The sequence below is a fragment of the Faucicola sp. SE7633 genome, from assembly GCF_059264685.1.
In genome coordinates this window covers 57,356-115,026 of sequence record NZ_JCADBW010000004.1, presented here as the reverse complement: position 1 = coordinate 115,026, position 57,671 = coordinate 57,356, and the positions used below count along the sequence as shown (strand labels likewise).

General features: G+C 50.6%; 55 protein-coding genes and 1 pseudogene (1 of these 56 cut by a window edge). 26 read left to right on the top strand and 30 right to left on the bottom strand.

The annotated features are described in order from the left end of the window. Window positions 1-73: 73 nt before the first annotated feature. Window positions 74-1,846 carry a proline--tRNA ligase gene (locus AC5L4R_RS02910; protein WP_494472492.1) on the bottom strand — a complete coding sequence of 591 codons (1,773 nt, stop codon included), beginning with the start codon at window positions 1,844-1,846 and terminating at the stop codon, window positions 74-76. A 355-nt stretch (window positions 1,847-2,201) separates the two neighbouring features. Here AC5L4R_RS02910 and AC5L4R_RS02905 point away from each other — a divergent pair, with 355 nt between their 5' ends. The 4 genes from AC5L4R_RS02905 to AC5L4R_RS02890 all read left to right on the top strand — a co-directional run bounded on the left by AC5L4R_RS02905 (window position 2,202) and on the right by AC5L4R_RS02890 (window position 5,778). Further along, window positions 2,202-2,873, top strand: a complete 672-nt coding sequence (locus AC5L4R_RS02905; protein ID WP_494472491.1) for a DUF4230 domain-containing protein — start codon at window positions 2,202-2,204, stop codon at window positions 2,871-2,873. A 331-nt stretch (window positions 2,874-3,204) separates the two neighbouring features. Next, window positions 3,205-4,593: a hypothetical protein gene (locus AC5L4R_RS02900; protein WP_494472490.1), complete on the top strand. Its 1,389-nt coding sequence runs from the start codon at window positions 3,205-3,207 to the stop codon at window positions 4,591-4,593. A 154-nt stretch (window positions 4,594-4,747) separates the two neighbouring features. Next, entirely contained in the window at window positions 4,748-5,281 is a 534-nt protein-coding gene (locus tag AC5L4R_RS02895) for a GTP-binding protein (RefSeq protein ID WP_494472489.1), read from the top strand. Between the two features lie 56 nt (window positions 5,282-5,337). Continuing rightward, window positions 5,338-5,778, top strand: a complete 441-nt coding sequence (locus tag AC5L4R_RS02890) for a roadblock/LC7 domain-containing protein (protein WP_494472488.1) — start codon at window positions 5,338-5,340, stop codon at window positions 5,776-5,778. 142 nt (window positions 5,779-5,920) lie between these two features. Here the strand turns inward: AC5L4R_RS02890 and glyA are convergent, their stop codons facing one another. The 4 genes from glyA to icd all read right to left on the bottom strand — a co-directional run bounded on the left by glyA (window position 5,921) and on the right by icd (window position 10,445). Continuing rightward, on the bottom strand, window positions 5,921-7,189 hold the full coding sequence (glyA, locus tag AC5L4R_RS02885; RefSeq protein ID WP_494472487.1) for a serine hydroxymethyltransferase: 1,269 nt from the start codon (window positions 7,187-7,189) through the stop codon (window positions 5,921-5,923). Window positions 7,190-7,336: 147 nt separating this feature from the next. Beyond that, window positions 7,337-7,891, bottom strand: coding sequence for a chorismate--pyruvate lyase family protein (locus AC5L4R_RS02880; RefSeq protein ID WP_494472486.1), 555 nt, complete (start codon window positions 7,889-7,891; stop codon window positions 7,337-7,339). Beyond that, entirely contained in the window at window positions 7,892-9,070 is a 1,179-nt protein-coding gene (locus AC5L4R_RS02875; RefSeq protein WP_494472485.1) for a GNAT family N-acetyltransferase, read from the bottom strand. A gap of 115 nt (window positions 9,071-9,185) precedes the next feature. Further along, entirely contained in the window at window positions 9,186-10,445 is a 1,260-nt protein-coding gene (icd, locus tag AC5L4R_RS02870; protein WP_494472484.1) for an NADP-dependent isocitrate dehydrogenase, read from the bottom strand. Window positions 10,446-10,666: 221 nt separating this feature from the next. On the opposite strand from icd, the gene AC5L4R_RS02865 reads away from it, so the two are divergent. After that, window positions 10,667-11,365: a pseudouridine synthase gene (locus AC5L4R_RS02865; protein ID WP_494472483.1), complete on the top strand. Its 699-nt coding sequence runs from the start codon at window positions 10,667-10,669 to the stop codon at window positions 11,363-11,365. Window positions 11,366-11,440: 75 nt separating this feature from the next. Here AC5L4R_RS02865 and AC5L4R_RS02860 read toward each other — a convergent pair whose 3' ends face one another. Further along, window positions 11,441-12,091: a YiaD family glycine zipper/OmpA-like lipoprotein gene (locus tag AC5L4R_RS02860; protein WP_494472482.1), complete on the bottom strand. Its 651-nt coding sequence runs from the start codon at window positions 12,089-12,091 to the stop codon at window positions 11,441-11,443. 454 nt (window positions 12,092-12,545) lie between these two features. Here AC5L4R_RS02860 and yihG point away from each other — a divergent pair, with 454 nt between their 5' ends. From yihG to minE, 4 genes are all read left to right on the top strand, one after another. Then, a complete protein-coding gene (yihG, locus tag AC5L4R_RS02855; protein WP_494472481.1) occupies window positions 12,546-13,547 on the top strand; it encodes a 1-acylglycerol-3-phosphate O-acyltransferase, YihG family in 1,002 nt (333 codons plus the stop codon). Window positions 13,548-13,802: 255 nt separating this feature from the next. Further along, complete coding sequence (gene minC / locus AC5L4R_RS02850; protein ID WP_494472480.1) at window positions 13,803-14,648, top strand: septum site-determining protein MinC; 846 nt, start codon at window positions 13,803-13,805, stop codon at window positions 14,646-14,648. Between the two features lie 167 nt (window positions 14,649-14,815). Then, complete coding sequence (gene minD / locus AC5L4R_RS02845; protein ID WP_494472479.1) at window positions 14,816-15,625, top strand: septum site-determining protein MinD; 810 nt, start codon at window positions 14,816-14,818, stop codon at window positions 15,623-15,625. A gap of 3 nt (window positions 15,626-15,628) precedes the next feature. Continuing rightward, window positions 15,629-15,904, top strand: a complete 276-nt coding sequence (gene minE, locus AC5L4R_RS02840; RefSeq protein ID WP_494472478.1) for a cell division topological specificity factor MinE — start codon at window positions 15,629-15,631, stop codon at window positions 15,902-15,904. Between the two features lie 142 nt (window positions 15,905-16,046). On the opposite strand, the gene AC5L4R_RS02835 is transcribed toward minE, so the two are convergent. From AC5L4R_RS02835 to AC5L4R_RS02815, 5 genes are all read right to left on the bottom strand, one after another. After that, on the bottom strand, window positions 16,047-16,307 hold the full coding sequence (locus AC5L4R_RS02835; protein ID WP_494472477.1) for a type B 50S ribosomal protein L31: 261 nt from the start codon (window positions 16,305-16,307) through the stop codon (window positions 16,047-16,049). Window positions 16,308-16,828: 521 nt separating this feature from the next. Then, on the bottom strand, window positions 16,829-17,089 hold the full coding sequence (locus AC5L4R_RS02830; RefSeq protein ID WP_067057259.1) for a type B 50S ribosomal protein L31: 261 nt from the start codon (window positions 17,087-17,089) through the stop codon (window positions 16,829-16,831). Window positions 17,090-17,287: 198 nt separating this feature from the next. Further along, on the bottom strand, window positions 17,288-17,929 hold the full coding sequence (locus AC5L4R_RS02825) for a lysophospholipid acyltransferase family protein (protein ID WP_494472291.1): 642 nt from the start codon (window positions 17,927-17,929) through the stop codon (window positions 17,288-17,290). Between the two features lie 239 nt (window positions 17,930-18,168). After that, entirely contained in the window at window positions 18,169-20,058 is a 1,890-nt protein-coding gene (gene parE / locus AC5L4R_RS02820; protein ID WP_494472290.1) for a DNA topoisomerase IV subunit B, read from the bottom strand. A 34-nt stretch (window positions 20,059-20,092) separates the two neighbouring features. Further along, window positions 20,093-20,764 (bottom strand): YqiA/YcfP family alpha/beta fold hydrolase, encoded by a 672-nt coding sequence (locus tag AC5L4R_RS02815; RefSeq protein ID WP_494472289.1) that lies wholly within the window; start codon window positions 20,762-20,764, stop codon window positions 20,093-20,095. A 394-nt stretch (window positions 20,765-21,158) separates the two neighbouring features. Here AC5L4R_RS02815 and AC5L4R_RS02810 point away from each other — a divergent pair, with 394 nt between their 5' ends. The 3 genes from AC5L4R_RS02810 to AC5L4R_RS02800 all read left to right on the top strand — a co-directional run bounded on the left by AC5L4R_RS02810 (window position 21,159) and on the right by AC5L4R_RS02800 (window position 23,413). Beyond that, on the top strand, window positions 21,159-22,175 hold the full coding sequence (locus AC5L4R_RS02810; protein WP_494472288.1) for a UPF0104 family protein: 1,017 nt from the start codon (window positions 21,159-21,161) through the stop codon (window positions 22,173-22,175). A 260-nt stretch (window positions 22,176-22,435) separates the two neighbouring features. Further along, window positions 22,436-22,927, top strand: a complete 492-nt coding sequence (locus AC5L4R_RS02805) for a hypothetical protein (RefSeq protein ID WP_494472287.1) — start codon at window positions 22,436-22,438, stop codon at window positions 22,925-22,927. A 222-nt stretch (window positions 22,928-23,149) separates the two neighbouring features. After that, window positions 23,150-23,413, top strand: a complete 264-nt coding sequence (locus tag AC5L4R_RS02800) for a hypothetical protein (protein WP_494472286.1) — start codon at window positions 23,150-23,152, stop codon at window positions 23,411-23,413. Between the two features lie 76 nt (window positions 23,414-23,489). Here AC5L4R_RS02800 and sstT read toward each other — a convergent pair whose 3' ends face one another. After that, window positions 23,490-24,740, bottom strand: coding sequence for a serine/threonine transporter SstT (gene sstT, locus AC5L4R_RS02795; protein ID WP_494472285.1), 1,251 nt, complete (start codon window positions 24,738-24,740; stop codon window positions 23,490-23,492). 544 nt (window positions 24,741-25,284) lie between these two features. After that, window positions 25,285-26,844 carry a leucyl aminopeptidase gene (locus AC5L4R_RS02790; protein ID WP_494472284.1) on the bottom strand — a complete coding sequence of 520 codons (1,560 nt, stop codon included), beginning with the start codon at window positions 26,842-26,844 and terminating at the stop codon, window positions 25,285-25,287. A 382-nt stretch (window positions 26,845-27,226) separates the two neighbouring features. Here AC5L4R_RS02790 and lptF point away from each other — a divergent pair, with 382 nt between their 5' ends. From lptF to AC5L4R_RS02770, 4 genes are all read left to right on the top strand, one after another. Then, complete coding sequence (lptF, locus tag AC5L4R_RS02785; protein WP_494472283.1) at window positions 27,227-28,351, top strand: LPS export ABC transporter permease LptF; 1,125 nt, start codon at window positions 27,227-27,229, stop codon at window positions 28,349-28,351. After that, a complete protein-coding gene (gene lptG, locus AC5L4R_RS02780) occupies window positions 28,348-29,448 on the top strand; it encodes an LPS export ABC transporter permease LptG (RefSeq protein WP_494472282.1) in 1,101 nt (366 codons plus the stop codon). Before lptF ends, lptG begins: the two co-directional genes overlap by 4 nt. Window positions 29,449-29,457: 9 nt before the next feature. Continuing rightward, complete coding sequence (locus tag AC5L4R_RS02775; RefSeq protein ID WP_494472281.1) at window positions 29,458-30,153, top strand: DNA glycosylase; 696 nt, start codon at window positions 29,458-29,460, stop codon at window positions 30,151-30,153. A 236-nt stretch (window positions 30,154-30,389) separates the two neighbouring features. Further along, window positions 30,390-31,442, top strand: coding sequence for a DUF305 domain-containing protein (locus tag AC5L4R_RS02770; RefSeq protein WP_494472280.1), 1,053 nt, complete (start codon window positions 30,390-30,392; stop codon window positions 31,440-31,442). Between the two features lie 92 nt (window positions 31,443-31,534). On the opposite strand, the gene AC5L4R_RS02765 is transcribed toward AC5L4R_RS02770, so the two are convergent. Next, window positions 31,535-31,894 carry a chaperone modulator CbpM gene (locus tag AC5L4R_RS02765; protein ID WP_494472279.1) on the bottom strand — a complete coding sequence of 120 codons (360 nt, stop codon included), beginning with the start codon at window positions 31,892-31,894 and terminating at the stop codon, window positions 31,535-31,537. 103 nt (window positions 31,895-31,997) lie between these two features. Further along, complete coding sequence (locus AC5L4R_RS02760) at window positions 31,998-33,023, bottom strand: DnaJ C-terminal domain-containing protein (RefSeq protein WP_494472278.1); 1,026 nt, start codon at window positions 33,021-33,023, stop codon at window positions 31,998-32,000. Between the two features lie 207 nt (window positions 33,024-33,230). On the opposite strand from AC5L4R_RS02760, the gene hisH reads away from it, so the two are divergent. Continuing rightward, window positions 33,231-33,860, top strand: coding sequence for an imidazole glycerol phosphate synthase subunit HisH (hisH, locus tag AC5L4R_RS02755; protein ID WP_494472277.1), 630 nt, complete (start codon window positions 33,231-33,233; stop codon window positions 33,858-33,860). Between the two features lie 28 nt (window positions 33,861-33,888). Then, window positions 33,889-35,304, top strand: coding sequence for an ATP-binding protein (locus AC5L4R_RS02750; RefSeq protein ID WP_494472276.1), 1,416 nt, complete (start codon window positions 33,889-33,891; stop codon window positions 35,302-35,304). A gap of 49 nt (window positions 35,305-35,353) precedes the next feature. Here the strand turns inward: AC5L4R_RS02750 and AC5L4R_RS02745 are convergent, their stop codons facing one another. The 13 genes and pseudogenes from AC5L4R_RS02745 to AC5L4R_RS02685 all read right to left on the bottom strand — a co-directional run bounded on the left by AC5L4R_RS02745 (window position 35,354) and on the right by AC5L4R_RS02685 (window position 48,230). Further along, window positions 35,354-35,527, bottom strand: coding sequence for a hypothetical protein (locus tag AC5L4R_RS02745; protein ID WP_494472275.1), 174 nt, complete (start codon window positions 35,525-35,527; stop codon window positions 35,354-35,356). A 39-nt stretch (window positions 35,528-35,566) separates the two neighbouring features. Continuing rightward, window positions 35,567-37,282, bottom strand: a complete 1,716-nt coding sequence (locus tag AC5L4R_RS02740) for an ATP-binding protein (protein WP_494472274.1) — start codon at window positions 37,280-37,282, stop codon at window positions 35,567-35,569. Window positions 37,283-37,439: 157 nt separating this feature from the next. Next, window positions 37,440-38,662 (bottom strand): annotated as a pseudogene (locus tag AC5L4R_RS02735) (RNA-guided endonuclease InsQ/TnpB family protein). Window positions 38,663-38,846: 184 nt separating this feature from the next. Continuing rightward, entirely contained in the window at window positions 38,847-39,554 is a 708-nt protein-coding gene (locus tag AC5L4R_RS02730) for a response regulator (protein WP_067057302.1), read from the bottom strand. A gap of 312 nt (window positions 39,555-39,866) precedes the next feature. After that, the gene (locus AC5L4R_RS02725) at window positions 39,867-40,274 is read right to left on the bottom strand and encodes a F0F1 ATP synthase subunit epsilon (protein ID WP_494472273.1); all 408 of its coding nucleotides are present in this window, start codon (window positions 40,272-40,274) and stop codon (window positions 39,867-39,869) included. 93 nt (window positions 40,275-40,367) lie between these two features. Next, a complete protein-coding gene (gene atpD, locus AC5L4R_RS02720) occupies window positions 40,368-41,768 on the bottom strand; it encodes a F0F1 ATP synthase subunit beta (RefSeq protein WP_494472272.1) in 1,401 nt (466 codons plus the stop codon). 66 nt (window positions 41,769-41,834) lie between these two features. Next, window positions 41,835-42,713 carry a F0F1 ATP synthase subunit gamma gene (atpG, locus tag AC5L4R_RS02715; RefSeq protein WP_494472271.1) on the bottom strand — a complete coding sequence of 293 codons (879 nt, stop codon included), beginning with the start codon at window positions 42,711-42,713 and terminating at the stop codon, window positions 41,835-41,837. Window positions 42,714-42,839: 126 nt separating this feature from the next. Continuing rightward, window positions 42,840-44,384 (bottom strand): F0F1 ATP synthase subunit alpha, encoded by a 1,545-nt coding sequence (gene atpA, locus AC5L4R_RS02710; protein WP_494472270.1) that lies wholly within the window; start codon window positions 44,382-44,384, stop codon window positions 42,840-42,842. A 114-nt stretch (window positions 44,385-44,498) separates the two neighbouring features. Next, a complete protein-coding gene (locus AC5L4R_RS02705; protein ID WP_494472269.1) occupies window positions 44,499-45,131 on the bottom strand; it encodes a F0F1 ATP synthase subunit delta in 633 nt (210 codons plus the stop codon). A gap of 382 nt (window positions 45,132-45,513) precedes the next feature. Next, window positions 45,514-45,984 carry a F0F1 ATP synthase subunit B gene (locus AC5L4R_RS02700; RefSeq protein ID WP_494472268.1) on the bottom strand — a complete coding sequence of 157 codons (471 nt, stop codon included), beginning with the start codon at window positions 45,982-45,984 and terminating at the stop codon, window positions 45,514-45,516. 94 nt (window positions 45,985-46,078) lie between these two features. Further along, on the bottom strand, window positions 46,079-46,324 hold the full coding sequence (gene atpE, locus AC5L4R_RS02695) for a F0F1 ATP synthase subunit C (RefSeq protein WP_067057324.1): 246 nt from the start codon (window positions 46,322-46,324) through the stop codon (window positions 46,079-46,081). Window positions 46,325-46,356: 32 nt separating this feature from the next. Next, on the bottom strand, window positions 46,357-47,232 hold the full coding sequence (gene atpB / locus AC5L4R_RS02690) for a F0F1 ATP synthase subunit A (RefSeq protein ID WP_494472267.1): 876 nt from the start codon (window positions 47,230-47,232) through the stop codon (window positions 46,357-46,359). A gap of 539 nt (window positions 47,233-47,771) precedes the next feature. Beyond that, window positions 47,772-48,230: an ATP synthase subunit I gene (locus AC5L4R_RS02685; RefSeq protein WP_494472266.1), complete on the bottom strand. Its 459-nt coding sequence runs from the start codon at window positions 48,228-48,230 to the stop codon at window positions 47,772-47,774. Between the two features lie 243 nt (window positions 48,231-48,473). Between AC5L4R_RS02685 and AC5L4R_RS02680 the strand changes: the two genes are divergently transcribed. The 4 genes from AC5L4R_RS02680 (at window position 48,474) to gluQRS (ending at window position 51,541) form a co-directional block, all read left to right on the top strand. Further along, window positions 48,474-49,019: a transcriptional repressor gene (locus AC5L4R_RS02680; RefSeq protein WP_494472265.1), complete on the top strand. Its 546-nt coding sequence runs from the start codon at window positions 48,474-48,476 to the stop codon at window positions 49,017-49,019. Between the two features lie 10 nt (window positions 49,020-49,029). Next, complete coding sequence (locus tag AC5L4R_RS02675; protein ID WP_494472264.1) at window positions 49,030-49,872, top strand: metallophosphoesterase; 843 nt, start codon at window positions 49,030-49,032, stop codon at window positions 49,870-49,872. Window positions 49,873-50,151: 279 nt separating this feature from the next. Further along, complete coding sequence (dksA, locus tag AC5L4R_RS02670) at window positions 50,152-50,589, top strand: RNA polymerase-binding protein DksA (protein ID WP_494472263.1); 438 nt, start codon at window positions 50,152-50,154, stop codon at window positions 50,587-50,589. Next, window positions 50,582-51,541 (top strand): tRNA glutamyl-Q(34) synthetase GluQRS, encoded by a 960-nt coding sequence (gene gluQRS, locus AC5L4R_RS02665; protein WP_494472262.1) that lies wholly within the window; start codon window positions 50,582-50,584, stop codon window positions 51,539-51,541. The genes dksA and gluQRS overlap by 8 nt, the downstream gene beginning before the upstream one ends. 19 nt (window positions 51,542-51,560) lie before the next feature. On the opposite strand, the gene ftsW is transcribed toward gluQRS, so the two are convergent. Continuing rightward, window positions 51,561-52,748, bottom strand: a complete 1,188-nt coding sequence (ftsW, locus tag AC5L4R_RS02660) for a putative lipid II flippase FtsW (protein ID WP_494472261.1) — start codon at window positions 52,746-52,748, stop codon at window positions 51,561-51,563. Between the two features lie 57 nt (window positions 52,749-52,805). After that, a complete protein-coding gene (murD, locus tag AC5L4R_RS02655) occupies window positions 52,806-54,245 on the bottom strand; it encodes a UDP-N-acetylmuramoyl-L-alanine--D-glutamate ligase (RefSeq protein WP_494472260.1) in 1,440 nt (479 codons plus the stop codon). A gap of 278 nt (window positions 54,246-54,523) precedes the next feature. On the opposite strand from murD, the gene AC5L4R_RS02650 reads away from it, so the two are divergent. The 4 genes from AC5L4R_RS02650 to AC5L4R_RS02635 form a co-directional block, all read left to right on the top strand. Then, a complete protein-coding gene (locus tag AC5L4R_RS02650) occupies window positions 54,524-54,862 on the top strand; it encodes a P-II family nitrogen regulator (protein WP_494472259.1) in 339 nt (112 codons plus the stop codon). Window positions 54,863-55,113: 251 nt separating this feature from the next. Then, complete coding sequence (locus tag AC5L4R_RS02645; RefSeq protein WP_494472336.1) at window positions 55,114-56,445, top strand: ammonium transporter; 1,332 nt, start codon at window positions 55,114-55,116, stop codon at window positions 56,443-56,445. Between the two features lie 21 nt (window positions 56,446-56,466). Continuing rightward, on the top strand, window positions 56,467-57,576 hold the full coding sequence (locus AC5L4R_RS02640) for an ATP-grasp domain-containing protein (RefSeq protein WP_494472258.1): 1,110 nt from the start codon (window positions 56,467-56,469) through the stop codon (window positions 57,574-57,576). 39 nt (window positions 57,577-57,615) lie between these two features. Beyond that, on the top strand, window positions 57,616-57,671 hold the beginning of the coding sequence (locus tag AC5L4R_RS02635) for a phosphoribosyltransferase domain-containing protein (RefSeq protein ID WP_494472257.1). The gene runs 1,156 nt beyond the window's last position; only the first 56 of its 1,212 coding nucleotides appear in the window; it begins with the start codon at window positions 57,616-57,618; the stop codon falls past the right edge of the window.

Below are 57,671 nucleotides of genomic sequence, written 5' to 3'. Positions count from 1 at the left end.
GACTATAACAGAGCTGTAAACAAATCCGCGAATTGTTGCTAATGTTCCATGAATTATTTTACTTAAAATAAAATTAAGCCAATTTTTCTAGCAGCTGCGCTAAGGTGAGCAAGTGTTTTGCGCCGTCGCGGCGATTGACGTATTCATAAAGAGTCTGCGCAGGGTCATCGTGAATGTTTTTATCAGCAATTACCACACGGTGCGGAATACCAATCAACTCCAAATCAGCAAACTTCACGCCTGCGCGCTCATCGCGATCATCAAGTAGCACATCCATACCACGCGCTTGTAAGGTTGCGTATAGCTGTTCGCTCAGCTGCATGGCAGGGTCTTGTACTGCGTCTTTGAATTTACCTTTGATCATCGGCACAATCACCACATCAAATGGCGCAATGCTCTCACCTGTTGTGCTGATATTCCAAATAATACCGCGCTCATCGTGGTTTTGTTCAATCGCTGCTGCCACAATGCGCGTCACGCCAATGCCATAACAGCCCATCAACGGCGTAACAGGCTTGCCGTCTTCGCCAGTGACAGTGACATTCAGCGCGCGGCTGTATTTGTCACCAAGTTGGAAAATATGCCCAACCTCGATACCGCGGCGGATGCGCAACGTGCCTTGCCCATCGGGTGACGGGTCGCCCTCAACGACGTTACGGATATCTGCCACTGCACTGACCTCGGCATCGCGTTGCCAGTTTACGCCTGTGGCATGAAATCCTGCCCGATTGGCACCGCTGACAAAGTCCGATAGCACCGCCGCGCTGCGATCTACGATGACAGGCATGGGCAAATCAAACACGCCGATATAGCCTTTGTGTAGTCCTGCTGCTGCCATTGCCGCCTCGCTTGCCATGGTCAAAGGTACTTTGACTTGTGGCAATTTTTCGGCTTTAACTTCATTTAGCGTGTGGTCACCGCGTAGCACCAACGCAACCAATGTTGGCACGCCGTCCTCAGTAGGCTCACCTTCTACAATCAAGGTTTTGACGGTTTGGCTTAGCGGAATATCAAGGTGGGCGGCCACTTGCTCACAGGTCGGCATATCGGGGGTGGCAACGTCTTGCTTGCTTTGCGTGCCTTGGCCAAACTCGATACGATCCAAAGCGCGTTGATAAGCATCCACGGTTACGGCTTCGGCAAGCTCAATATTGGCGGCAAAATCCGACGTGTCTGAAAAGACGATATCATCTTCACCGCTACTTGCCAGCACTTGAAACTCGTGGGACGCAGAGCCGCCAATCGCGCCAGTATCGGCTTGTACAGCGCGAAAATCCAGCCCCAAGCGCGTAAAAATATTGCTATATGCGCGATACATCACACCATAGGTTTGTTGCAACGAATCGGGATTGACATGAAACGAATACGCATCTTTCATGATAAATTCACGCGAGCGCATCACGCCAAAACGTGGGCGGATTTCATCGCGGAATTTGGTTTGGATTTGGTAATAATTCACAGGTAGCTGTTTGTAGCTTTTGAGCAAGGCGCGCGCGATATCCGTGATGACCTCCTCATGGGTGGGGCCTAAAACAAAATCGCGCTGGTGGCGGTCTTGAAAACGCAGCAATTCTGGGCCATACGCACCAAACCGTCCCGATTCTTGCCACAGCTCGGCAGGCTGGGTGACAGGCATCAATAGCTCTTGCGCGCCTGCTGCGTCCATCTCTTCACGGATGATGGTTTGCACTTTTTTGAGCGTGCGCAAGCCCATCGGCAGCCATGTGTACAGCCCCGATGCCAATTTGCGAATCAAGCCTGCACGAATCATCAGCTGGCTTGATACGATATCGGCATCGCTAGGGATTTCTTTGAGGGTAGCAAAGGTAAATTGGCTGGCGCGCATGGGTCACCTTGAATATTTAACAAATAACAAGTAAAAATTGATTGTTGATCATCAAAAACTGCAGGCAGTGGCTCAAGCTTGGACGCTTAAAAAATTATCAAACCTAGCGATATGCCACTATGCAATGATTTGCCGCGTATTGTAGCAGTTTTTACTGCCTTGTGTGTGAGTAAGTCGGGCGATCGGTTGCGGTTGTGTAAAATATCGCTAAATTTTGCTTTACACGCCTTGTCGTTACTGTATCTGATACTTACTAACATTTATAATTTTGCTTAATCTTTTTGTTGTTTTATGGGTTTTGCCTTGATTTTATTTTGCCTGTATCTTTCAAAAATTTACGCCATACGGAGACTGTATGCAACCCACTTCAACACCGCCCACTGATCCACGCCCCACCGCAAAGCCTACCTCAACGTTTGGGCGATGGTTATCTTTATTGCTCTTGACGCTGATCGCTTTGTCTTTGCTGGGTGGCTTGGCCTTGTATTGGCGTAATTCACAACCTGCTCCAGTGGAGACCATCAGCCGCGAGGGTGTCATTAGCAAAATCCAAACGCTCAACCGCTTACAAACCGTGGTCTACAACGTTGATACCGTCATCACCAGTCAAAAAGAAGGCAACTGGTACGCGCTGTGGCAAGACCACCAAAAAGCCCTGTTTGTCGCGCATGGGCGTGTGCAAGCCGGTATTGACTTAAGCCAGCTGACACCTGCCAATGTGCACGTTGAACCTGAAACACGCAATGTCACCATCACCTTACCGCCTGCGCAGGTGCTTGAGGCGTATCTTGACAACATCGAGGTGTACGACATCAACACGGGGCTGTTTAATATGTTCAGCGCCGATCCGCAGCTGTTTGCACAGGCGCAAACCGTCGGCAAACGTCAAGTGTTGTCATCGGCGTGCCGCGCGGATATCTTGAAACTGGCGACAGACAACGCCCAAAAACAGGTGCAATCGTTGTTCGCCTTGGCGGATTTAAACGTTGTTGTCAATACCGTACCGCCCAAAGCGTGCGCCCGTTAGCATTGGGGTTTTTTGCTGGTACTCGGGGGTTTGTGGTGTTTTGGTCTTTGTGCCAAGGCACGGCTAGCTATCGCACCCGCGGCTAACTATCAGCGCCCTAGGCGGCAAAGATTTGACAAAACTTAAACAAAAATCAGCGACAAACGGCGGTGTTTAGCAGGTGCAATGGTTGGATGATTGGTTAGAAAATTGCTACAATCTGCCTGACATTTGGCGAATTTTTTAACCTATTTTGCCGCTGTACCGACACCGCGGCTTGCTGATTGCATATAATATCTAAACAAACTGCTAGAATTTACTAAACCAAAACGTTGCCACTGGAGACCTGACCATGCCCATAAATGCCGCGGATGATTTATCAATCAAAAAGGTATTGCGCATTGCACTGGTCGGCATTCGCTCGGCAGATCAAGTCATGCTCAAAGGCTATTTGCGTGTGATTTTGCGCCTTGAGGCAGATTTGGAATGGGTATCTGCCAATCATCCCAATATTGATTTGTTTATGATCAATCAAGAATTTCGCCATGCTGATAGCGTGGTGAAGCTGCTCAATAGCAAAGCTGACACCGCCGCGTTGTATATCGACCGTGCAGCAAATGAGCAAGGCGGTATTGTCGGTGATACCTTGGTGTTACCGCTCAAAGAAGTCAATGAGCTCAGCGGTTGGCTGTACGCACACATGGCAAGCCTTGGCGGCAATCCACAAGCCATACCCCGACCCACACCCCCCCAATCTGCATCGGTCAGCGACCTAACCGCTGGCGGCTTAATGTCAGCGGCAACCAATCCGCCCAGCACACAGCCAAGCCAGCCACCTACCAGCCAACCTGCCCAACCGCGCACGCTGGATGATATTTTAAAGCATCGTGCTGCATCTAGTGCGCTAACTACTGACAGCACACCAACCACCACACCTGCTGCCCCTGACCCTGCCGCCCAAGCCACCGCACAGCCTACAGCGGTACACAATACCAGCCAACGCCGCGCCTTTATCCAGCTGATTTGCCAAGTCCATGACCGCAGCAAAATCCAAGACAAAATTTGGGCCATCCAAAACCTTGATGGGCAAACGCTGGTCTATCTAGCACCCAAACACCAAAAAATCTACACACCGTCCACTGATACGGCGTTTGCTGCCAACAGCGATTGGCAGCTGACGACAGTCGGCTCACTGCCCAGTGCCGTCAAGCCCCACGCGCAAGATATGGTGCAGTGGCTTTGGCAACAGGCATTAACGCACTTTGATGTATTAGCACCTGTGGTAGATAGCTTGCCTGCCAGCACACTGACCAGCTGGGTCAAGCCGCAAGCGGATGCACACCGCCACAACCGTCTGTTGTTACAAGCGATTTGGGAGCGGCAAGCCCTAAGCCCTGTCCAAGCCGCCCAACGGGCGAATATCGACAGCGATACGGCACGCCACACATGGGCAGCTTTGTTGGCAGCAGGTGTGCTGCAAGACCACGTGTACCAAGCTTTGGCAGGTCACGCCCTTGCCCATGCTGAGCCTACCGCACCAAGTGCCAACCTAGCCGCACCCCTAGCACCTGTCGCCCCTATCACAAAACCTGCCGCATCAACACCCATCCCAACGCCAAGCCAGCCTGCCCCAACGCCAAGCGCACCGCCTGTCCCATCTACCAGCAGCATTGAGGCGGATTTGCCCAAAGGCAATATGGGCGGCTTTTTGTCGCGCTTGCGGCGCAAGCTTGGGCTATAGCCGCCGGTGGGGGCAAAATTTGCCGCCCAATGTTAATTTTGCCACCGTTTAGCAACAAATCCTTATCAGTTTATTGGGAATTAAGGTATCATAGCGCAAACATCGTTCACAACGCGCATACACTTGCTGCGTCATCTACCTGTTAGGAACTCCCATGCAACGCCTTAAAATCGTATTTAGCGGACCGATGGGCGCGGGCAAAACCCAAGCCATCGCCAGCCTATCAGATATCCCTGTGGTCTCAACTGAGGCCAAAAACACCGACCTACAAACCAATACCAAAGCCTTGACCACTGTCGGCATGGATTACGGTGAGCTGATGCTAGATGGCGGCGCAAGCATTGGGCTGTACGGCACACCAGGGCAAGAGCGGTTTAACTTCATTTGGCCAATCCTCTCGCAAGGCGCGTTGGGTGTGATTTTATTGATTGATCATTCTGCTGCTGACCCAATCGCGGATTTGGCAAACTACCTTGACACATTTAGCAAAATCTATAACGGACGCATTGTGGTGGGTGTCAGCCAAGTTGATAAAGCCCCCGAGCGCGATTTTGCCATTTATCGGGACTGGTTGGCAGAGCACCAAAAAAATCTACCTATTTTCCCTGTCGATATGCGTAAGCGTGAAGATGTCTTGTTGTTGGTTGACACCATCATTGCATCGCTTGAGTTATCTGAAATGGCATAGACTTGCCAAGTCGCAATCGTGTTATTTGAATTTTAAAAATTGATGGAAACTAGCGTATGAGCGATAATATTTTTAATATGGAAAACCGCGTCAAACCCAACGAGCGTTTTTTGTCTTTGGCCAAAGATGCGTTACAAGATTTGTTGGTCAGCACCAATGGTTTAGACGGCGTGTTGTTGGCATCTACCGACGGCTTTGAGGTAATTTCACTGTTCCAACAAAACTATGACGGTGGTAAATTATCTGCTGTCGGTAGCTCAATTTTGGCACTGGTGCAAGCCTTGGTCACCGAAGCACACCTAATCGGCTGTCGCTCGGTGATTTTGGATGCCGAAAACGGCAAAATCATGATCAGCGCTGTACCCAACGCCCATCAGCCCATGATTGTGATTTTGCTCACCAAACAACAGGTGCTGCTTGGGCAGCTCATGCATGGTCTTAACAAAACCGTCAAACTACTGGGCGAGCTTGACGAACAGTACAACACCAAAGCTTAAACCAAAAACCGCCATGCACCAAACTGCCAGATTGGGCGGTTGTTTGCGCACAAGCCTTGTAGATAGGCGCATGGCTAGGCAGGCACAAAAAAAACCACGGTCCATTGACAGTGGTTTTTTATCAAATATCACCCAAAACAGATTAGTTTAAGCCGCTGGCATATTCATAGACAGGGAATTTGGCACACACGGCTTGGACTTTTTCGCGCACAGCCTTGATGGTGGCTTCATCGCCGCGGCTGTCAAGTACGTCACAAATCCAGTTTGCCAAATCGCGCACCTCGGCTTCACCAAAGCCACGCGTGGTCACCGCAGGCGTACCAATCCGAATCCCTGAGGTCACAAACGGTGATTTGGGGTCATTGGGCACGGCATTTTTATTGACGGTGATGTAGGCATCGCCCAGCCATTTGTCCGCGTCTTTACCCGTGATGTCTTGCTTGATAAGGCTAATGAGCATCAGGTGGTTTTCAGTACCGCCAGATACGATGTCATAACCGCGCTGTGCGATGACCTCTGCCATCGCTTTGGCATTGGCCAGCACTTGGCGTTGATAGGCTTTGAAGTCATCTGACATGGCTTCTTTAAAGCAAACCGCCTTGGCGGCAATGGCGTGCATCAAAGGGCCGCCTTGGTTACCGGGGAACACCGCTGAGTTAAGTTTTTTCTCAATCTCGGGGTTGGCTTTGGCTAAAATCAAGCCAGAGCGTGGGCCGCGCAAGGTTTTGTGGGTGGTGGTGGTGGTGACATCGGCGATTTGTACGGGGCTTGGGTAGACGCCTGCTGCCACCAAGCCTGCCACGTGCGCCATATCAACCATCAAATACGCGCCCACACTGTCGGCGATGTCACGGAATTTTTGCCAATCAACCACTTGGCTGTATGCCGAAAACCCTGCGATAATCATTTTGGGCTTATGTTCTTGTGCCAAACGCGCCACTTCGTCGTAGTCAATTTGGCCTGTGGTTTTATCAATGCCGTATTGTACCGCGTGATAGTTGATGCCCGAAAAATTCACATGCGCGCCGTGGGTCAAGTGGCCGCCATCGGCAAGACTCATGCCCATGACGGTGTCACCTGCTTGTAGCAGTGCCAAAAACACCGCGCTGTTGGCTTGGCTGCCTGCGTGTGGCTGCACGTTGGCATAGTCTGCGCCAAACAATGCTTTGGCCCGGTCAATCGCCAACTGCTCAACAACATCAACGTGTTCACAGCCGCCGTAGTAGCGTTTACCAGGGTAGCCTTCGGCGTATTTGTTGGTCAGCGCACTGCCCTGTGCTTCCATCACCGCAGGTGAGCAGTAGTTTTCTGACGCAATCAGCTCAATGTGGTCTTCTTGACGCTTGGCTTCTGCGTCCATTGCCGCAGCAAGCTCGGGGTCAAACTCGTGAATCGTGATAGCCTTAAACATGGTAGCACCCTTTTTACAATAACCAAAACAATCGCTAGCAGCACCTGTGTCGGTAGTCGGCACAATAGGCGCGGTAAAAAATTTGCGTCACAGTGTAGCATGAATCATGGATTCACGCCTAGCGCAAATCAGCGAATTGGACGGATTTTATACGGGGGTTGGGCTTGGTGGGTGCTCATTTGACAGACCCGATGGGTGCTGCAAAAAATCAACAAATGCTGGCAAAAATGTTTCGCTAATCAGCACACGCCGCCCTTGCCAATCATACACACTGCTGCGCTGCCAGCCTTGCGCCGTCCGCGTCAGCCAACGCGCTGCCAACACCGCGCCGCCGCGCCCAAACATGACATAGCCAATGGGCGTACCACCAAGCCGCGTAAGCTTACGCGCGTCTTTGGTTAAACTGGCAAACGGAAACACCGAACGCGCCGCCACCCACGCTTGCGCCGTGCCATCATCACCCACTTGCCCAAGCAACGTTGCTTCACGTAGCCACGCCGATTGCGGCCGTGATGGCAAATTCAGCGCACGTTTATCCGCCAAATCCAGCGTTATCCGCCCCTCAAACGTTGGCATGACCAACAGCCGATTGCCCGACAACGCCTCTAACCGCGCGGTCAAAGAACCATCCGCCGCCAACCAATCTGCCAATACACCTGCTTGCTGCCGACAATACCGATCTTGTGGGTCTGCTTGCCACATTTAGCCCAATCCTCGTTTTGCCAGATAATCAGCGTTAAATGGCAAGGCAGTCAGCGCGTCAGCATAATACGCCTGCACCGCTTGCGCCTCTTGTACACAAAACTGCCGAATCGGCGTGGCAAAACGCGCGTCGTAAACATGGTGCAACGAGTGCGTCAGCGTTGGCGCAAAGCCGCGTATCAGCTTGTGCTCACCTTGCGTACCGGGGTCAAAGCGCGTCAAACCCTGCGCGATGGCAAATTCAATACCTTGATAATAACACAGCTCAAAATGCAGACTGTCATAGTCAGCAAGGCTGCCCCAATAACGCCCATACAGCGTGTGTGCATCATACCAAAACAGACTGCTTGCCGCGATATCGCCCGAAGCATCTAAAGCTTGTGCTAGCATTAAATGCGCAGCTTGGCTCTCGGCAATTTGCTGAAAAAAATCCAACGTCAAATACGGCTGGCGACCGCGTACCAAATACGTCATGGCATAGCATTGATAAAACGCTTGCCAGTCTGCCGCGCTGATATCCGCGCCCAACTTACGCCGACAGGACAAGCCTTGTTTGGCAACCTTGTCGCGCTCAACGCGAATCGTCTTGCGGCGTTTGGCCGTCAGCGTCGCCAAAAACCCTGCAAAATCAGCAAACGGCTGCCCATCAGCGTCGGTATTGTGCCACATAAACTGACAGCCCAACCGCGCGATACTGTCGCTCTCGGCAGCTTGCGCCACCTGAAGCGTCGATGCAGGCACAAACAAACCATGCCAACTTGATGCCGCCACCTGTGCTGCCAAATGCGCAACCGCTTGGCTCAATACCTGCCACAACGCCTCATCCAACACCGCACCCTCTGCCAACCAAACGCGCTGCCCCGTCACAGGCGTATAGGGCACACTGCTCACCAATCGCGGATAATAATCCGCCCCATAGCGCAGATAGGCGTCTGCCCACGCATGGTCAAACACATACTCGCCTTGGTGATGGTCTTTGATAAATATAGGCAACACCGCAACCAACTGCCCTGCCCGCGATGCCGCCGCATACAGCGGCAACCAACCCGCCTGCTCGCCAATCGCGCCGCTATCGGTCATGGCTTGCCAAAACGCTAACTGCATAAATGGCGTGTCAGGCGTTTGCCACACGGCTTTATACTGCCAACTAAAATCGGTATAAAATTCAACATTCCACATGGTCGTTCATCTTGCCCGTATTTTTTACTGCTTATTTTTGCCTGTATTTAAATAGCAAAAACCCCCAATCTATGATTGAGGGCTTTGTTTAAAAATCAATTCAAATCAGCGATTATTAGTCATTCATGTGCTTGATAATCGCTTGACCAAATTGTGAACAGCTTAGCAAAACTGCATCTGGCATCAAGCGTTCAAAGTCATAGGTGACCGTTTTGTTTTCAATCGCGCCAGAGATACCTTTGATGATCAAGTCTGCTGCTTCTGTCCATCCCATATCACGCAGCATCATTTCAGCCGACAAGATGATAGAGCCGGGGTTTACCTTGTCTTGACCAGCATATTTTGGTGCGGTACCGTGAGTCGCTTCATACACCGCCACCGAACCACCGATGTTAGCACCTGGTGCGATACCGATACCACCCACTTCTGCTGCCAGCGCGTCAGAAATGTAATCACCGTTCAAGTTCAACGTTGCGATGACTGAATAGTCTGCTGGACGCATCAAGATTTGTTGCAAGAACGCATCGGCAATCACGTCTTTGATCACGATGTCTTTGCCAGTTTTTGGGTTCTTCAACGTCATCCAAGGGCCGCCGTCTAGCAGCTCTGCGCCAAAACGCTCTGCTGCCAACTCATAACCCCACTCTTTGAACGCGCCTTCGGTGAATTTCATGATGTTGCCTTTGTGCACCAAAGTCACGTTGGGCAAATCGTTATCAATGGCGTACTGAATTGCTTTGCGCACAAGGCGTTGTGTACCCTCTTTTGAGACAGGTTTGACACCGATACCGCAGTTGTCGGGGAAGCGGATTTTGCTGACACCCATTTCTTCTTGCAAGAATTTAATAACCTTGATGGCCTCTGGGCTGTTGGCTTTCCACTCGATCCCTGCATAAATATCTTCTGAGTTTTCGCGGAAGATCACCATGTTGGTCAATTCTGGGTGCTGCACAGGGCTTGGCACACCTTTAAACCAACGTACAGGACGCACACACACGTACAAATCAAGCTCTTGGCGTAGCGCAACGTTTAATGAGCGAAAACCGCCGCCCACAGGCGTGGTCAAAGGGCCTTTGATGCTGATGACATAGTCTTTGAGCACTTCTAGGGTTTCGGCAGGAAAGTAGTCGCCATCATAAATTTTGGCAGCTTTTTCACCGCAGTAGGTTTCCATCCACTCGATTGAGCGCTTGCCATTGTAGGCTTTTTCTACCGCTGCATTGACCACTTTAATCATTACAGGTGTGATATCCACCCCAATGCCGTCGCCTTCGATAAATGGAATAATCGGACGGTCAGGTACGTTTAATGACAAATCAGCATTGACGGTAATTTTTTCGCCGTCACGTGGGACGATGACCTTATCGTATGCCATGTGGATTAACTCCTTGATTGAACTAAAAAATGTGATATAAAATTATGACAACGTTTAAAACGCTTAAAATGCAATAAAACTGCTAAATTCGGGCAAATAAATTGGCAATATTCTACACAAGCCGATTTGGTGCGACAATTTTTCTAAAAAATAAAAACTTATAAAGTATTTAGCAAATAAATGGCATAATCACGGGGCTAAATTTTCGTTATCTTGCTATTATGCCTAAACCACCCACGCTGTCACCGCCTTTGCCCAAACTGCTGGCCTTTAATAAACCGTACGGTGTGCTAAGCCAGTTTCGCGCGGATAGCAACAATAACTTTGCCACGCTTGCCGATTATATCCACGACAAAAGCCTGCGTGTGGCAGGGCGTTTGGACGCAACGTCTGAGGGTTTGCTACTACTGACCGATGACGGGCAGCTTAATGAGCTGCTGACCGCGCCGCCTGCTGTGTTACAAGCCAAAGGCAGGGTCAAACAGCACGGCAAAACCTACTGGGTGCAGCTTGATGGCAAAGCAACTGATGCCCAAATTGCGGCATTGCGCAGGGGTGTGCTACTTAAAGACGGTATGACCTTGCCTGCGCGTGTTGAACGCCTTGACCCAACCCATGTTGCCACCACGCTGTGGCAAGCACCGCCGCAAATCGCTTATCGGCGCGTCACCAGTTGGCTGGCTATCACGATTGTTGAGGGCAAAAACCGTCAAGTGCGCCGTATGACCGCCCACGTCGGCTTGCCATGTCTGCGCTTGGTGCGCGTCGCGTCCAGTGGGTTTTATCTTGATGGTTTGGCCGTTGGTGAACTGCGCCAAGTGGCACTCGATAGGCAAGCATTGCAACGTTTGGGCTGGCAGCCACGCCTGCATGGTCGAACGCCAACGCCCACACACCGCAACAAAAAATCTCTACGCTAGAAAAAACCCCAACGCTAGGTTGAGGCATTTTATAACGTTGTTTTTGTCTGTTTATGAACCGTCAAGGGGATGCGGTTAGTTTTGCGGCGCGTTGATGGTGATTTCTACGCGGCGGTTTTGCATACGGCCTGCTTCGGTTGAGTTATCCGCGATGGGTTGGCTGATGCCATAACCGATGGCTTGAATACGGTTGCTGGCAACACCGCGTTGGGCAAGGTATTGTGCCACTGCGTTGGCGCGGTTTTGCGACAGTTGTTGGTTAAAGCTTGGGTTGCCTTCTGATGAGGCATGACCTTTTACGGTCACTGTGGTGCGGTTGTATTCTGCCAACGTGCTTGCCACTTTATCAAGTGTATTATAAAACTGTGGCATGATGTTCGATTGCGCTTTATTGAAGGTGATGGCTTCTGGCATCACCATGTTGATGTTGTTGGTATTGGGGTCACGGGTTACGGTGATACCTGTACCTGCGGTTTGCTGGCGCAATTTGGCTTCTTGCTGCTCCATGTAGTAGCCAATACCTGTGCCCAATGCCGCGCCAATCGCCGCATCACGCCCTGTTTTATCGCCGCCTGTGGCTTTTGAGATTGTCGCGCCAGCTGCTGCACCCAACAAACCACCCGTTGCGGTTTTGTTCATGGTTTGTTGCCCTGTTGCAGGGTCGGTGGTACATCCTGTCATCAACATTGCTGAGGCTAGGCCTGCGGTTAGTAATTGCTTGTACATTGTGTTCTCCAATTTTCCAAAAATAGCGGTTAAAACGCAGGCGTATCAGCTGCCTGCTTGTAATAGTGGGTGTTTTTAGCAAAATTGGCTCAGCAAAATCATGTTTGGTGAATAAAACTAGGTCTGCTTAGCCAAAGCCTACAACACGAAAGTTAAATGTATTATGCCGTAATTTACTCCCCTGTTTGTAATAAATTGTCAGATTGGTGTAGAACAGCTGTAGTGCGTTGTTTAAGTTTTTTATAGGTGTTTGGCAATTATAGGTGTTTGGCAAATAGATGCTCGGCAAAATGTGGGCGGATTTTGCACGCTGACCCAAGATGGTCAGATTTAACCAAATTTTCATGCGTTTTGTGGGGCATTTGCGCTATGATAGGTGCAATGCTATTTAAAAGACCATTTTTTTAGAAAACCATTTTTTGCTAGCTTTGATAGGTTACGCTTGGAAAAAACCATGCCATCATCACAACGCCGCCAATCTGCCTTACAAAAAACGCCGACCCATCCACAAACCAACCCCGTGTATCGCCAGTTAGCCAAGTTACGCGATAAATCGCCCACACTTGGGCAGGCAGCAACTTTTGGCGCGACCGCAGGCACGATTTTGGGCAATTCGCTGCTGTTTGGTGCGCCGTTGTGGGCAGCTGGCGCGCTTAAAACCTTAACGGGCAACCCACGCGCGGATAAAACTGTGCTCGATATCGCTGAGCATTGGATTACCACCAACAATTATTTGATTGACCATTGGTTGCCAAGTATTGATTTACGCGTCAATTTGCCTGCCAATTTATCGCCAAACGGACGCTATATTTTGCTGTGCAACCACCAATCGTGGGTAGATACGTCAGTGATTCAGTACATCGGGCAAGACCGCTTGCCGCTGACGCGCTTTTTTGCCAAGCATGAACTGTTGTATATTCCGATTGTTGGCCAAGCGTTTTATTTTTTGGATTTTCCCATGATGAAGCGTTATTCTAAAGAGGCGATTGCCAAAAATCCTGCCCTCAAAAACCGCGATATCGAAGAAGCCAAACGCGCCTGCCAGCAGCTTGCCGACAAGCCGTTTACTTTACTCAATTTCGTTGAAGGGACGCGCTTTACCCAACAAAAACGTGACGCGCAGCAGTCGCCATATGCACATTTGCTCAAACCCAAAGCAGGCGGTCTGGCGTTGGCATTGGCGGCACTCGGTGAGCAGCTAGACGGAATTTTGGATGTCACCATCGTCTATCCCGATGGAGTGCCGCTGTATCGTGATCTGTGGCAAGGCAATATTCGGCGTTTGGGCGTGGACATGCGCTTTGTTGATTTACCGCCAGACCTAATGCATCATTTGATTGCAGGTAAATTTCATGACGATGCGGCAACCAAGCAAGCGATGTTTGCTTGGTTGGACACGGTTTGGCAACAAAAAGACGCGCGCATTGGGCAGATGTTGGCGGATTTTGCCCCATAATGTTTGGTAATACACGGTTGGGTGGTCATACACCGTATAGCACACCCTGCTAAGTTTTTGTGTGCCAAGCGCGGCGCTGTGTTGTCGTTTGGCATAAACCTTGCTAACATAAACCTTGCTACCGCCATGCGATAAATTGACTGATTTTTTACCGTTTTTGCTATCGCTTTTTTGCATAGCCTGTCATACAGTCTTTGACCAGATATAATTTATATTCCCAACCTAACCGATATTGAAGCAATACCCAGAGCAACCATGTCAGCTGACTTACCCCTACCCGAATCTACCGCCCACACACCCACCACCAGCGTGCGCCTAACGGGGCGTATGCTAAACTTTATGCGCCTATCGATTGGCGGCAATGACGTGCCTGCGATTTTGGCCCAAGTTGCCGATAAGTTTGCCCGTTTGCCCAAAGATGGTATGCCCGTGGTGCTGGCGTGCCAAGATAGGCTGAATTTGGTGGCGTTGCAACAAGGCTTGTGGGAATTGGGTTTGCAGCCCATCGGCATCGTCACGGGTGTGTTAGATGAACAAGCACGTGGGCTAAATTTGGCGATTTTTCCTGCCGATGGCAAACGCATTGATGGGCAAGCGGTGACCAAGACCGCTGCCCCTGCTGCCAACACCGCGCCCGAGCCGCTTGCCGAACCACCCACAGCGGCTACCGCGCCCACCACCGCCCCGACGGCCAGCCAATCTATGAGCCAACCGACCGTGCCCGAAGGTGGCGACACAGAGCCTGTTTTGCCCCCACAAGCGGCATTCAAACCGCGGCTGCATCGGCAAATTCTGCGCTCAGGGCAAAGCCTGTCGCATTTGGGCGGCGATTTGATCTTAACCGAAAGCGTCAATGCAGGCGCAGAAGCCATCACCGATTGCAATTTACATGTCTATGGCAAAGGTGAAGGGCGACTGGTGGCAGGCGCGACGGGCGACATGAACGCCAAAATTTTTTGCTTGCGCTTTAACCCGTCATTGGTGTCCGTGGCAGGGACGTACTGCTTAAAAGAAAATATCCCTGCTGAATACCTCAACCAAGCGGTGATTGTCAGCTACCAAGAACCTGTCGGGTTGGTGTTTAGCTTGATGAATCCGTAAAGCCAAATTGACAACATCTTTTTGGCAGATAGACTTATTTTTGTCATAAAATTTGTGCTAAACTAATTTAATTTAACCGTTTTTTTCATCCAACCATTTACCGAGACGGGGCGACATGGCTTGCCTTGTTGGCGGTAGTGAGTAATACAGCGTTAGGAGTGTGCCAAGTGGCAAAAATTGTTGTGGTAACGTCTGGTAAAGGGGGTGTGGGCAAAACCACAACCAGCGCGTCATTTGCCACGGGGTTGGCGTTACGCGGTTATAAAACCGTGGTGATTGATTTTGATGTGGGCTTGCGTAACCTTGATTTGATTATGGGCTGCGAAAACCGCATTGTGTATGATTTTGTTGATGTCATCTCAGGCAACGCGCGCCTATCGCAAGCCTTGGTCAAAGACAAAGCCCTGCCCAATCTGTTTATTTTGCCTGCCAGCCAAACGCGTGATAAAGACGCGCTGACCGATGAAGGCGTGGCAGAAGTCATGGCAGAGCTGGCCAAGCAATTTGACTTTATCATCTGCGACTCACCAGCAGGCATTGAGCGCGGCGCTCAGCTTGCTATGTATCACGCCGATGAAGCCTTGATTGTCACCAACCCTGAGATTTCCTCGGTACGTGACTCTGACCGCATTATTGGTATCTTACAAAGCCGCACCAAAAAAGTTGAGCAAGGCAGCTCAGTGCGTGAGCATCTTGTCATCAACCGCTACAATGCCGAACGCGCTGAACGCGGTGAAATGATGGACATCAACAGCATTTCTAACGACATTCTAAAAGTGCCATTGATTGCGGTGATTCCTGAAAGCAACAGCGTCCTTGAAGCATCCAACCAAGGCGAGCCTGTGATTTTGGACAAAAACTCTGTGGCTGGGCAATGTTATGATGACATGGTGGCGCGATTTTTGGGTGAAGAACGCCCGTATCGGCATATCGATGTCAAGAAAAAAAGCTTCCTGCAGCGCTGGTTTGGAGGCTAGACGATGAAAAAGGGATTTTGGAGCAGTCTATTTGGCGGTGAGCAAAAATCAACCAGTGCCAACATGGCGGCAGAACGGCTTAAGGTCATTGTTGCCAGCGAAAACCGTCTGCACAACCGCCTCACGCCCGAGCGCATCGAAAAAATGAAGCGCGAGATTTTGGCGGTGGTCAATACCTATGTCACAGGCGTACAGGTGGATGATGTCAATATCAATCACCACACCGAAGCCAACATGGAAGTACTTGAGATGAACATCAACTTGCCCGAGCGGCGTTGATAGCCCTGCTGTGCTTAGGATTAAAAAAGTCCTTTTAAACAAAGGGCTTTTTTACTTTATCCACAAAAATTTAGCCAAAAATTCATCAAAAAAAAGCCTTGTCATAGCGAAAGGCTTTTTTTGTAAACGATGAGTGATGGGCTTACTTTTTACCGCGATTTGCAAACGCGCCAAAGCGTTTGTTGAAGCTTGCCACACGGCCTTCGTTTTGGGTTTTGCGTTGTTCGCCTGTGTAGAATGGGTGTGACGCACTGGATACGTCAAGCGCGACGTAAGGGTATTCTTTGCCTTCGTATTCGCGAGTTGCTTTTGGCTTAACGGTTGAGCGAGTCAAAAAGTAGACATCCGCGTTGGTGTCATGAAACAAAACGTCGTGGTAATCTGGATGGATATCTGCGCGCATAGCGGTTTCCTTGATTTGCCCCTGCCGATTGGACTGCCTGGCCGCTGTCGGCCCAATGCCAAACGCGCCACGATTAAAGCCAACACAGAGGCTAGATAAAATAAAATTGCTATTTTGACTTCCTCCCCTCCCTATCGTTCGGGGATTCCTTCTGCAAGACGGTGAAGCCCCACCGCAAACCTAAGACAATGGCAACCGCCCGTACGACACACCGTACATCTTAGGTTCTTATTTTAAGCTAATCCTACCGTTAGGATTGTCTTAGACACGAATTAGCTTAAGTGTGTGTTTGGAAACGTCTTACCAGTTAAGTTACTGCGTACTCGCAATTTAGTCTTAACTTAACTGTGGAATGTAAGACATTGAATATAGTGAGATGAGTATAGCAAAACTCATCGCATTTAACCATTGCCTTATATCCACCGCCTGAAGTCGCAGGTTTACGGCAACGAATGATAAAAATTTAGCCATAAAAAAGCCTTTCACAATGGAAAGGCTTTTTTATGCAATAAGCGACAAGCTTATTTTTTACCGCGATTAGCAAACGCGCCAAAGCGCTTGTTGAAGCTTGCAACACGACCTTCGTTTTGGGTTTTGCGTTGTTCGCCTGTGTAGAATGGATGAGACGCGCTAGACACGTCAAGTGCCACGTAAGGATACTCTTTACCTTCGTATTCACGAGTTGCTTTTGGCTTGATGGTTGAGCGGGTCAAAAAGTACACATCGGCGTTGGTGTCATGAAACAAAACGTCGTGGTAATCTGGATGGATGTCAGCACGCATGGCGGTTTCCTTGGTTTGCTCTGCCGATTGGACTGCATGGCAAACGTCAGCCCAATGCCAAACGCGCCACGATTAAAGCCAACACAGAGGATGGATAAAATAAAGCCGCTATTATAAAGCTTATCAAACGCTAACACAAGAAGTTAGCGCGTGACTGGTGGTTTATTTGCTGAAGGATTGTTTGTGCAAACCCTTGAGTTATTTATGTAAATCCTGCAACGGCTGCGCCATTTTGGCAAAATCACGCGGTTTTACGCCTTCATAGTAGTCTAAAATTTTGGGCATATCCGCGTCGATATCGCCCGTTGGGTAAAACAGCGGCATAAAGCGCACCTGCTTGGTGGGGTAATCCATCGCGACGGGTAACATCGGCACGCCTGCGCCCATGGCGATATGATAAAATCCCGTGCGTAAGCGTTCGACGTAGCTGCGTGTGCCTTCGGGTGCTAATGCTAACCAAAACTGCTCGCGTTGGTTGAATTGATCGATGGTGGCTTGCAAGGTTGAGCCCTTTTTTTCACGGTCAATTGCGACCACACCCGACCAGCGCAAAAAATTACCCAACACAGGCATGGCAAATAACTGCTTTTTGCCCATTACGCTAATGTCAATATCCAACGCCAACAAGGTGGCAATGGCGTAAATACCGTCGATATTGGAGGTATGCGGTACGGCAAGCAAAACGCATTTTTTGATATTGGGGATTTCACCAACGATCTGCCAACCTGCGGTATCCAAAAACTTTTTTGCCGCCCGTGATGATACGGGATTGTTGCGCCGTGGCACGTTGTCGCCGTAGTGGTACAGATCAATCGGGGTTAAGTGGTTATAATTGGGCATGACGCGTCCTTGTGTCGGTTTGAGTAATACCTGTTTAGATAGTGACTTGTCAGATAATAATTGATTAGATAATGGCTTGGCTTGGCTTGCCATGTTGTGTCTGGCATTATTGTAAGGATAAAATCCAACCAATCGCTAACTATTGTGCACTATTTTTGTAATTGATCTGTCCGCTAAGGTGCGCTTCAATCACGCCCCATCGGGCGCAATTTGACTATTAACGACCTCCTACCTTTGGGCTAACTTGACAGCTGTGCCAAATCGCCTTTTTGCTCCAGCCACAGCTTGCGATCGCCAGCGCGTTTTTTTGCCAATAACATATCCATCACGCTGCTGGTAAAGTCAGGGTCATCCAACGATAGCTGCACCAATCGCCGTGTGTCGGGGTGCATGGTGGTTTCGCGCAGCTGCTCGCTGGTCATCTCGCCCAAGCCTTTAAAACGTGTGATTTGGGCTTTTTTGTTGGCAGGAACGCGGCGCAAAATCTGGTTGAGCTCATCATCATCCAAGGCATATTGCACCTCTTTGCCGATATCAACGCGATACAGTGGCGGCATGGCAACAAACAAATGCCCTGCTTCAACCAACGCACGAAAATGTTTGACAAACAACGCGCACAACAAGGTGGCGATATGCAAGCCGTCGGAGTCGGCATCGGCTAAGATACAAATCTTGTCATAGCGCAGTTCGCTTAGGTCATCGCTGTCGGGATCAACACCGATGGCAATGGCAATGTCGTGAATTTCTTGGCTACCCAGCACAACATCGGGCGATACTTCCCACGTGTTTAAGATCTTACCACGCAGTGGCATGATGGCTTGAAAATGGCGATCACGCGCCTGCTTTGCCGAACCGCCTGCCGAATCGCCTTCTACCAAAAACAGTTCCGCGCCATCGCGCAAATCTCCGCGACAATCCGCCAATTTTCCTGGTAGTGCTGGGCCTTGGGTGATTTTTTTGCGCTCAACTTTTTTGGCAGATTTTAGCCGCTTGCCTGCCTTGGCAATCGCCAATTCGGCAATTTGGCGTGCGGTATCGGGGTTTTGATTCAGCCATAGGCTAAAGCCATCTTTAATCAAGGTTTGCACCGTAGCGGCTGCCTCACGGCTGGATAGGCGCTCTTTGGTCTGCCCCGAAAATTGCGGTTCAACCCATTTTAGCGACAAAATAAAACACACGCCGTCCCAAACGTCATCCGCGCTAAGCTTGACCTGTCTGGACAACAGGTTGTGCAGCTCACAAAATTCGCGCAAGGCCTCAAGCAGCCCCGTGCGCAGGCCATTGACGTGCGTACCGCCTTGCGCGGTGGGAATGAGATTGACATAGCTTTCTTGCACAGGTGTGCCGCTTTCGACCAACCAACACAGCGCGACATCAAGGCTGGCGCGTTCATCGGGGCGCGCTTGATAACCAAACACATACGGCGGTGTGGGCGTGGTTTCAGTGTCGGCTAACTGTTCGCTCAAGTATTGCGCCAAGCCATCACTAAACCGCCATGTTTCGCTGTCGCCATCAATTTCATTACTAAATTGCACGGACAAACCTGCTGCCAATACGGCTTTGGCTTTTAGGTTTTGCTTCAGCGTTTTGGTGTTGAATTTTGCGCTGTCAAAGTAGCGCGCATCAACCCAAAATTGCACGCGTGTGCCACGTTTGCGTTTGTTTTGGCTTGGCGCAACTGCCAACGGCGCGACAGGCTCACCATCGGCAAATTGCATGGTGTAGGTCTGTCCGTCCCGCCACACGGTGACTTCAACGCGCTTAGACAAGGCATTAACCACCGAAATCCCCACACCGTGTAAGCCGCCCGATACTTGGTAGTTGTCGGTGCTAAACTTGCCGCCTGCGTGCAGCCGCGTCAAAATCAGCTCGATACCCGACTGGTCAAACTCAGGATGAATATCTGTCGGCATACCGCGCCCATCGTCCTCAACTGACAACGAACCATCGGCGTGCAGTGTCACCACGATAGATTTGGCATGCCCTGCCAGTGCCTCATCAACGGCGTTGTCGATAACTTCTTGCGCCAAGTGATTTGGGCGTGTGGTGTCGGTGTACATGCCGGGGCGACGGCGGACGGGGTCTAAGCCCTCAAGCACTTCAAGCGATTGACTGGTGTATTGCGTCACGATTTTCCTTTTATATGGTTAGGTGTTTGTAGGGTTATTTGCGTGTTGGTAGATGGCTTGATGTGGGTGCGTTAGCCGGTGATGACAACACGGGCAAGCCAAACAAAAATTGTATAATTTGCGCGCGTTTGCTGGCAAAGTCGCTCATGCGGTGGTCGCCGCCTTCTTCGATGATGATATGGCATTGTCCGTTTTGCTCGGCTGCACTTTGGCTAAAATAATCCACGGCTTCACGGTAATCCAACAGCTCATCCCCTGTTTTGACCAGCAATAAAATCTTATCAGCAAAAGTCGCGCGTTTAGGGCGATGGTCGATTAGCCACTCAATATGCGCCTTGGTAATCGCCCAGCCATCAGGCGTCGTGTGCCCCACATAGTCGGCAGGCAAGTTGGCAAAGTTGTCGGGGAAAAATCGTTTGAGACTCTCGCCAACGTGGGTGCTTGGATTGATGAGCACAGCGCGTTTGCCTGTAAGGTTGCTCGCCAATGTGGCATAAAATCCGCCCAGTGAGCTGCCCACCAGCCCTGTGTCGGGGTCAGCGGCGATGATGGCTTGTAGGCGTGCCATCGCTTCGGCGGGTGCGACGTTGAGGTCTGGGCGCACGACGTTGATATGCGGAAAATGCACGGCACAAAACTGCTCAAGCAGCTTGCCCTTCTCGGCATTGGCGTTGCTGTCTAGCCCATGAATGTATAAAAGCTGCATGATCGTTTACTCAAAATTTTATGGCTTTATTTATGGCTTTAAATGATGCCTTAAAACAAGGTATTGTGCTAATCATTGGTATTGAGTGCATCGTTTGCACGACACGGTATGTTAGCACTGCCGCGACAAAATAGCCATCGTCAGCCGCGTGCAGGCTTGCTCTATGCGTCAAACCCTGTCGTTTGGTTAGCGTTATGGTTACTAAAACCCTTCGCCAGTTTTATATCGGCGGTATGACATGCCATCGCGTGGGGCAAACGTTTACACTTCGTTGCAGTGTTTTACACAAATCTTTGCCAATTTGTTTACAATTTGTCCAACCATTTTTGTGTTATTTTAACGCCTGCTTGTAGCCCAAATCATCACCGCATTCGCCCAGTATAAGGCAGTTTTTATGCAATCGCGCGCGCTTAGATACCTGTGGAAATTTGCCTTGGCAGGCGTGGCGCTGCTGATTTTTGTCATGGCAATTCGGGCGTTGATTAATCTGACCCAAACCATCCGTTGGGCTGATATCGTCACCGCGATAAGCCAAATTCCCAACACGCATTTGGTCTTGGCGTTTTTGGTGGTGGCATTTGGTTATATCGTGCTGACGCTGTATGACACCATTGCGCTGATGCAACTTGGGCGCGATAAGCTGATTCGCTACCCCAAGGCGGCGTTGATTTCGTTCACCGCGTATGCCATCAGTCACACCATTGGTATGAATCTTTTGACCGCAGGTGGCATTCGTTATCGGCATTACAACCGCTATGGCCTAAGCAACAATGAAATTGCCAACATTGTTTGGTTGGTATCGATGGCATTTACGTTTGGCGTTAGCACGTTGATAGGTATCTCCTTGCTCACGCACCCTGAGATTACCTTGCGGCTGTTGGGCGCACTTGATAGATCGTTGGGTATTTTTGACAACGCCCTGTATATCCGTGGGCTTGGCGCGCTGCTACTGGTGGCGATTGTCGGCACGATTGTGTACGCAGGACGCACAGGCAAACAGGCGCGGATTGGCAGTTGGCAATTCGTGCTGCCGCCTGCCAAAGTGATTTTGCAGCAGATTTTTTTGGCGGTGCTGGATTTGAGCACGGTTGCGCTCGTGCTGTATCTGCTACTGCCGACAGACACCCACGTCAGCTATTGGGTGACGTTTTCAGCGCTGATTCAGTCGATGGCACTGGGTATTTTAAGCCATGTACCCGGTGGCTTGGGTGTGTTTGAAGTCACCATGATGAGCGCATTGCCGCAGGTTGATAAAGCCCAAATGCTGGCCGTGCTGCTGGTGTTTCGGCTGCTGTATTATATCGTCCCGTTTTTGGTGGCATTGGGTCTATTGCTGGGCTATGAGGGTTATTTATTGACCCAGCACAAACAGCCTGCCAAACCCTGCAAGCCATCACGCCATCGAGTTTAACAAATATCGCGTATTGTCACGTTTATTGTTGCCAACTTGCCTAAATGTTACGTTTTTTACCTTTCATAACGTTTATGCTGACATCTGTCACACATGATACGCTGCCAACTGTGCTAAATTATCTTTAGCCAAATGCCGTCTGGCAAGATGTATTCCTTGGCAATAAATCATTATTGTGGTCTATTTGCCAAATAATGTATGCAATCAAATTACAATGACGCCGTTGGTTGAGACAACAACCATCATTTTAGGAGAATCGCATGAAACGCATTTCATTTGCTCTAACCGCACTGGTAGTAAGTCTTGGCTTAGCCGCACCTGCTCAAGCTGCAACCGCCAAACGCACTTCTACTGCCAAAAAATGTACATGTGCACCAGCCAAAAAAGCGCCTGCTAAAAAAGCACGCTCTACTGCCAAAAAACCTGTGGCTAAAAAAACCACTCGCCGCGCCGCACCGCGTGCCGCTCGTCCAATGACCAATGAAATTAATCCAAATATCCCTGCCGATATCAAGATTAATGAAACCACCAACCGCGATCAACGCCCATACGCCACCACCCCTGCGCTAACCCCACAACCACAAGTGACGACGGTACAGCCAGCTGTCGTGCCTGTGCGTCAAGTGGTACAACGTGCACCAGCCAGTCAAGTGACAACTGACCGTGTGGTTGCACCAAACACAGTTCAGCGTACCACCACAACCACCGTACCAGTTGGTGTACAAACTGTACCCGTGGTCGTAAACCCATAATCGCAGCTTTACGTGAGTCAGCGTTGATAATTTCTTATCGATATCTGGCTGTTATCAAACGTCAAGACACTAGATAAGATATATAAAAAAGGCATTGCTAATCATGCCTTTTTTTATTATCTTATGCTTATCAAGCCGCGCAAACTGACGGAAACAATCTTTATCCATAGGCGCGGGTTTAACACATAAACACTTGATGTTTCAATATTTTAAGGAATCGATATGAAAGCACTTTCAACAGCGGTTATGCTGGCTTTGGCCATGGTTGGTTTGGGTATGAATGCGCAAGCTGCTACCACAGCAAGCAAAAAAACCGCCCCCAAAGCCAAGACCACGCAACAACGCAGCGCGACCAAAAACACCGCCAAGAACACCAGCAAAAAAACCACCAAATCAACCACAAACAGCGGCTATATGGCAAATGAAGTCAATATTGACATTCCTGCCGAGCTAAAAGTCAATGAAGACCGCAGCATCAACCGCTAATTGCGTGGTTTGATAGTTAGGCAAACAAAAAAGGGCACGCGTTGCCCTTTTTTTTGTCTGACGTTTAGCCATGCATTTAGTCATGCGACGTACGATAACGGTAGGCATATTTGGGATCGGCTGCCGCGGTAAATAACACGTCTGTTGAGGAGTTGAGCGCGGTTTCGACCGAGTCTTGGATCACGCCGATGATAAACCCAATGCCGACCACCTGCATGGCGACGGTATCGGGGATATTAAAGAAGCTACAGGCAAGTGGAATCAACAGCAGCGACCCACCTGCCACCCCCGACGCACCTGCCGCGCTCAAGGTAGCCAAAATCGACAACAACAACGCGGATACAAAATCCACATGCACGCCCATCGTGTGTGCCGCCGCCAAGGTCATGACGTTGATGGTAATCGCCGCGCCTGCCATGTTAATGTTTGCACCCAATGGAATAGTGACCGAATAGGTATCTTTATGCAGTCCTAGTCGCTCCGCCAGTGCCATATTAACGGGAATATTGGCAGCCGAGCTGCGCGTGAAAAATGCGGTAATGGCACTTTCTTTGAGACAGGTAAAAACCAACGGATACGGATTTTGCCGCGTTTTGACAAAGACAATCAGCGGATTGACCACCAACGCGATAAACAGCATACTGCCAACCAGTACAGCCAATAGTCGCCCATAGCTTGCCAATGCGCCCAGTCCTGTTTCGGCAATGGTTTGGGTCACAAGCCCCAACACACCAAACGGCGCAAACCAAATCACCCAGCGCACCACCTCCGATACCGCTTGTGCTGCGTCATGCATCACGGTTTTGGTGGCTGCATTGGCGCGGCGCAATGCCAGCCCAAGCAGTACCGCCCACACCAACACACCGATGTAGTTTGCTGAAGCAATCGAGCTGATGGGATTGGTGACAGCATTGCCCAGCAAGGTGGTCAAAACCTCTGCCAAGTTAGCAGGCGGCGCGTGCTCAATACTGGCTTGCGCCAAGGTCAGCGTGGTGGGAAATAAGCGACTGGCCAGCACCGCGGTCAGTGCCGCCAAGAACGTCCCTACGACATACAGCACCAACGTGCTGCGCACATTGACGCGTGTGCCTGACTGGTGCTGACAAATGGAGTCGATGACCAGCACGAATACCAGCAATGGCGCGATGGCCTTGAGCGCACCGACAAACAACGTGCCAAACATGCTGACAAATTTTGCCACACCCATGGGTAAAACACCCAGCATGGTTGGGTTGGCAAGGCTGCCAATGATACCCCCAAGCACCAGCCCAATCACAATCAGCGGCACCAGACCGACACGCTGATACGCCTGCACAAATCCTCTCATAACACCCTAAATCCTTGTTTTCACCTAAAATCTTTGCCCATCGCCAACCGACGACGGCGATACGGCTTGGCAAACACCTGTTCTGCGTCAGTATGCCGTGAATTTATGCGACAAATTAGCATATTTCATCAGAAAATAGCTACTCAATTTCAACAAATTTTTACGCATTCATCTACAAACTGTTAGGAATGGTTGAGCGGATTTATCAACTTAATTTTTGCCTCTCGCCAGCGCAAGGGGTTTTTGCCAAATGCTCAAAGACTGTCCGCAAACCTAGGCCAGTGGCAAGTATCGTATATGCAAGGTTCTTATTTTAGGTTGGCTTTTTTAACGCGCCTTAGCGTTAGGGTGGTGGTGTTTATTTAATATTTTTTTATTTAATGTTGTGTTTATTTAATGCCAGACACAAACCAACCTCAGGGTGTTCGGTGTATCTTATGCGTTTAATCCTTGGCCTAACATCACACACCTACAACAGCCAATGACAAAACCGCGCGTCTGCTTGACCACAAACGCGCGGTTTTACAAAAAATTATCCAATAAATCAGCGGGCTTGTATCAGCCCAACTTGACGGCTAAGATAATGCATCAATAGTGGCACAGGGCGGCCGGTGCTGGCAGCCTCTTTGCCCGTTTGCCATGCCGTGCCTGCCACATCAAGGTGCGCCCAAGGCACGTTTTCGACGAATCGCGCCAAGAAACACGCTGCGGTCACAGAGCCTGCAGGCGCACCGCCGATATTTTGCACGTCAGCAAATTTAGACTTAAGCTGCTCTTGGTAGTCATCGTCAAGCGGCATATGCCATACGCGGTCATGCGCATCTTGACTGGCTTGTTCAAGGTCAAAAATCACATCTTCATCGTTGCTATACAGGCCACTGCGGATATGTCCCAGTGCGACGATACACGCGCCCGTTAATGTCGCCACATCAATGATGGCGCGTGGCTGATAACGCTGAACATACAACAAGCTATCACACAGCACCAACCGCCCTTCGGCATCCGTGTTGAGAATTTCAACGGTTGTGCCGTCCATCGCGCGCACGATATCCCCAGGGCGGGTGGCCTGCCCCGATGGCATGTTCTCAGCGCACGCCAACGCCCCAACAACATTAATGGGCAAACGCGCCTGACAAAGCGCTGCCATCGTGCCCAAAACACTGCCTGCGCCGCTCATGTCAAACTTCATCTCACCCATGCCAAGCCCCGGCTTGATTGAAATACCGCCACTGTCAAAGGTGATGCCCTTACCCACCAAAGCGATCGGCGCGTGGCTAAAGCTGTCTGACGGGGTATGAACCGCCGCTTCATCGGGTGCGCCGCGATACTCCAGCAACACCAACTGCCCCTCTTGCGTTGAGCCTGTGCTGACCGCCAAAAAGCAGTTCATGCCCAAACTTGCCATCTCGCGCTCGCCAATCACCTTGACTTGCAGGACATCGGGGTGCTGCTTGGCAAGGGCGTACGCCTGCTGGACAAAGTACGCAGGGTTACAGTCATTGGGCGGCATATTGCCCAAGTCACGTGCTAGGCTCTGCCCGTGGTGCAAAGCCAAATTAAAATCCAGCACGGTTTGGTAAGCGTCGATGGTGTCGGTTTTGAGCAGCAGCTCAACGTGGCTTAAGCGTGGTGTGTCCGCCGCGCTGTCTTTTTCGCTGGCATGATCAGCGTTAGAGGCAGGCTTACTCAAATAGTCGGTAAACTGATAAGCGGCGTTTGCCAATGCCAAAACAAACTGCCCAAACGCCACGCTATCTAGCCCATCACCCAGCCAAACGCGCACATGGGTGGTGTATTTGCTGACGCTACTATAGACCGTTTTGGCAAGTTTTTGCATGGCATTGCCGCTGAGTTTGTCGCGCTTGCCCACGCCAACCAACACCAATGAAGTGGGCTCAAAGCTTGCGATGCTACTGGCAAGCTTGCCATCAAACGCGGTATTGTCAATCAGTGTTTGGACGCGTGTTGCCAATGTTTTGGGCAAATCCGCCAACGGCTGGTGATTATCATCAATCAACACCACGTTGCCAGCCTGTGGCGTGTCTTGGCTTGATGGTGTGGTAGCAAGCTGTTGTAAGGTAAACGTTAATGGAGTAACTGCCATGGTTTGTCCTTTGTGGTGGTTAAATGTTAAAGGTTGAATCAATGTTATGCTTATTGCCAATGTGGGGACACTTTGGCATTTAACCAACCGCGCCAGACAATAACCGTGGTTTGGTCGAGGCTTGTGAACACAAACCACCCGTCTGCTACCGAAGACAAACTCAAAACACCCCCAAACAATGCTAAGACAATGTTAAGTCAGTCACACCTGTTCGTTTTAGCATGGCAAAACATGGTATGATACGGTTTTTGGCAGCGTTTTCTTGATAGGCTGTAGAAAATGACAGGCTGTAGAAAATAGCCTGCCTAACAGCAGCGCGATGCGAGCAAATTTTTACCAACAACATGATACATCCTATGAATGTGATTAAAAGGTGCGCGGCGTGATTTTACGGCGCTATATCAGCCAGCAGGTTGCCAGTAATACGTTGGTGGTGCTGGGTTTTTTGCTGGTGTTGATGTTAAGCGGACGGCTGATTCGCTACTTTGGGATGGCAGCGCAGGGTAAACTGAACATTGGGCTGCTGTTTGCCATCATTGGCTATAATTTACCAACGTTTGTCGAGCTGATTTTGCCCTTGGCGTTTTTTGTTGCGCTGATGCTGGTGCTTGGGCGCATGTATACCGACCAAGAGATGAGCGTGTTATTTGCCAGTGGTGTCAGCCGTGGGCGCGTGTTGGGCTTGCTGTTGCCGTTGGTCGGTGCGCTGTTTGTCCTTGAAGCGGGTGTCAGCCTGTGGGCAAAACCGTGGGGCGTACGCCACAGTGAGCAGATATGGCATAAGCAATCGCTGGCAAGTGCGCTGGATTTGATTCGCCCACAGACCTTTATCAGTAGCGGTGATTATCATCTGTACGTCGAGGCTATTGATCGTGATAAGCGCGAGCTACGCGGCTTGTATCTGCTCAATGCGCGTGACGATGGGCGCACCGATATCATCACCGCCGAACGCGCCTTGCAAGTGCCGACGCGCGAGGATGACCCGATGACGATGTTGGATTTGTACGCAGGCAAGCGTTATACGCTATCTGCCGATAGCGCGCGCTACAACCAAGCCAGTTTTGCGCGCTATCGCATTAGCTTACAAAAGCCAACAACCGACAAAGTCACACCGCAAAACGTCGAATCACAAACCGTCGGCAAGCTGTGGCGCGTGCGCACTGAGCCTGCTGCGCAAGCCGAATTGGGCTACCGTGCTAGCTTGCCGTGGTTGATGCTGCTGGCTGCGCTGCTGGCTATGCCATTGGCGCAGGTCAGTCCACGGCAAGGGCGCTGGCTGCGGCTGTTGCCTGCGGTGCTGATTTTTGCCAGCTGTGCGATTGCGATTATTTCGCTAAAAACCGCCATCAGCAAACAAAACGTATCGGTCTGGGGTTATGTCTGGCTGCTGGCAGCATTGTTGGCAGGCGCACTGTATCTGAACGCGCAAGCCACGCTTACCACCCGTCTGCGTGCGCGTCGCCAAGCGCGGCGCACTCATCGTTTGGACAGTCAGGGGGCGGCATGATTATCGCGCGTTATGTGCAGCGCCATGCCTTGTTGGCGATTATAGCGGCGGTACTTGGGCTACTGCTGCTTAAGTTGATGTTTGACTATTTGGCACAACTGGATAAAATCAATGCCAGCTACAGCTACCTAGACGCGCTGCGCTATATCGTGTATTCCGCGCCCGAGGCGCTGCAAAGCTATATGCCGTTTGGCGTATTAATTGGGGCGGTGATTGGTCTTGGGCTGCTGGCAAATCACAGTGAATTGACCGTCATGCAGGCAGCAGGGCTAAGCCGTTTGCGCATTATCGGCTGGGTCATGCAGCCTGCGCTGGTGTTTGTTTTGCTGTCGCTGGCACTGAGTCAATTTGTCCTACCGACGACCAACAACCTTGCCCGCCAAGCGCGTAACCACAAAACTGCCGACGCGACCAGTGTCAATGGCTATTGGCAAAAACACGGCGATACGCTACTGGCGATTGGCTATGCCAACGTGGATGGCGAGGTGCGCGACGTGCGCCAATGGACGCTTAGCCAACAAGGCGAGGTACGCCAAATGCTACATGCCGAGCGCGGTGTGTATCAACCTGCGCCAACCGCGTCCGCCACCAACCCAGCAGCAACGCATAGCGCCAGCCAGCCGTGGCGTTTGTATGCGGTGCAAACGCTCACCATTGCCGCCGATGGCAGCAGCCAACAACGCATGGTGGGTGAAATGCCTGTGAGTTTGCCGATTGCGCCAAGTTCAATTTATCTTTTGACCCAAAATCCTGAGGATATGTCGCTGTCGGTCTTGTGGCAACACCGCACACTCATGCAAAGCCAGCAACGCCGCTCACTGCCACATGAAGTTGCTTTTTGGCAAAAGCTGTTATCACCGTTTGCCGTGTTGTCGCTGGTATTGGTCGCGTGTTCGTTTGTGTTTGGCTCACTGCGTAACCAAAGTTTGGGCTATCGTATCGTTGTCGCACTGCTGTTTGGTTTGATGTTTAATTACTTACAGGACTTGGCAGGCTTTGTGAGTCTCAGTACGTCACTACCGCCACCGCTGATGGTCGCACTTCCGATTGTGTTAAGCGCTGCGTTGGGCTGGTATTTATTGCATAAAAAGATTTAACCCGACACCATGAAAAATAGCACGCCACCCCCCGCCCCTACCACTCACCCCATTGAGCGACACCCGTTTGGTGTGTTTGCCTTTTTTGATACCCAAGTTTTGATGATGGGCACTTTGCCACCCACACCCGACAAATGGGGCATGGCGTTTCATTATCCCAATTTTTATAATGACATGTGGCGCATCATGGGTCGGGTGTTTTTTGGCGACGGTGAGTATTTTCGCGCAGGGCAGGACAAGCGGTTTGACGCGGATAAAATTAAGGCGTTTTTAAAAACAGCAAAAATCGGTGAATGCCCAACCGTCAAAACGGCAATTCGCGAGCATGGCAACGCGTCAGACGCGCATCTGACTGTGGTCGAGCGTGTAGATTTACGCGCCGTACTGGCAGATCTGCCCAACGTACGCTGGCTACTGCTGACAGGCGGTAAAGCGTGTGAGGTATTGTTTGATGTCATCAACGCCGAACGCGCCGATCCCACTTCACCCGATTTTGACCCAACTGCCAAACCGCTTAAACCGCTTAAAACCAATCAGCATATCACGATTGACTTGTTTGGGCGCAAATTGGGCATCTGGCGGCTGCCGTCATCGTCGCGCGCGTATCCGCTCAGCCTTGATAAAAAAGTTGCCGCGTATCGCGCTGCCTTTGAGCACGCAGGTTTGGGCGCGCTGATGACCTCTGATGTCAGTTTGGATTCATAATTTATTACCAAACAAACGTCGATGTAAACGGCAAATGGTGTAGAATTGCGCAAAACTAGTCACACAATCGCTATGGCGAGGCGCACAAACCTGACTTATACTAACATCATAACAAAATCAAACCTTTGGCGCGTCGCTGACACATGTTGCCAGACGGTCTTTTGCGGCAAAACACCCCAGTATCTTGGCCGCTTGCAGACAACAGCCCCAACGCGCAAACTGGATATGATGTAGCTATGCCACGATCGACGGTGATATCGAGCCTGCCAACCACGTCGCGCCAACGCGGTGGTTTTATCCTAACCCTGCGCCCACATGCGCGCACCGTACTATGCTGTGCATTATTGGGCGGTGTGGTGCTGGGCTGTGTGTGGTTGGTCGGCTGTGGGCAAGCCCCACAATCTGCCCAATCGGCTGCCAATGTGGTGGCAGATGGAGTCAATAAAAGCGCAGGTGTCGCGGTGACCAAATCAGCACCGCCTGAGATGGTGACTTTGCAAAACTTAAGCGATATCGCCAACTTGCCCGTCATCGACAGTGCCAAGCCCGATACCTTGACGATGGTCACCAGTATTTCTAACGCGGTGGCAATCCCTGTTCATGTCAGCGTCGGCGATGCGCCCGATAGCCAAACCGTGACCGTGATTGCACCGATGGGACACCGCGCCGAAATCATCGCCGCAACCAACGCCATGCTAGATGCGATGAGCCAAGGTATGCAAACCGACAATGCCGACGTGGCGTTTGTCCAATCCATGCTTGCCCACCACAACGCCGCGCTGCAACTGGCACAAATCGAGCTTAAATACGGGCGCGATGAACAGCTGCGCAAACTGGCAGAAGATTCTTTGATTGCACAAAGCAATGAAATCCGCTGGCTACAAAACTGGCTTAAATACAACGCCAGCACAGGTAAACCCACCGCCACCCCTGCCACACTGGCTAAAGAGCCGAGTTATACCGAAAGCCTTAAACAGATGTATCAGCAAATGCTGTCTGCCAGTGCGATTGACGACCCTGACGAGGCGTTTCGCCAAACCCTCATACCGCATCACAAAGGCGCGATGGCAATGGCCCAAATTGAGCTTAAATACGGCAAGGATGACAAAATCCGCCAATTTGCTGACCGCACGATTGAAACTCAACAAGCCGAAATCAACGCGCTTCGTCATTGGATACCCTCGGCTAACCCTACCACACAACCCCTACAACCCGTATCCGCTGACAACCCTGCCAACCTTGCGTCTAACAACGCACCGCTGTGGACACAAGTCAATGCTGGCTTCTAAATCGGCAACACCCTATCCCCGACAAAAAAACGCACGTTTTTGCCAAGACGTGCGCTTTTTATGGTCTATTTTTTGGCAAAACGCCTTTGGGTTTAGTGGTCGTCGTCAGCCACGCTAAACGTCACCACCTGCGCGCTAAATTGCTCACCCAATGTTTGGCGTTTGTACTGGCGCAGGGCGTTTAATTCATCCAGCAAGGTTAAAATTAAGCCTATCGCCTGCGGACTGGCATCAAAGTCACGCCGCAAACGCGCGGCACGGCGCACGCGTGTCAGCTGCAAGCTACCAAAGCGCAACGCGTTATCGGCGCGCACGGGCGCACTGGCATCAAACGGCGTGATGACCGCTTCATCAAGCAATGCCAACACCCAATCACTGCCATACGGCGTTGCCGCGCCAAGCTGCTCAAGGGTAAAGCGTAAATCGTCTGGGTAGTCGTATTGGTCTGTCATGGTTATTTTGCCTTATTCATGTATTTTTTTAGCATGGTTCTGCGTTGTTGTCTGTCGTTGCCCGTTGTTGTCTATTGTTGCCACGGTGCTTACGCCCCTGCCATTAGCGTGTTGGCACAAAGTCCGCAAACTGAGCTTTTAGCGTTTGCCATGCGGCTTTTTGTTCGTCGGTATCGGTTGGCGGTAGCACAATGTTTAAGGTCAAAAACAAATCGCCTGCAACTTTGGCAGGAATGCCCTTGCCTTTTAGACGCAAATTGCTGCCCGAACGGCTGTTTTTTGGCACATTGACGCTGACTTTGCCCGCAGGGGTAACCACGGTAATCACCCCACCCAACGCAGCTTCCCACGGTGCAATATCGACGGTTTGGAACACGTCTTTGCCTTCAACGCGGATATTGTCAGCATGGGTGAATTTGATTTTTAAATACAAATCGCCTGCCTCTGCGCCATAGGCACTTGGCAGACCTTGTTTGGCAAGGCGAATTTGCTGCCCTTCGGCAATGCCTTTGGGAATTTTGACTTCAATGGTTTTGCTTTGGTACTCACGCCCTTGCGCGGTTTGTACGGGCAAGTTCAAGGTGATTTTTTGGGTATCGCCATGGTAACTTGCGCGCAAATCTACCGATAGCTCGGCATGCTGGTCGTCGCCTTTGGTGTTGGTCTGACCGCCAAAGCCTGCGCCGCTCATGCCGCCACCGCCAAAGCCTGAGAATAAATCATCAAAACGAAAGCCGCCGCCTGCTTGCCCAAAGCCTGCCCCACCTGCACGCGCACCACCGCCCATGCCGCCACCAAACTGGCGCAAAATCTCATCAATATCTTCAGCCGACATGTTGGGCGCTTGTCCACCCATGCCGCCACGCCCAAAGCCATTGCCAAATCCGCCCTGCCCAAAGCCTGCGCCAGCAAAGGGGTTTTCTAGCATCATGTCATATTGTTGGCGTTTTTCTGCGTCTTTGAGTGTTTCATAGGCGTTGTTGATTTCGCCCATTTTGGCATCGGCGTTGGGATCGTCGCTGACATCGGGGTGGTATTGGCGCACCAGCTTGCGGTAGGCTTTTTTGATGTCCGCTTCACTGGCTTTTTTGTCCACGCCCAAGATATCGTAATAATTTTTTTCTGCCATTTTGTGTCCTTGTGTGTCATTTGCTTGCTTAAAAATCGCGGTTGATGGGTGTCGCGCGCATTTTTCGCTTGCCAGCCCTATCAATCTAAACCAGATACGATATAATGGCAAGTTTAGCCATTTTCAAAAGTTTTTGGGCAAAAATCGTGTAAATTTTGCACTATTTTTTTAATATTTTTTTGATTTTTTAACGCATGAGGCTAAACAATGACAAAAATCGCACTGCTGGATTATGGCATGGGCAATTTGCATTCGGTTGCCAAAGCCTTGACGCGCGTCGGGGCGGATGTTGAAATCACCCGTGACGCGGCAGTGATTGCGCGCAGTGATAAAATCGTGTTTCCGGGGGTGGGCGCGATGAAGGATTGCATGGCAGAAATGCACGCCACGGGGGTTGGTGACGCGGTGCGCCACGCGGTGTTTAATAAGCCTGTGATGGCGATTTGCGTCGGTATGCAGGCGTTGTTTGAACATTCAGCAGAAAACGGCGGCGTGGCGGGTTTGGGTATTTTGGCAGGCGATGTGCGCCAGTTTGTGCCGACGGGGGGCGCGCGCGATACCATCAAAGTACCGCACATGGGTTGGAACACCACCTACGGCATGGATAGTAGCCACCCGATTTGGCGCGGTATTGCGCCCAACACGTATTTTTATTATGTCCACAGCTATTATTGCGTGCCACAAGATGACGCACTGGTTGCCGCGCGTTGTCAGTATGGGCATGAGTTTTGCGCCAGTATCCTCAAAGACAATTTGTTTGCCACCCAATTTCATCCCGAAAAAAGCCACACGGCAGGCTTGCAACTGCTGCAAAATTTTGTTGAATGGCAAATTTGATCTTTATTGAGCCTAGTCAAGCACCATCATGACGCGCCAACCCAATGCTTTATCTCGTCGTGGGCAATACGGCTTTCGCGGTTATAGCCACACTTGGCAAACCACATTGCTGGTGATGCTGATGGTGACCCTCAGTGTCAGTTTGTCATTGTGGTTTTTTTGGCGCAGTCTGTATTTGCCCGAATTACGCAATCACGCGGCGAACATCGCCAATCAGCTGCAACTTATCGACAAAGCCGAGCGCGACTGGGGCAAGCAGCCTGCTGTGCGCCAGTGGCTGCTTGCCAATGCTTATATTGATATCATCACCGATGCGCAGGATTTTCCGGATGTCACCAATAAGCGTTTGGTCGGTTTTTTTACCGAAACGATGGCCCAACAGGTGCAAGACTCATTGGGTCGCCCTGCCGTGGTGTATTTTAAGTTCAAGCCTGTGCCCATGCTGTATGTGCAAGACAGCGCTCACCCAGAGTTTTGGCTACAAGAGCCTGTGCGTTTTTATGCGCAATACAGTCCGCTGACGATTGGCATTTTTGTGCTGGGCATTCCGCTGATCACACTATTGACGATTTTGTTTTTGGTGCGGCAGCTCAATCGTCCGCTCAAGCGTTTGCAAAAAGTCGCCACCGATTACATTCAACTGGGGCAGGCGCGTGACTTGCCGACGCGGCACGGCTCAAGCGAAATTCGGCAAGTCAATGTCGCGTTTAATCGGCTGTTTCACACCTTGCGCCAAACCCAAAATGAGCGCAACCTGATGTTGGCAGGCATTTCCCACGATTTGCGCACGCCATTGACGCGGATGCGCTTGACCGCTGAGCTGTTGCCCGATGAGTTTTTAAAAGAAGGCTTGGTGTATGACATTGAGGACATGGACGCAATTTTGGAGCAGTTTATTTCATTTATGAAAGACGGCTCTGATGAGGCGGTGCGCCTCACCGATGTCCATGCCATTGTCAAAGAAATTGCCGTACAGTTTGCGCCGTTGCCGTTTGTTATCGAGATTGACGCGGATTTGCCCGAACTGCTGCTGCGTCCATTGTCCATCAAGCGGCTGATTGTCAATTTGGTCAATAATGCCAACCGCTATGGCAAGCCGCCGATTCATGTCGCGGTCAAGCTGATTGCCGCTGCCGATTTGCTTGATGATGTGCCAGCTGACAAGCTTGCCGAACTGGGCAGCAGCGCACGCTATTTGCTGATTGCGATCAGTGATGAGGGCGATGGCGTGGCAGAAGACCAGCTTGAGCGCATCATGCAGCCGTTTGAGCGCGGCGAAACGGCGCGTACCACACAAGGTAGCGGCCTGGGCTTAGCCATTGTCAGCCGTATTGCACACTTGCACAACGGTGTGGTGATAGCGCGCAACCAAACCGACGCCAGTTTACCCAATCGTGGTTTGTTGGTGCGTGTGGTGATACCCATTGTTGAGGCAGCTGCTTGATTGGCTTGCTAGCGTTTTGTCAATGATTTTTCATCATCGTTTTTACCGATTAGCTTTTACCAATCAAAGGCGGTAGCTCAGCGCTGGCATTGGTCGCGCTCACAGGATGGATTAAAGGCGTTGGTGGGCTGACGGCTGTCTTCATGCGCGGTTGATGCAAAAAACTATAATAGCCAAACATTGCCACATTTGCCAACAATAAGCCTATAAATACATAACGCATGATTGCCTGCCTTAGTGTTTGAATGGTGTGAAGCTCACCTTATGAACCGCTTTGCTGCGCGTATTTTTCTTCTGCGCCTTTTTGGGTCAATTCATCCGCCGCAATACTGCCCGATAACGGCTTGATGGGCCATGTCATGATAAAGCGCGCACCGCCAAGGGTTGGGCTTGCATCCACCGACATTTTGCCATTGAACCAAAACGCGATGCGCGACACAATCGACAAGCCCAAGCCATATCCGCCTGAGGCGCGCGTGCGGCTGTCATCTAGCCGCGCAAACGGAATAAAGACCTTCTCGCGGTCTTTTTCGGGGATGCCTTGCCCATCGTCCTCAACACTGATAAAAGCCTCGGTTTTTGTCACGCCTGCGCTGACGATGATTTTGCTCTCCGCATAGCGTGTGGCATTGCCTGCCAAATTTTGCAACACGCGGTGCAAATAGCGTCGGTCTGCCACCGCCACTGCCTTTTGGTCGATATCACCCATCACCACCTCGACAGGCTTGCCCAAGGCGTTGGTTTCACGCACAATTTGTGCCACCAATTCAGCCAGCTTGATGGACTCCCAATTCATCTTCGGTGAGCCTTCCTCAAGCTTGGCATACGTCAAAATCTCATCAATCAAGCCGTTTAGCGCCTCAATATCTTGGTCGATGTAGTCACGCTGCATCATGCGCGACTCCTCATCATCCGTATCCGCTAGCATATCAACGGCAAACCGAATCCGCGCCACAGGCGTGCGCAGTTCATGCGATACCGCGCGCGTCAGCTCGCGTTGTGACTCAATCAAGCGCCGAATGTGCTGGGTCATGCTGTTAAACGTCGATGCCAAATGCGCGACTTCATCCTCACCAAGCACCTTGACTTGGGTGTCAAGCTTGCCCTCGCGCACCTTGGTGATACCTGCCTGAATCAGCTGCAATTTACGCTCAAGCGGAAAAATCAGCGCGTACACCCCCAAGCTAATCAAAAACATACTGACCAAAATAATGCTGATAATCAGATTGAGCGGAAACCAATTAAACAGCGCAATCGGCCCCATATCAACCACCACATCGGGCAATTCTGTGGGCGCAAGCACACGCAACGCCGAATGCTCAACGCTGGTGTTATCACGGAACATAATCACAATGTCTTTACGGTACAGCCGCGCCTTTTGTTCAGCATCAAGCTTGAGCTGCTCCATCGAATTTAACGTCAAACGAAAGGGGAAAAACCGCTGCAATTCATCAAGGCGGCGCTGCTTGTCTGCCAATGTCGGATAAAATGACAAATCATCAAGCAATAACACGGCAACGCCTTTGATTTGCTGCTCTGCTAACTTATTGACTTGCACATGAATGATGGCAGGCGTGACGTGCCTTGCTTTATCCGTGGTGCTGATTTGGTAATACAACTGGGCTACGTTTTGTTGGCGGTTAAAGCGCACCACCGCTTGTTGTTTTTGCAATCGCCGCGTTTCGGTGGACGTAAAATCAATTTGATCGGCAGGCTCAATCACAATCGGCGTATCTAGCAGCGCACTGGCATCCGCCAACCACTGCACCTTACCATTTGACGTTGGCTGGTGTGCCAAGCCTGCATCCACCAAATACATCGCCGCCGTTGCCATGTTCTCACGGTAATTTTGCACACGCTCGCCATTGATCACATTAATCAGTAGCTGCGCAAATAGCACCACCAATAAGCACACCAGCAGCAAACCTGCATAAATGCGCAAAAAAATGGACTGATTGAGTGAAGACAATAACGACATAACGTGACAACGCGCCCTGATACTGATACGAATACCTGGCTAATGCATAAAAAATTTGGCCAAAATACCAGCAAGCCACTGGTTAAATCGGGTTATTATCACCCAAAAATTGGCGATTACCAACACAAATTTTATTGGCATTGACTTCCTCCCCTCCCTATCGGTCGGGGATTCCTGCTCCCAGACGGTCAAGCCCGACCGCAAGAATGTTCCGACTGGCATTGATATCTCTATCATGCCGTGTGCCACACCGTGCACAAGTCTACTGCGAGCATAGCTCTTGTCTTGCGAACGGGCAAAGCAGTGCTTTGCTTATCCGTTCTCATCTCTTATTCGCAAACCTGCTCTACCTTTCGGACTACTGGACATATCGCCGCAGCACGAGCAAGTCACGGCGGGCATAGCCCTTGTCTTGCGGACGGGCGAAGCGGTGCTTCGCTAGTGCCGTCCTCAGGTAGTGTATCGTTCATTTACGATTTCAAAACGGCAACCTGCGTGCTCGCATTTGTAGGTCAGTTGTCGTTTCAGTTCAAACCAACCTGCATCGTAAACCGACTTGGCTAGTTTGCCTTGTTTACTGTTAAATTGAGTAGTTTTAACATCACCGACCACGATTAGGGCATTGTCTTTGACTAATCGGGTGGTGAATTTATGTATCAGGTCTTGGCGTGTGTTTTTGATTTTGGCATGGATTGCCTTGATACGCTGTTTGTTATTGGCACGTTGGGCGGTGGCTAACGCTTTGGCGTATTTGAGCGTTTGCTTGATTTGTAGCTTGTCGCCATTTGAGGCGGTAGCACTGTCTTTTAAGCCTAAATCAATGCCGACGCTACCTGCCCCACATGGTTGTTTGGGGTAGTCTTTGACGGTGATACAAGCATACCATCGGTTACGGCTGTCTTGTACGATTTCACAGGTGTTAATTTGGTATAGGCTTAGGTTGTAGCTGTCCCATAGGTCAAGGATAAGTTTTTGCCCTTTGGCTAGGCTAAGCTGTAAGGTGGTTTTTAAGCCTTTTTTGCCTGTTTGTCTGGTGGCTAGGTGTTTGATGGCACTGTGTTTAAAGGGTAGCCAACCCAGTGATTTGCGCTTAGCCTTGGGGTTGTTGGTGCGCCAATTTAGTTTGGCTTTTTTAAATTGGCGACGCGATTTGGCGTGGGTTTCGTTGATGGCTTGGATGGTTTGGCTGTGTAGGTTTAGGTGTTCGCCGCTGCCTTTGGTGTATTCGTTTAAATCATAGGCAGATAGGAATTTGCCTGTGCGTTTGAGGTATTGCAGGCTCAAGTCATTGACATAGTTCCACACGAAATTGACCGAACCGCTTAGGCGATTTAGTTGGTCTGTGTGTTTATCTCGTATGCGTAGCTTGAGGGTTTTCATGAGCTTATTTTAACAAGTTTTGTAGTAAAATACACCACGCTAGACAAAATTCGTGTGTAATCTTAGTTCCCGTGTTGCCTTATATCCACTGCCTAAAGGCGCAGGTTTACGGCAATGGAGGATAAAAATACCCGCAACGTGGCGGGTATCCAACAACAGGCTAAAACAACCCAAAGTGATTGCATCAGTTTTCTTTAACAAACAAATAGCCTTTGCTGCGCACGGTCTTGATGCGTTTGGGGTTTTCAGGATCATCACCGATTTTTGGACGAATGCGTGAGATACGCACGTCAATCGAACGGTCTTGCCCATCGTACTCGATACCGCGCAGGCGCTCAAAAATATCCTCACGCGACAAAATACGGCCTGCATTCGACGCCAGCAGCCACAACAAATCATACTCTGCACTGGTAAAATCAACCAGCTCATCATTTAGCGTCACTGAGCGGCCACCGTTATCGATGATCAAATCGCCAAACTCTAGGCGTTGTGGCACTTCATCACTTGGCGTGGTCTCAGAACGGCGCAACAACGCGCGAATTCGTGCCAACAACACGCGTGGTTGCACAGGTTTTGCCACATAATCATCCGCACCCATCTCAAGCCCAAGCACCTGATCCATGTCATCGGTACGTGCCGTTAGCATCAAAATCGGGTTATGAAATTGTGAGCGCACCTCGCGGCATACGGTCAAACCATCGCTACCGGGCAACATGACATCCAGCACGACCATATCAGGCTGCTCGCTGACAATACGGCGGATGGCGCGATTGCCGTCGGTTTCAATCGCGACATCCAAGCCATTTTTGCGCAAATAATCCTGCGTTAAAGTCGCCAAACGCTCATCATCTTCAACAATTAACACACGTGGTATAGATTCTTCTTCTACCATATTAAATCTCCCAAAAATTCTTACAACTTTTCCCAGTCGGCTGTACGATCAAGACACAGGCTTTAAGGTTGTTCGTTGTTATCGTTACGCTTTAACGTGTAAACTACAATCAACTATTCGTAAGCTAATAGCGTTTAATGTAACCAAAAACTCAGCCTTTGACTAGTAGCAAAACGTAACCAAACACTGCCATTGTCTGCAGCTTTCGTGAGCACCCAACCACCCACGATGCGGTGGACTCACGTGGCATAAAAAAACGGCAGCCCAGTCATGGACTACCGTCTTGCTAAACACGTGATATCAACATCACCCTTAGGCGCGATTACGAATTTTTTGCAAGGTCTGTAGCTGAGCAATCGACTCTGCCAACGCGGCCGTGGTGTCCACATTGGCTTTTTGATTTTGCAACAGCTCTTGCGCTTGGCGGCGCGCTTCGGTGATTTTGGCTTCATCCAAGTCTTTGGCGCGAATGGCTGTATCTGCCAACACCGTGACCACATTGGGCTGCACCTCAAGCACACCGCCTGAGATGTACACCGTTTCAAGCTCACCATTGGCGGCAGTTAGCTGCAGGGTGCCAGGTTTAAGCAAGGTGATAAATGGAATATGCCCCGGTAGGATACCTACCTCACCCTCGACACCTGCCGCGACCAACATATTGATGTCGCCTGAGTAAATCGTCTCTTTGGCACTCACGACATGACATTGTAAGGTTGCCATCTTCTCTCCTCATTGATTGGCGTTAATACGACAGCCTAATAAAACACGCTAAAAAACCGCCCCGTAAAAACGCCATCTAGTTTTGACAACCCATTAACCGCGCAGCTTCTCAGCCGCTGCCACGACTTCATCAATACCGCCTTTCATGTAGAAAGCCTGCTCAGGGAAGTCATCGTAGTCGCCATTTAAGATGGCTTTAAAGCTTTGGATAGTCTCGCGAATTGGCACGTACTTACCAGGTGCACCCGTAAAGACTTCGGCAACGTGGAAGGGCTGTGACAAGAAACGCTGGATTTTACGCGCGCGGTACACAACCAATTTGTCTTCTTCAGACAGCTCGTCCATGCCCAAGATAGCGATGATGTCTTTTAGCTCTTTAAAGCGTTGCAAGACCACCTGCACACCACGCGCGACGTTGTAATGCTCTTCACCGATGACTTGTGGGTCAAGCTGACGAGAGGTTGAGTCTAGCGGATCAACCGCTGGATAAATACCTTGTGAAGCGATATCACGGCTCAAAACCACGGTCGCATCCAAGTGCGCAAACGTTGTGGCAGGTGATGGGTCAGTCAAGTCATCGGCAGGGACATAAACCGCTTGCACTGAGGTGATTGAGCCTGATTGCGTTGAAGTGATACGCTCTTGCAATACGCCCATCTCTTCTGCCAAGGTAGGCTGATAACCAACCGCTGACGGCATACGGCCTAGCAACGCCGATACTTCTGTACCTGCCAAGGTATAGCGGTAAATGTTGTCGATGAACAACAACACGTCACGGCCTTTGCCATTTTCATCTTTTTCATCACGGAAATATTCCGCCATGGTCAAGCCAGTCAAGGCAACGCGCAAACGGTTTCCAGGTGGCTCGTTCATCTGACCGTACACCATGGCAACTTTGTCCAAGACGTTTGAGTCTTTCATCTCATGGTAGAAGTCATTACCTTCACGTGTACGCTCACCCACCCCTGCAAACACTGACAAACCAGAGTGTGCTTTAGCGATGTTGTTAATCAGCTCCATCATATTGACGGTTTTACCAACACCTGCACCGCCAAACAAGCCAACTTTACCACCTTTAGCAAATGGGCACAGCAAGTCAATAACTTTGATACCCGTTTCTAGCAATTCGGTGCTATTGGCTTGTTCGTCGTAGCTTGGCGCTTCACGGTGAATCGACCACAGCTCATTGTGCTCAACAGGGCCAGCCTCATCAATCGGGCGACCCAACACGTCCATGATGCGTCCCAACGTGCCTTGACCAACAGGCACTGAAATTGGCGCACCTGTGTTGGTCACGCTCATATTGCGTTTTAGACCTTCGGTAGAACCCATGGCAATCGTACGCACAACGCCATCACCCAATTGCTGCTGCACCTCAAGTGTGGTTTCCGAGTTATCGACTTTGAGCGCGTCATACACCTTTGGCACGTCATGACGGTCAAATTCTACGTCAATCACCGCACCGATAATCTGTATAATACGACCTTGACTCATTGGTCTCTCCCAGTATTTTTAAATTCAGTCTATTTAACTATTTAATCCACCAGTTAAGCTTGGTGATTAAGATACCGCTGCCGCACCGCTGACAATTTCAGAAATCTCACGTGTAATGGCGGCTTGGCGAAGCTTGTTATAAACCAGCTGTAAGTCTTTAATCAAGTTGCCTGCGTTGTCAGTCGCGGCTTTCATCGCCACCATACGCGCTGATTGCTCTGAGGCAATATTTTCAACCACGCCTTGATAAACGATGGCCTCTACATAGCGCTGCATCAAGGTATCAAGCAGCTCTTGTGGGTTGGGCTCATAAATATAATCCCAACTGTAGCTGCGGCTTTGCAAATCATCATCTTTGAACGCCTCTTCAGCAATCGGCACTAGCTGCTGCACCAGCGGGCGCTGGGTCATGGCGTTGATGAACTGATTGTACACCAAATAAATCTCATCAATTTCGCCTTGGTTATAATCCTCAAGCAGTGCTTGTAGGGGTGCGTTTAGCGCATTAAAGTCGGGATTATCGCCATAGCCTGTTAGTGCCGCGCTGACCGTGCCACCAAAGGTTTTAAAAAAGCTCACACCTTTTTGCCCCAATACCACAAAACGCGTTTCAATCGATTGGCTGTTTTGTTGCTTGACGTGTTGCATCAGGTTTTTGAACAAATTGATATTGAGACCGCCTGCCAAACCACGGTCAGAGGTCACCACGATATAGCCGACTCGACGTGTAGCGCGTGGCACCAAATACGGGTGTTTGTATTCTGGTGACGCTTTCACCAAGTGAGCAACCACACGGCGCATATTGTCGCTATATGGACGACCCAACTCCATACGCTCTTGTGCACGGCGCATCTTACTTGCCGCCACCATCTGCATGGCGCGGGTGATTTTTTGCGTGCTTTTGATACTGGCAACTTTTGCCCGAATTTCTTTTAAACTTGCCATAGGTTGTCCATATCGCCCAATCGCTGGTAGTTAGCCCGTTCAAATTTAAAAACGGTAGTTTAACTAGCTTTGTGGGTTACAGCCAGTTTTGTCTGCCTGCAACCCATTGGTGGTGTTGTTAAATTATCAAAACGCGTGGTTTTGTTTGTAAGATTCAATCGCTTGTCTGAACTGATTGGCGATATCATCATTGTAATTGGCAGTTTGGTCGATTTCTGCCATAAAATCGCCATGGTTGTCGCGCAAATAGCGTAACAAGCCTGCTTCAAACGCACCGATTTTCTCAACCGGCACATCGGCTAAATAGCCTTCGTTTGAGGCAAAAATCACCGCTGCTTGCTCAGCGATTGACATAGGCGCGTATTGCGCTTGTTTCATCAATTCAGTGACACGCTGACCATGATCAAGCTGTTTGCGGGTGGCATCATCTAGGTCTGATGCAAACTGGGCAAACGCTGCCAATTCACGGTATTGCGCCAATGCGGTACGGATACCACCTGACAATTTTTTGATGATTTTGGTTTGCGCCGCACCGCCAACACGCGAAACCGAGATACCTGCGTTCACGGCTGGGCGAATACCTGAGTTAAACAGGCTTGATTCCAAGAAAATCTGACCATCGGTGATCGAAATCACGTTGGTTGGTACGAATGCCGACACGTCACCTGCTTGGGTTTCGATGATTGGCAAGGCGGTCAATGAACCCGTTTTGCCTTTAACTTCACCATGGGTAAAGCGTTCAACATAATCAGCGTTCACGCGTGAGGCGCGCTCTAGTAAGCGTGAGTGTAGGTAAAACACGTCCCCTGGGTAAGCTTCACGTCCTGGTGGACGACGCAATAGCAAGGAGATTTGACGATATGCTACCGCTTGTTTTGACAAATCATCATACACAATCAAGGCATCTTGACCACGATCGCGAAAGTATTCACCCATTGTACAACCAGAATACGGTGCAATGTACTGCAACGCGGCAGGCTCTGATGCCGACGCAACCACAACGGTGGTGTATGCCATCGCGCCTGTTTGCTCAAGCTTACGTACCACGTTGGCGATGGTTGAGCGTTTTTGCCCAATTGCCACATAGATACATTTGATACCTGACGATTTTTGCGCAATGATAGCATCGATTGCCAAAGCAGTTTTACCCGTTTGGCGGTCACCAATGATAAGCTCACGCTGCCCACGTCCAATCGGAATCATGGTATCAACCGCTTTATAACCTGTCATCACAGGCTCATCAACCGATTGGCGATCAATGACACCGGGGGCAATTTTTTCAACTTTATCGGTAAGCTTGGCATCAATAGGGCCTTTGCCGTCAATGGGATTACCCAAGGCATCTACCACACGGCCTAGCAATTCAGGACCAACGGGGACTTCCAAAATACGCCCTGTGCAGTAGGCTTTTTGACCTTCTTGTAGATCAAGGTATTCACCCAGTACCACCGCGCCGACTGAGTCTTGTTCAAGGTTCAATGCCATGCCATAGACACCGCCTTCAAACTCAATCATCTCACCATACATGGCATCTTCAAGCCCATGAATCTGTACGATACCATCAGACACCTTGACAATGGTGCCTTCATTTTTGGCGGTCGCACCTGCGTTTAGGTCTTGAATACGCTGCTTAATCAGATTACTGATTTCCGCTGGATTCAATTGTTGCATTGCACTGTTTCCTTAAATTGTACTTATAAACGCACCAATATCGTTAGGTAGTCGGTCGTTGCATCGTTATTGCTTAGCTTGGCAGTGATTGGCCATTGTTTGACAATCAGTCGCTTAAGCAGTTAGCTGAAGTTTAAGCTGCTGGAGTTTGCCGCGTACCGAATCATCGACGACTTTATCACCGATTTTAATCACCACACCGCCAATCAGCGCAGGATCTACCGACACATGGAGCACCACTTGCCCTGCATTACGGCGTAAGCGTGACTCAAGCAGCGCTTGTTGTTCAGCGGTCAGCGGATACGCAGACGTCACATACGCATGAACTTCTTTGGCATCATCGGCTTTTAGCTCATCAAAGCGTTCGGCAATGTTTGGCAATAAGCTCAAACGCTCATGTTCAGCCAGCTGCTGCAAAAAATTGCTAAACGCTTGTGAAAACGTCACGTCAGCAGTCGCAGGCTGAGCTGCAGCCGTAGACGGTGTTTCTCCGCCCAACGCGGCATCCAATGCTTGAAACACATTGTCATTGCGCCCAGCGATTTGACGATATAAATCGCTTAACAAGCCAACTTTTGCCGCTGCCTCTGTCGTTGGGTCATGAATCACCTCAGCCATCGCTGCATCCGATACAATCGCGCGCAGCGCTGCCAAATAGTTGTGCCAATCTGCCACAACGTGCTGCTCTTTGGCATAGTCAAACGCCGCTTTGGCATAGGGTCTGGCTAACGTAGATGCATCTGCCATGATATCCTCACTGCTGGCTTACCCGTCATACACCGCTACACAACGGCTTATCATCCCTTGCTGGCGCAAGTTTGGGCAATACGAAACGTTAAAGGTGAAACTGTATTGTGTTTTAAGCGCTGGTTTTGACAACCCTTCTCACCCAAAAGTGAGCCGACTACTGCGATACAACCGCCAAGACCGACTGCAACCCACAGACAGTGGTAACTGCCCATAGGACATAGCGTTACCGTGCATCTAAGGCTCTCATATATCGTCTAAGGCTTTCATACATTGTCGGTTTTTAAACCAGCGTTTAAGTTTTCAACCCTACTCAAGATGGCTTGATGGGTGGATACGGCTTGGCTCAGCTTAATAACTTCATATTTTGGCTATGGCTAAATTATAGCTGAGCGGCCAGTTCGTCTAACATTTTAGCATGTGCGGCAGGATCAACCTGCTGCTGCAAAATCTTTTGTGCGCCCAACACGGCAAGCTCTGCCACTTGTGCACGCAAGCCTTCACGCGCTTTGTTGATTTCTTGATCAACCGCATCACGGGCTTGTTGGCGAATACGCTCACCTTCAGCGGCAGCTTGTACACGCGCGTCTTCAAGCATTTGATTGGCGCTGCGATTGGCTTGGTCAATCAGTTGTGCCGCTTTGGCTTTGGCGGCGGCAATTTCTTGCTCTGCGGTTTGCCCTGCTGATGCCAAATCTGCCTTAGCACGCTCAGCGGCGCTCAAGCCTTCTTCGATTTTGCGCTGACGTTCGGCAATGGCATTTGCCAATGGCGGCCACACGAACTTCATGCAAAACATGACGAACAAAGCAAACGCAATCGCTTGACCGATTAAAGTTGCATTGATATTCACGTCACCCTTCCTCCACAAAAACGAAGTTAATTAGTTGGTATCGGTAAGCGTTGCTATGGCATCTGCCTACCGATGCCTTTGATACATTAACTTCTTAGCGGATCGGGTTAGCAAACAATAGCAACATCGCAATACCCACACCGATCATCGGCACGGCGTCCAAAAGACCTGCCACGATGAACATACGGGTTTGTAGCTGTGAACCAAGCTCAGGCTGACGCGCTACGCTCTCCAAAAACTTACCGCCCAAAATCGCAAAACCAATACCTGTGCTCAATGCACCCAAACCGATCAACAAAGCGACGGCAAGAACGGTCATACTAGCTACTTCTGGATTCATGGAAAGATCCTCAATTACAATGACGATGAAAATTAATGTTCAGTTTGTGATGCAAGGCTAAGATAGACAATGGTTAGCATCATGAACACGAACGCTTGCAAGGTAATAACTAAGATATGGAAAATCGCCCAAGGTACTGATAACGCCCACTGAATCCAAAACGGCATCAGCGCAATCAACACAAAAATCAATTCCCCAGCATACATGTTACCAAACAGACGCAAACCCAATGAAATTGGCTTAGCCAGCAAGGTAACAAACTCTAGGATAAAGTTCACAGGAATCAGCAACGCCTTGGCAATTGGGTTGCTGGCACTAAATGGGTGCAAGGTCAAATCGCCGATAAAACCGCCGACACCTTTTTCCTTAATTGCAAAATAAATGATCAGTGCCAAGACCGAAAATGACATACCCAATGTTACGTTCGGGTCAGTACTTGGCACAATTTTCATATAAACGTGGTGTGGGTCGTGTCCCATAGCAGCACCAATTTTTTGTGCCAGTACAGGGATGAAGTCGATGGGTATCAAGTCCATCAGGTTCATCAAGAAAATCCACACAAAAATTGTCAATGCCAAAGGTGCGACCAATTTTGATTTGCCGTGGTACGCGTCGCGTACGTTGCTATCGACAAATTCAACAATCATCTCGACAAAGGCTTGTAACTTACCGGGCACACCCGCGGTGGCACGTTTGGCAACGGTATAAAACAGCCCACAAAACAACACGCCAAGCCCAATCGACCACAGCATTGAATCCAAGTGAATCGCATTAAAGCCCATTTCAGCGGCTTGCTGCTGGGTATGCGCCACCATCCAACCTTCTGTTGGGTGATGCCCAAACGTCCAGTTGGTTAAATGGTGCTGGATATATTCGTTGCTGGTGAGCTCGTGTTCGCTTGCTGCCATAGTGTAAACTTCTTATACCAAAACCAATGCGACCAAATCTTGTGGGCAACTGCCCCAACACCCAACAGGGCTAAATTTTTAACTAGCAAAAACGCTTGTGCATACGCCGACCGTCGCCCACGCGACACCAAAACGGGGTGTAATAGTTGGGGATGGTTCACGCTAAGTTTTATCAAACGCATTTAGCGCGTTTATCAACTGCCCTAACCCTAAAGTTGCAGGTTTAAGCAAAAAGTGCTAAAGCGATTATTGCACACAATCGATAGGACCAAATACGCCCATCAAAATCAGCTGCTTTACGGCTTGTGTCGTGACGTCATCGGCTTGGTCTGTCAAGAAGCGTCACCGCAACCGCAAATTTGTATAAACCGTATATCTAAAATTCGCCCTATATTAGCTAACTGTTAGCTTTTTGTAAAGCCTTAAATGACGGATATTTGCGTTTTTTTTGCCTGTGGCAGCTTGGGTTACGGTGGAGTTGATGGGTTGTGTGGGTTTAATACAAACTGTGGGCTTAAACCTTGTCATAGGCCAAACCATCAGCGCGGCAAAACCTTGGTATGGCTTAAGCGCAAATAATTGATTTGTAGCACAATAAATCCTACCAGCACCCATAACGCTGCCAACGGGCGCAACTGACTAAACACAACGGCAAACCCCAACAGCGTGACCAACCACTTGACCATTTGCGCCAAATACAGCCGATGGACGATTTGTTTGCGCAAGCGCGCGCCTGTGTGCCGCCATGCGATTTTGGCAAAAATCCACTGCCCAAGCCACGCCACGCCGCCGCCTGCCAGCAAGTTTTTGGCATACCGCCACGTTTGGGCGGTGGCTGTGGGTGGCAAGTTGCGCGTTTGTGTGTCTGTTAGGGTATGTGCCAACGCCATATCCGCCAATGCTCCCAGCGCGGTGAGCGCCAACAGTGTCCACAGTTGCGCGCGCAGCACGGCGGCAATGTTGATGGCAGGGCTAAGTTTGGCAGGTTGGGTCATCATTGGCGCAACGCGTCTACTACCGTCTGATTGGGTTACTGTTGAATTTGGTGAGATTTAATCAGGACAGTCTGGTGTAAAATAATGAATTTGAGCAGATTTTGGGCTATGATAGGCGATTTAGTCAAGTATTTTTGCGTGATACGGGTGATTATTTGGTCCTCACCTTGGGTTTTGGTACGAGCGACGATCACGCAAGTTTTGGTATGGATTTTTTGATTTTAACGAGTTTGGCTGATATCACGGATGCCTAGCCCAGTTTTGCCCGTCACCACGCACCAAGCAGCCTGTACACCAACCACTTGTGCCAAACGCTGCACCGCGCCGTTGTCAGCTGCCCAAATTGATGCCCGGGTGGCGCAAGCATGCGTGGTCTGCCAGCAAGCAGGTGTGCGCTTTACGCCGCTGCGTGAGCAGGTGTATCGGCTGATTTTACAAACACGTGCGCCCATTGGTGCGTATGATTTGTTGGCGCAGTTGCAGACGGTTGCCGATAAACAAATTGCACCGCCGACCATCTACCGCAGTTTGGATTTTTTGTTGGCGCATGGTCTGATTCATCAGCTTAGCTCAACCAAAGCATTTTTTGCTTGTTGCCAGCCTGATGGTGAGCACACAGCGGCGTTTTTGATTTGTCAGCAATGCGGTGCGGTGCAAGAGTTTAGCGAAGCTTCTATGAATGTGCCGATAGATGCGCTGCTGCGTGAGGTGGCCGCCCAAGCAGATTTTGCCATCAAGACGCGTGTGATTGAGTTGTCGGGCCTGTGCGCCCATTGCCAGCATCTGGGTTGATGGGGTAACGATGCCAAATTTTAACCTTGCCAATGAGTCTGCCAACACTGTCTTGCCCCAACACGCGGCGGACTGGCTAAGCCTTGCCCAAATCAGCGATTTGCATTTATTGACCAACCCCGATGCGGTGTTTGCAGGCGTGTATCCTGCAAGACACTTGGCGGCGGTGTTGGCAAGGATAGCGCAGATGGGCTATGACGCGCTGCTGGCAACGGGGGATTTGTGGCAAGAACCCAGCACGGCAAATTTTGACGCGCTGTTTGCGCAGTTTGATGCGCTTGGGCTACCGTGGGCAGCGATCGCAGGCAACCACGATGTGACGCTGGAGCTTGATACGCATTTGCCGTTTGAGCAATGGCGGCGTGTGCCGATTGCGGCAGATAAGCGGCTGTTGTCGCGGCGGCTGGTACAAAGCGCGTATTGGGATTTGTTGTTTATTGATACATCCATGGCAGGCCAGACAGCAGGCTGGGTGGATGATGCCACACTGGCGTGGCTCACCGATACGCTGCGCCAAAGTACGCGCCCGTGCGTGTTGTTTGCCCATCACCCGATGCTTGCGGTGGGTACGCCGTGGATTGACCGCCAAGGCGTGCACAATGCCGACCAGTTTTGGCAGGTTGTTGCGCCATTTGCGCCACGTCTTCGGGCGATTTTTGTTGGGCATGTTCATCAAACGCAGCAAGTGATGGCGCATGATATCCCTGTGTATAGCTGCCCTGCAACCAGTGTACAGTTTACGCCTTTTGCCCATGAGTATGCCGTACAAATCACCGCGCCGCAGTATCGTTGGATTCAATTGTTTAATACAGGCACGTTGGCAACGGGGGTAAAAAAAGTGCCTATCGGTTAGCTTAACGCGTTGGTCAGTTTGGCGCGGCATTTGTCATCAAGCTGTCATTTATCGACTTTAGGCTATAGCGCGGCGATTTTTTTGGTATATTTTTGCCCTCAAAATGGCGCTGGCGATGTGCCATTGGCGCAGTTTTTGCACAGATAAAAGCTGTTTTTTGATTGAAAATTCTTATGATAACCGCCATATTGAGGCGACTTTTTTAGATTATCTGTTTAAATCATCATTTGCCCCGTCGTGAGGTGGATTGTGCGGGGCGCGTGGATTAAGGAATGCGGTATGACCAAGCCAAACAACGAGTACAATATCAATTTTAAACCGTATCAAGCCCAAGATGGCGAAGAGTACATGAACGACGCGCAGCTGGCGCATTTTCGCCAAATTTTGTTGGCATGGAAAGACAGCTTGATGGCTGAGGCAGAATCAACCAAAAGCTATATTCAAGATGAATCAACCGCCATGCCTGATATCAATGACCGCGCCACGCAAGAAGAAGAGTTTGCTTTGGCATTGCGCACGCGCGACCGTGAGCGCAAGTTGATTCGTAAAATTGATAAATCATTGGTAGAAATCGATGGCGGTGACTATGGTTTTTGCCAAACCTGTGGGGTGGAAATTGGCTTGCGCCGATTAGAAGCGCGTCCGACAGCTACCCAATGCATCGATTGCAAAACATTGTCTGAAATCAAAGAAAAACAAGCTTGGGGACATGCCTAAGCCAACACGGGCAACCCCTGCTGCATCTGATACCAAAACGCCTGTGATTGGGCGTTTTGCGCCATCGCCGACAGGCGCACTGCATCTAGGCTCGCTGCTGACCGCGGTTGCCAGTTATTGCGCGGCAAAACAAGCAGGTGGGCGCTGGCTGGTGCGCATTGAGGATTTGGATACCGACCGCTGTCGCCCCATGGACAGTGCGCAAATTTTGCGTGATTTGGCGCGGTTGGGGCTGCACTGGGATGGCGAGGTGCGCTATCAGTCCGCGCATGTTGAGACTTATCACGCGCTGTTAGATGGTGCGCTTAAGCGTCTAAGCTATGGTTGTGACTGTAGCCGCAAGTCGATTCACGCGTATCAGCACGCGCATGGCCTGTCCAAGGCGCGTTATCCACGCTGCTGCCTACACGCAGGGCATTCGCGCCAGCATGCGGTACGGCTGATTTTGCCTGACCAAACGATGGTGTTTTATGACCATTTGCAAGGCGTGATTGTCGGCAATCCGCAACGCGAACACGGTGACATCGTGGTACGCCGCCGTGCGCCAAATGCCGCGCAGGTAGGCATGATGAATTACATGCTGGCGGTGGTGGTGGACGACGCGCTGCAAGGTGTGAATCAAATCGTACGCGGCTTGGATATTTTGCCTTTGACATTGGCGCAGCTAGCGATTGCTGACTATCTTCATTTGCCGTTGGTGCGCGCGTATTATCATTTGCCGCTGGTGGTCAATGCCGATGGGCAAAAACTGTCTAAGCAAACACTGGCTGAACCCATCAGCGCCTACCCTGCCGATAAATTATTGGCGTTGGCGTTAAAATTGCTGCAACAAACACCCGTCGTGTGCGACACTCCCGAGCGTATGTTGGCGCAGGCGGTGGCACAGTGGGATAGCCGCGCGTTGGTGGGCAAACAGACCTTGGCTTGTCCACCATTGGCAGATTTATTTTGATTTTTATTTAAAATACTATTTAATAATAGCGGCATTGTGAACGCTCAATATTTGGGCTGTCTTTGATAATTCGCAGCAGCATACCCACGATAATCAAATTCACCACCATTGATGACCCACCATAACTAAAAAACGGCATGGTCAAGCCCTTGGTGGGTAGCAGCCCCATCGTCATGCCTGCATTGACGAACATCTGCCCAAAAAACAGCACCCCCACGCCAAACGCAAAGTAGCTAAGCCGACTTTGCCGCCGCTTGAGCGCTTGGTAGCTGACCGTCATCACCAGGGCAATCAGCAAAATCTCAAGGCTAAGTAAAAATGCTACCCCAACAAACCCAAGCTCCTCACCCGTGATTGCCAACAAAAAGTCAGTATGCGCCTCAGGCAGATGCGACAACTTTTGTACACTGTTGCCATAGCCCACGCCAAACCACTCACCGCGCGCAAACGCCACAATACTGCGCCCAAGCTGATAATCCGAATCCGCCAAATCATCAAACGGATCCATAAATGACATGGCGCGCTTGAGCCGATAGCCCTCACTGGCAATACCAATCACACACGCCACCAACATCGCGCCCATGATGATAAAAAACTGCCGAATCGGCAAACCGCCAACAAACGTCATCGCCGCCGTACAACCTGCAATAATCACCACCGAACCAAAATCGGGCTGCAAAATGATAAACAACGCCAAAAACGCCGCAATCAGCGTCAAACGCACAAAGCCGCGCCACTCATTGCGCAGCTCATCAGAACGGCGCACCAAATAATCGGCAGTGAACATAATCATCGCAAGCTTAGCCAGCTCAGCTGGCTGAAAATTGACCCCACCAAGCTCAATCCAACGCCGACTACCATTAATCACCGAGCCAAACAGCAGCGTGTAAATAATCGCCAATAAACACAGCCCCAACACCGACATGATAAAACCAAGCCGAAACATCTGGCGCAGCGGCATATAATACGCACCTAAACCCAGGATAAGCCCAATGCCCATATACATCAGTTGGTGGTAAAAAAAGTAAAAATCGCCCAAGTGCTTGTTGTGGGCAAACGGGATCGATGCCGATGCCACCATCAACAAGCTCATTACCATGATGGTTGCCACCGTCGTGGTCAAAAGCCCACCCAGCGACGGCAACCACCGCCGTGCTGCCTTATCACGCACCGCGTTGATGCCCTCGCCCAAACCTACATCCAACATCTTATACCCGCCAACCCAACTGCTTTTTGAAATTTTTTCACTAAACCTATGCCACAATTATGCCGAAACCAGCGCGACAAACTGCTGACCACGATCACTATAGCCGCTAAACTGGTCAAAACTTGCACAGGCAGGCGACAGCAGCAACACGCCAAGCTCAGCCAACTGCTTAGCATGCACGTTTGCATCGGCAACGGCTTGCGCCAGTGTGCCACTGTGCACCAACTGCACGCCTGCCGCATCGGGGCGGCTGCTATCGGTGATGACGTTTAGCCCTGCGCGTTGCAAATCATCACCGATTTGCCGCGCCGCCTCGCCAATCAAATACACCACGCTGGCATAATCCGCCAACGGCTGCGCAAGCGTGGCAAAATCCTGCCCCTTGCCCTGCCCCCCCAAAATCACCGCCAGTTTTTTGCCTTTGGGTGCATAGACCTTGCCAAGTCCAACAATCGCGGCGATGGTTGAGCCGATATTAGTACCTTTAGAATCATCATAACAGTTAAGCCCTGCCATCTGTCCGACAAACTGGCAACGGTGCGGCAACCCTGCAAACTGGCGCAATGTCGTCAGCATACTGCCTAGCGGCAAGCCTGCCAACTCACCCAATGCCAATGCCGCCAGTGCATTGAGCAGGTTTTGCTGCCCTTTGATGGGTAAATCGCGCTCATGCAACAGCCGCTGATGCCCACGTACCAACCAAATTTCGCCGTTGTCGTCATGTGCCAAGCCATAATTGGTGGTGCTGCTTGGCAAGTCACTGCCAAAGCTGATGCTGGTGATATCGGTGGGCGTTAGGGCAACACTGGCAGGGTCATCGCGATTGACAACAGCGGTGCGCGCACCAGCAAAAATGCGCTGCTTGGCTTGCTGGTAGTGCTGCATGTCGCCGTGGCGGTCAAGGTGGTCAGGGGAGATGTTTAGAATCGTCGCCACTTGCGCACCCAAATCACACACGGTTTGTAGCTGAAAACTCGACAGCTCAAGCACGGCCAAAGCAAGCGGTTGTGCCAACAAATCCAGCGCAGGCGTGCCCAAATTACCGCCCACACCGACGGCAAGCCCAGCATCTTGCGCCATTTGCCCAACCAATGTGGTGACAGTGCTTTTACCATTTGAGCCTGTGATGGCAACCATCGGGATATGCCGCGCTTGGCACTCGGCTTGAAACAGTTGAATGTCGCTGACGATGGGCACACCTTTGGCGCGCGCGGCATCAAACACGGGCAACCACGGGTCAATACCGGGGCTGATGATAATTCGCGCCGCCTGTACCAACAAATCGCCATCAAGCCCACCAAAGCGCGTGATGACATCATGCGGCAAGGCAGCGGCATTGCTTGGCTGGCCGCCGTCGGTGGCGGCAACGGGATAGCCGCGTTGGTGTAGGTAGTTGAGTGCAGATAAGCCCGATTTGCCCAGCCCAACGATGACCTGTAAGCCTGTCGGTTGGGTGGGATGGGCGGCGGTTGGTGGCTGGTTGGTGGCATTTGACATGGTTGTTTGCTACGGCGTGATGGTTTGGGCGAATGTTTAAAACAAAATAGTGGTTATTGCTTGGCGTGATATTGGTTGCGTGTGCCTTATCGTCAGCGGTGTGCAATCGCAAGCAAAATCCTGCCAGCGTTTGCGCTTATCATAGCATTTTTGGAAAAACTAAGATATCATCAAAACCTCAACCTTGTTGTTTAAATCCGCCAATCAGCCACACATTGCCCAAGGATTGTTTGGATTATTTGGACAAACAGCCAATCGGGTCTAGTTAGGAACAAGCCATGAAGCTAATTACCGCGATTTTAAAACCGTTTAAGCTTGACGATGTCCGTGAGGCACTGTCTGATATCGGCGTGCAGGGTGTGACGGTGACCGAAGTCAAGGGCTTTGGGCGACAAAAAGGGCACACTGAATTGTACCGCGGCGCAGAGTACGTGGTCGATTTTTTGCCCAAAATCAAGCTTGAAATTGCCGTCACAGATGAGTTGGCCGAGCTGGCGATTGAAGCCATTATGCGCGTTGCCAGTACGGGCAAAATCGGTGATGGTAAGATTTTTGTCACAAACCTTGAGCAAGTTATCCGTATCCGCACGGGTGAGACAGGCGCGAATGCGATTTGATGTTAGCCCATTTGGCGCAGGTATGCCAAAACACGGGCTGGTGTCATCAGCCTATGGGTTTTAGCCATTTAGTTTTATCAGTTTATTAAGATGAGCCTATTTAATTTATAAGGAGCGCTATCGGCAAATAAACTTAGCCAGCAACGTTTACCCCGTTTTATCAATTTTCAAGGACAGTTTAGGGGGTGGTGATGTGGTACAGTAATCAACCAGCAAGCGGTTTATCAGCCGTCTTGCAAGCGGCAACACGGATGCAGACGCGATGTTCATGTCATCACATGGTATCTAAAGCCACGGCACGGCACACAACAGGCGGCACGTTGGCAATGCTGGCGTGGTCAGTTGGCACGCCGTTGGCGCACGCTGAGGACATGGCAAAGCTTGATACGGGGGACACGGCATGGGTGCTGATATCAACGGCCTTGGTGCTGATGATGACAGTGCCAGGGTTGGCGCTGTTTTATGCTGGCATGGTGCGCAAAAAAAACATCTTGGGCACGATGGCGCATAGCCTTGGGGCGGCGGCGGTGGTGTCTGTGGTGTGGGTGGTGGCTGGTTATTCGTTGGCATTTGGTCATAGCGCTATCAATCCGTTTATTGGTGGATTGGATCAAGCGTTTTTGGCAGGCATTGGTGTGCAGGATGTCACAGGGACGATTCCAACGCTCTTGTACGTGGGTTTTCAGATGACATTTGCCATCATTGCGGTGGCGATTTTGGCAGGGTCGTTGGCTGAACGCATGAAGTTTGGCAGCTTTATGGTGTTTAGCGCGTTGTGGCTGCTGCTGGTGTACGCGCCTGTGTGCCACTGGGTGTGGGGCGGTGGCTGGCTGATGGGCGATGGCGCGATGGACTTTGCAGGCGGTACGGTGGTGCATATCAATGCAGGCATGGCAGGTCTGGTGCTGGCAAGCGTGCTGGGGCATCGGCAAGGCTATGGGCGGGTGTTTATGGCACCTGCCAATCTGACCTTGACGATGGTTGGCACGGGGCTGTTGTGGGTCGGTTGGTTTGGGTTTAATGCAGGCAGTGCCCTTGGGGCGAACGGTTTGGCGGCAAACGCGCTGTTGGTCACGCAGGTAGCGGCGGCGGCTGGTGCGCTGACGTGGTTTGGCTTAGAAAAGCTGATGCGCGCTAAGTCCTCGGTGCTTGGCGGTGCGTCGGGTGCGGTGGCAGGGCTGGTGGGTATCACGCCTGCGGCAGGGTTTGTCAGCGTTGGCGGTGCATTGTGGATAGGTATTTTGACCACCGTGGCGTGTTATTTTTCGGTGCATTATCTCAAGCGTTGGCACAAAATCGATGATACGCTGGATGCATTTGGTTTGCATGGTATTGGCGGTATCGTGGGTGCGCTTTTGACGGCCGTATTTGTCAGCCCTGCGGTCACAGGACAGCCGCTTGCAACGGGGCTTTTGCATCGGCTATGGATACAGGCGGCTGGTGTGCTGGCAACGTTGGTGTATTGCGGTGTGGTGACTTGGCTGATTGCCAAGGCGGTGCAAAAAACGCTTGGGCTGCGCCTTGATGATGAAGCCGAATATGAAGGCATGGATTTGGCCATCCATGGCGAGAAGATTGAGTGATACAGGCTAGATGTTAAAAACATGATGTCTCATATACCGCATGATTTCAACCAGTATGCCAACCGTGATTTGGCGAGCCGTGCGGCCAAAACCGCCGTGTGGCTTGCTGAGGGGCAGTCCAGCCAGCGCGATATGTTGCAAAGTTTGCAAGCGTTAAAACCGCGTTATGATTTGACCATCCTTGCCTCACACCGCCATGATCGCCCTGAGATTTTGACTTGTGCGGATATCGCCTACCGCGAGCCTGATGGCCGCCATCTTGTCAGTGAGCGCGCCTTGTTTGTGCTCAAGCACGCGCGTGCGCATGGTGTTCAGGTGCTGCTAACAGGGCGCAATAGCCGCGATTATGAGGCGCGGCGTGATGCCTTTGCGGCGGCAGGTATTCGGCTGCTGACGGGCGCAACCGATGTGGCCACGCTACAAACGCTGGATGATAAATTCGCCTTTGCGCAAGTCTGTGCCGTGCATGATATTCCCGTGGCGGCAGGGTGGCGGTTTAGCAATGTGGCTGAGCTTGAGGCGTTGTTGGCACAGCACGGGCATTTGGCGTTGTGCGTCAAGCCTGTGTCGGGGATTTTTGCACAGGGTTTTTGGCGGCTTGATACGGGGCAGGCGGATTATGACAGCTTTGCCCATCTGTATGATACCGATGCGCGTAAAATCCACGTGGGCGAGTTTGTGCGTGCGTATGCCAACAGCGCACGGCTACAACGTGAGCCACTTGCCATGCTGTTGATGCCGTATTTGACAGGGCGTGAATATTCGATTGATGTGGTGTGCGAGCGCGGCACGGTACTGGCAGCGGTGACACGGCACAAACAAGGCGCGGTGCAACACGTGGGCTATGATACCGAGGTCATGGCATTGGTCAAACGGGTGATTGGCGCGTTTGGTTGTGACGGCATCGTCAGCGTGCAAACCCGTGCCGACAGCAACGGGCAACAGCATGTGCTAGAAATCAACAGCCGCCCATCGGGTGGCATTGGCTATACGGTGCACAGCGGTGTGGACTTAACCCAGCTGGCAATGCTCTATTTTGCAGGGCTGATACCGCGCCCTGTTCTAAGCGATGTTGCCGCGCATATTGTGCCCTGTGCCGTGCGTCCGTTTTTGACCAGTGTTCAGATTTGATTGTTAAGGTTTTTTAGTGTTATTAAAAATTAAATCCGTATGTCATTAGCCTCCTTGCCTCACCCAAACGCCATCCAACATGCCAATGTTCATTT

Excerpts from the sequence above, each read along its gene's own strand:
- AC5L4R_RS02910 (WP_494472492.1), bottom strand. The coding sequence starts at position 1,846 with ATGCGCGCCAGCCAATTTACCTTTGCTACCCTCAAAGAAATCCCTAGC.
- AC5L4R_RS02905 (WP_494472491.1), top strand. The coding sequence starts at position 2,202 with ATGCAACCCACTTCAACACCGCCCACTGATCCACGCCCCACCGCAAAG.
- AC5L4R_RS02900 (WP_494472490.1), top strand. The coding sequence starts at position 3,205 with ATGCCCATAAATGCCGCGGATGATTTATCAATCAAAAAGGTATTGCGC.
- AC5L4R_RS02895 (WP_494472489.1), top strand. The coding sequence starts at position 4,748 with ATGCAACGCCTTAAAATCGTATTTAGCGGACCGATGGGCGCGGGCAAA.
- AC5L4R_RS02890 (WP_494472488.1), top strand. The coding sequence starts at position 5,338 with ATGAGCGATAATATTTTTAATATGGAAAACCGCGTCAAACCCAACGAG.
- glyA (WP_494472487.1), bottom strand. The coding sequence starts at position 7,189 with ATGTTTAAGGCTATCACGATTCACGAGTTTGACCCCGAGCTTGCTGCG.
- AC5L4R_RS02880 (WP_494472486.1), bottom strand. The coding sequence starts at position 7,891 with ATGTGGCAAGCAGACCCACAAGATCGGTATTGTCGGCAGCAAGCAGGT.
- AC5L4R_RS02875 (WP_494472485.1), bottom strand. The coding sequence starts at position 9,070 with ATGTGGAATGTTGAATTTTATACCGATTTTAGTTGGCAGTATAAAGCC.
- icd (WP_494472484.1), bottom strand. The coding sequence starts at position 10,445 with ATGGCATACGATAAGGTCATCGTCCCACGTGACGGCGAAAAAATTACC.
- AC5L4R_RS02865 (WP_494472483.1), top strand. The coding sequence starts at position 10,667 with ATGCCTAAACCACCCACGCTGTCACCGCCTTTGCCCAAACTGCTGGCC.
- AC5L4R_RS02860 (WP_494472482.1), bottom strand. The coding sequence starts at position 12,091 with ATGTACAAGCAATTACTAACCGCAGGCCTAGCCTCAGCAATGTTGATG.
- yihG (WP_494472481.1), top strand. The coding sequence starts at position 12,546 with ATGCCATCATCACAACGCCGCCAATCTGCCTTACAAAAAACGCCGACC.
- minC (WP_494472480.1), top strand. The coding sequence starts at position 13,803 with ATGTCAGCTGACTTACCCCTACCCGAATCTACCGCCCACACACCCACC.
- minE (WP_494472478.1), top strand. The coding sequence starts at position 15,629 with ATGAAAAAGGGATTTTGGAGCAGTCTATTTGGCGGTGAGCAAAAATCA.
- AC5L4R_RS02835 (WP_494472477.1), bottom strand. The coding sequence starts at position 16,307 with ATGCGCGCAGATATCCATCCAGATTACCACGACGTTTTGTTTCATGAC.
- AC5L4R_RS02830 (WP_067057259.1), bottom strand. The coding sequence starts at position 17,089 with ATGCGTGCTGACATCCATCCAGATTACCACGACGTTTTGTTTCATGAC.
- AC5L4R_RS02825 (WP_494472291.1), bottom strand. The coding sequence starts at position 17,929 with ATGCCCAATTATAACCACTTAACCCCGATTGATCTGTACCACTACGGC.
- AC5L4R_RS02815 (WP_494472289.1), bottom strand. The coding sequence starts at position 20,764 with ATGCAGCTTTTATACATTCATGGGCTAGACAGCAACGCCAATGCCGAG.
- AC5L4R_RS02810 (WP_494472288.1), top strand. The coding sequence starts at position 21,159 with ATGCAATCGCGCGCGCTTAGATACCTGTGGAAATTTGCCTTGGCAGGC.
- AC5L4R_RS02805 (WP_494472287.1), top strand. The coding sequence starts at position 22,436 with ATGAAACGCATTTCATTTGCTCTAACCGCACTGGTAGTAAGTCTTGGC.
- AC5L4R_RS02800 (WP_494472286.1), top strand. The coding sequence starts at position 23,150 with ATGAAAGCACTTTCAACAGCGGTTATGCTGGCTTTGGCCATGGTTGGT.
- sstT (WP_494472285.1), bottom strand. The coding sequence starts at position 24,740 with ATGAGAGGATTTGTGCAGGCGTATCAGCGTGTCGGTCTGGTGCCGCTG.
- AC5L4R_RS02790 (WP_494472284.1), bottom strand. The coding sequence starts at position 26,844 with ATGGCAGTTACTCCATTAACGTTTACCTTACAACAGCTTGCTACCACA.
- lptG (WP_494472282.1), top strand. The coding sequence starts at position 28,348 with ATGATTATCGCGCGTTATGTGCAGCGCCATGCCTTGTTGGCGATTATA.
- AC5L4R_RS02775 (WP_494472281.1), top strand. The coding sequence starts at position 29,458 with ATGAAAAATAGCACGCCACCCCCCGCCCCTACCACTCACCCCATTGAG.
- AC5L4R_RS02770 (WP_494472280.1), top strand. The coding sequence starts at position 30,390 with ATGCCACGATCGACGGTGATATCGAGCCTGCCAACCACGTCGCGCCAA.
- AC5L4R_RS02765 (WP_494472279.1), bottom strand. The coding sequence starts at position 31,894 with ATGACAGACCAATACGACTACCCAGACGATTTACGCTTTACCCTTGAG.
- AC5L4R_RS02760 (WP_494472278.1), bottom strand. The coding sequence starts at position 33,023 with ATGGCAGAAAAAAATTATTACGATATCTTGGGCGTGGACAAAAAAGCC.
- hisH (WP_494472277.1), top strand. The coding sequence starts at position 33,231 with ATGACAAAAATCGCACTGCTGGATTATGGCATGGGCAATTTGCATTCG.
- AC5L4R_RS02750 (WP_494472276.1), top strand. The coding sequence starts at position 33,889 with ATGACGCGCCAACCCAATGCTTTATCTCGTCGTGGGCAATACGGCTTT.
- AC5L4R_RS02745 (WP_494472275.1), bottom strand. The coding sequence starts at position 35,527 with ATGCGTTATGTATTTATAGGCTTATTGTTGGCAAATGTGGCAATGTTT.
- AC5L4R_RS02740 (WP_494472274.1), bottom strand. The coding sequence starts at position 37,282 with ATGTCGTTATTGTCTTCACTCAATCAGTCCATTTTTTTGCGCATTTAT.
- AC5L4R_RS02730 (WP_067057302.1), bottom strand. The coding sequence starts at position 39,554 with ATGGTAGAAGAAGAATCTATACCACGTGTGTTAATTGTTGAAGATGAT.
- AC5L4R_RS02725 (WP_494472273.1), bottom strand. The coding sequence starts at position 40,274 with ATGGCAACCTTACAATGTCATGTCGTGAGTGCCAAAGAGACGATTTAC.
- atpD (WP_494472272.1), bottom strand. The coding sequence starts at position 41,768 with ATGAGTCAAGGTCGTATTATACAGATTATCGGTGCGGTGATTGACGTA.
- atpG (WP_494472271.1), bottom strand. The coding sequence starts at position 42,713 with ATGGCAAGTTTAAAAGAAATTCGGGCAAAAGTTGCCAGTATCAAAAGC.
- atpA (WP_494472270.1), bottom strand. The coding sequence starts at position 44,384 with ATGCAACAATTGAATCCAGCGGAAATCAGTAATCTGATTAAGCAGCGT.
- AC5L4R_RS02705 (WP_494472269.1), bottom strand. The coding sequence starts at position 45,131 with ATGGCAGATGCATCTACGTTAGCCAGACCCTATGCCAAAGCGGCGTTT.
- atpE (WP_067057324.1), bottom strand. The coding sequence starts at position 46,324 with ATGAATCCAGAAGTAGCTAGTATGACCGTTCTTGCCGTCGCTTTGTTG.
- atpB (WP_494472267.1), bottom strand. The coding sequence starts at position 47,232 with ATGGCAGCAAGCGAACACGAGCTCACCAGCAACGAATATATCCAGCAC.
- AC5L4R_RS02685 (WP_494472266.1), bottom strand. The coding sequence starts at position 48,230 with ATGATGACCCAACCTGCCAAACTTAGCCCTGCCATCAACATTGCCGCC.
- AC5L4R_RS02680 (WP_494472265.1), top strand. The coding sequence starts at position 48,474 with ATGCCTAGCCCAGTTTTGCCCGTCACCACGCACCAAGCAGCCTGTACA.
- AC5L4R_RS02675 (WP_494472264.1), top strand. The coding sequence starts at position 49,030 with ATGCCAAATTTTAACCTTGCCAATGAGTCTGCCAACACTGTCTTGCCC.
- dksA (WP_494472263.1), top strand. The coding sequence starts at position 50,152 with ATGACCAAGCCAAACAACGAGTACAATATCAATTTTAAACCGTATCAA.
- gluQRS (WP_494472262.1), top strand. The coding sequence starts at position 50,582 with ATGCCTAAGCCAACACGGGCAACCCCTGCTGCATCTGATACCAAAACG.
- ftsW (WP_494472261.1), bottom strand. The coding sequence starts at position 52,748 with ATGTTGGATGTAGGTTTGGGCGAGGGCATCAACGCGGTGCGTGATAAG.
- murD (WP_494472260.1), bottom strand. The coding sequence starts at position 54,245 with ATGTCAAATGCCACCAACCAGCCACCAACCGCCGCCCATCCCACCCAA.
- AC5L4R_RS02650 (WP_494472259.1), top strand. The coding sequence starts at position 54,524 with ATGAAGCTAATTACCGCGATTTTAAAACCGTTTAAGCTTGACGATGTC.
- AC5L4R_RS02645 (WP_494472336.1), top strand. The coding sequence starts at position 55,114 with ATGCAGACGCGATGTTCATGTCATCACATGGTATCTAAAGCCACGGCA.
- AC5L4R_RS02640 (WP_494472258.1), top strand. The coding sequence starts at position 56,467 with ATGATGTCTCATATACCGCATGATTTCAACCAGTATGCCAACCGTGAT.